The 57671-nt window shown below is 73.3% G+C and carries 43 protein-coding genes and 1 riboswitch (2 of these 44 cut by a window edge); of the genes, 27 read left to right on the top strand and 16 right to left on the bottom strand.

The features are described 5' to 3' along the window. A protein-coding gene (locus D1J63_RS14415) for a contact-dependent growth inhibition system immunity protein (RefSeq protein ID WP_125629187.1) crosses the window boundary here: on the top strand, positions 1-405 show its 3' portion. 252 nt of this gene lie to the left of the window's left edge; only the last 405 of its 657 coding nucleotides appear in the window; its start codon lies off the left edge, out of view; its stop codon occupies positions 403-405. 73 nt (positions 406-478) lie between these two features. On the opposite strand, the gene D1J63_RS14410 is transcribed toward D1J63_RS14415, so the two are convergent. Both D1J63_RS14410 and D1J63_RS14405 read right to left on the bottom strand, forming a co-directional pair. After that, positions 479-1252, bottom strand: coding sequence for an SDR family oxidoreductase (locus D1J63_RS14410; protein WP_125629186.1), 774 nt, complete (start codon positions 1250-1252; stop codon positions 479-481). A 54-nt stretch (positions 1253-1306) separates the two neighbouring features. Then, positions 1307-1975, bottom strand: a complete 669-nt coding sequence (locus tag D1J63_RS14405; RefSeq protein ID WP_176154125.1) for an MOSC domain-containing protein — start codon at positions 1973-1975, stop codon at positions 1307-1309. A 96-nt stretch (positions 1976-2071) separates the two neighbouring features. Between D1J63_RS14405 and D1J63_RS14400 the strand changes: the two genes are divergently transcribed. Further along, the gene (locus D1J63_RS14400) at positions 2072-2986 is read left to right on the top strand and encodes a LysR family transcriptional regulator (RefSeq protein WP_125629184.1); all 915 of its coding nucleotides are present in this window, start codon (positions 2072-2074) and stop codon (positions 2984-2986) included. A gap of 44 nt (positions 2987-3030) precedes the next feature. On the opposite strand, the gene D1J63_RS14395 is transcribed toward D1J63_RS14400, so the two are convergent. Then, positions 3031-3360 carry a WhiB family transcriptional regulator gene (locus D1J63_RS14395; protein ID WP_125629183.1) on the bottom strand — a complete coding sequence of 110 codons (330 nt, stop codon included), beginning with the start codon at positions 3358-3360 and terminating at the stop codon, positions 3031-3033. Between the two features lie 381 nt (positions 3361-3741). Here D1J63_RS14395 and D1J63_RS14390 point away from each other — a divergent pair, with 381 nt between their 5' ends. From D1J63_RS14390 to D1J63_RS14375, 4 genes are all read left to right on the top strand, one after another. Continuing rightward, positions 3742-4353 (top strand): response regulator transcription factor, encoded by a 612-nt coding sequence (locus tag D1J63_RS14390; protein ID WP_003948568.1) that lies wholly within the window; start codon positions 3742-3744, stop codon positions 4351-4353. 280 nt (positions 4354-4633) lie between these two features. Continuing rightward, entirely contained in the window at positions 4634-5221 is a 588-nt protein-coding gene (locus tag D1J63_RS14385) for a sigma-70 family RNA polymerase sigma factor (protein ID WP_031034860.1), read from the top strand. Between the two features lie 150 nt (positions 5222-5371). Then, positions 5372-6877, top strand: a complete 1506-nt coding sequence (gene guaB, locus D1J63_RS14380; RefSeq protein WP_125629182.1) for an IMP dehydrogenase — start codon at positions 5372-5374, stop codon at positions 6875-6877. 155 nt (positions 6878-7032) lie between these two features. Then, complete coding sequence (locus D1J63_RS14375; RefSeq protein ID WP_125629181.1) at positions 7033-8157, top strand: GuaB3 family IMP dehydrogenase-related protein; 1125 nt, start codon at positions 7033-7035, stop codon at positions 8155-8157. Between the two features lie 70 nt (positions 8158-8227). On the opposite strand, the gene D1J63_RS14370 is transcribed toward D1J63_RS14375, so the two are convergent. Continuing rightward, the gene (locus tag D1J63_RS14370) at positions 8228-9445 is read right to left on the bottom strand and encodes a nucleotide sugar dehydrogenase (RefSeq protein WP_102927077.1); all 1218 of its coding nucleotides are present in this window, start codon (positions 9443-9445) and stop codon (positions 8228-8230) included. A gap of 302 nt (positions 9446-9747) precedes the next feature. Between D1J63_RS14370 and D1J63_RS14365 the strand changes: the two genes are divergently transcribed. The 8 genes from D1J63_RS14365 (at position 9748) to D1J63_RS14330 (ending at position 25540) form a co-directional block, all read left to right on the top strand. Then, the gene (locus D1J63_RS14365; RefSeq protein WP_125629180.1) at positions 9748-11454 is read left to right on the top strand and encodes a glycerol-3-phosphate dehydrogenase/oxidase; all 1707 of its coding nucleotides are present in this window, start codon (positions 9748-9750) and stop codon (positions 11452-11454) included. Between the two features lie 99 nt (positions 11455-11553). Next, positions 11554-13644 carry a serine/threonine-protein kinase gene (locus D1J63_RS14360; RefSeq protein ID WP_125635477.1) on the top strand — a complete coding sequence of 697 codons (2091 nt, stop codon included), beginning with the start codon at positions 11554-11556 and terminating at the stop codon, positions 13642-13644. Positions 13645-13817: 173 nt separating this feature from the next. After that, on the top strand, positions 13818-16835 hold the full coding sequence (locus D1J63_RS14355) for a protein kinase (RefSeq protein ID WP_125629179.1): 3018 nt from the start codon (positions 13818-13820) through the stop codon (positions 16833-16835). Between the two features lie 145 nt (positions 16836-16980). Then, a complete protein-coding gene (locus D1J63_RS14350) occupies positions 16981-18780 on the top strand; it encodes a serine/threonine-protein kinase (RefSeq protein ID WP_164712842.1) in 1800 nt (599 codons plus the stop codon). A 93-nt stretch (positions 18781-18873) separates the two neighbouring features. Beyond that, positions 18874-20019 carry a serine/threonine-protein kinase gene (locus D1J63_RS14345; RefSeq protein ID WP_125635475.1) on the top strand — a complete coding sequence of 382 codons (1146 nt, stop codon included), beginning with the start codon at positions 18874-18876 and terminating at the stop codon, positions 20017-20019. 104 nt (positions 20020-20123) lie between these two features. Next, on the top strand, positions 20124-21887 hold the full coding sequence (locus tag D1J63_RS14340) for a serine/threonine-protein kinase (RefSeq protein WP_164712841.1): 1764 nt from the start codon (positions 20124-20126) through the stop codon (positions 21885-21887). 122 nt (positions 21888-22009) lie between these two features. Beyond that, positions 22010-23623 carry a succinic semialdehyde dehydrogenase gene (locus D1J63_RS14335; protein ID WP_125629177.1) on the top strand — a complete coding sequence of 538 codons (1614 nt, stop codon included), beginning with the start codon at positions 22010-22012 and terminating at the stop codon, positions 23621-23623. A 99-nt stretch (positions 23624-23722) separates the two neighbouring features. After that, a complete protein-coding gene (locus D1J63_RS14330) occupies positions 23723-25540 on the top strand; it encodes a GMC family oxidoreductase (RefSeq protein WP_125629176.1) in 1818 nt (605 codons plus the stop codon). An 87-nt stretch (positions 25541-25627) separates the two neighbouring features. On the opposite strand, the gene D1J63_RS36725 is transcribed toward D1J63_RS14330, so the two are convergent. Further along, on the bottom strand, positions 25628-26707 hold the full coding sequence (locus tag D1J63_RS36725; protein ID WP_164712840.1) for an LPXTG cell wall anchor domain-containing protein: 1080 nt from the start codon (positions 26705-26707) through the stop codon (positions 25628-25630). Positions 26708-27239: 532 nt separating this feature from the next. Further along, complete coding sequence (locus tag D1J63_RS14315; RefSeq protein ID WP_164712839.1) at positions 27240-27548, bottom strand: chorismate mutase; 309 nt, start codon at positions 27546-27548, stop codon at positions 27240-27242. Between the two features lie 331 nt (positions 27549-27879). Between D1J63_RS14315 and guaA the strand changes: the two genes are divergently transcribed. Then, positions 27880-29460, top strand: a complete 1581-nt coding sequence (gene guaA, locus D1J63_RS14310; RefSeq protein WP_125629173.1) for a glutamine-hydrolyzing GMP synthase — start codon at positions 27880-27882, stop codon at positions 29458-29460. Between the two features lie 12 nt (positions 29461-29472). Here guaA and D1J63_RS14305 read toward each other — a convergent pair whose 3' ends face one another. Next, positions 29473-29970 carry a pyridoxamine 5'-phosphate oxidase family protein gene (locus D1J63_RS14305; protein ID WP_164712838.1) on the bottom strand — a complete coding sequence of 166 codons (498 nt, stop codon included), beginning with the start codon at positions 29968-29970 and terminating at the stop codon, positions 29473-29475. A 252-nt stretch (positions 29971-30222) separates the two neighbouring features. Between D1J63_RS14305 and D1J63_RS14300 the strand changes: the two genes are divergently transcribed. Together D1J63_RS14300 and D1J63_RS14295 are read left to right on the top strand one after the other, a co-directional pair. Then, positions 30223-31521, top strand: coding sequence for a hypothetical protein (locus D1J63_RS14300; protein WP_125629172.1), 1299 nt, complete (start codon positions 30223-30225; stop codon positions 31519-31521). 127 nt (positions 31522-31648) lie between these two features. Beyond that, positions 31649-32185 (top strand): DoxX family protein, encoded by a 537-nt coding sequence (locus tag D1J63_RS14295; protein ID WP_206436769.1) that lies wholly within the window; start codon positions 31649-31651, stop codon positions 32183-32185. 48 nt (positions 32186-32233) lie between these two features. On the opposite strand, the gene D1J63_RS14290 is transcribed toward D1J63_RS14295, so the two are convergent. Next, the gene (locus tag D1J63_RS14290) at positions 32234-32479 is read right to left on the bottom strand and encodes a hypothetical protein (RefSeq protein WP_102929465.1); all 246 of its coding nucleotides are present in this window, start codon (positions 32477-32479) and stop codon (positions 32234-32236) included. After that, positions 32466-33950, bottom strand: coding sequence for a PspC domain-containing protein (locus D1J63_RS14285; protein ID WP_125629170.1), 1485 nt, complete (start codon positions 33948-33950; stop codon positions 32466-32468). The genes D1J63_RS14290 and D1J63_RS14285 overlap by 14 nt, the downstream gene beginning before the upstream one ends. A gap of 190 nt (positions 33951-34140) precedes the next feature. Between D1J63_RS14285 and D1J63_RS14280 the strand changes: the two genes are divergently transcribed. Both D1J63_RS14280 and D1J63_RS14275 read left to right on the top strand, forming a co-directional pair. Then, positions 34141-35433 (top strand): ATP-binding protein, encoded by a 1293-nt coding sequence (locus D1J63_RS14280; protein WP_125629169.1) that lies wholly within the window; start codon positions 34141-34143, stop codon positions 35431-35433. Next, the gene (locus tag D1J63_RS14275; protein ID WP_125629168.1) at positions 35430-36179 is read left to right on the top strand and encodes a response regulator transcription factor; all 750 of its coding nucleotides are present in this window, start codon (positions 35430-35432) and stop codon (positions 36177-36179) included. The genes D1J63_RS14280 and D1J63_RS14275 overlap by 4 nt, the downstream gene beginning before the upstream one ends. A gap of 20 nt (positions 36180-36199) precedes the next feature. Here the strand turns inward: D1J63_RS14275 and D1J63_RS14270 are convergent, their stop codons facing one another. Continuing rightward, a complete protein-coding gene (locus D1J63_RS14270) occupies positions 36200-37258 on the bottom strand; it encodes a C40 family peptidase (protein WP_125629167.1) in 1059 nt (352 codons plus the stop codon). Between the two features lie 316 nt (positions 37259-37574). Here D1J63_RS14270 and D1J63_RS14265 point away from each other — a divergent pair, with 316 nt between their 5' ends. Beyond that, on the top strand, positions 37575-37928 hold the full coding sequence (locus tag D1J63_RS14265; protein ID WP_061442960.1) for a hypothetical protein: 354 nt from the start codon (positions 37575-37577) through the stop codon (positions 37926-37928). Here the strand turns inward: D1J63_RS14265 and D1J63_RS14260 are convergent. Next, on the bottom strand, positions 37906-38925 hold the full coding sequence (locus tag D1J63_RS14260) for a tellurite resistance/C4-dicarboxylate transporter family protein (protein WP_125629166.1): 1020 nt from the start codon (positions 38923-38925) through the stop codon (positions 37906-37908). The genes D1J63_RS14265 and D1J63_RS14260 overlap by 23 nt on opposite strands. A gap of 27 nt (positions 38926-38952) precedes the next feature. Next, positions 38953-40137, bottom strand: coding sequence for an NlpC/P60 family protein (locus D1J63_RS14255; protein WP_125629165.1), 1185 nt, complete (start codon positions 40135-40137; stop codon positions 38953-38955). A gap of 7 nt (positions 40138-40144) precedes the next feature. Continuing rightward, positions 40145-40331: riboswitch (cyclic di-AMP (ydaO/yuaA leader) on the bottom strand. Positions 40332-40585: 254 nt separating this feature from the next. On the opposite strand from D1J63_RS14255, the gene pcrA reads away from it, so the two are divergent. Continuing rightward, positions 40586-43075: a DNA helicase PcrA gene (pcrA, locus tag D1J63_RS14250; RefSeq protein WP_102929792.1), complete on the top strand. Its 2490-nt coding sequence runs from the start codon at positions 40586-40588 to the stop codon at positions 43073-43075. Positions 43076-43163: 88 nt separating this feature from the next. Here pcrA and D1J63_RS14245 read toward each other — a convergent pair whose 3' ends face one another. Both D1J63_RS14245 and D1J63_RS14240 read right to left on the bottom strand, forming a co-directional pair. Beyond that, the gene (locus D1J63_RS14245; protein WP_125629164.1) at positions 43164-44843 is read right to left on the bottom strand and encodes a peptidoglycan DD-metalloendopeptidase family protein; all 1680 of its coding nucleotides are present in this window, start codon (positions 44841-44843) and stop codon (positions 43164-43166) included. Positions 44844-45062: 219 nt separating this feature from the next. Continuing rightward, positions 45063-46058, bottom strand: a complete 996-nt coding sequence (locus D1J63_RS14240) for an alpha/beta fold hydrolase (RefSeq protein ID WP_125629163.1) — start codon at positions 46056-46058, stop codon at positions 45063-45065. A gap of 456 nt (positions 46059-46514) precedes the next feature. On the opposite strand from D1J63_RS14240, the gene D1J63_RS14235 reads away from it, so the two are divergent. Next, complete coding sequence (locus D1J63_RS14235; protein ID WP_007444094.1) at positions 46515-46931, top strand: cobalamin B12-binding domain-containing protein; 417 nt, start codon at positions 46515-46517, stop codon at positions 46929-46931. A gap of 506 nt (positions 46932-47437) precedes the next feature. Here the strand turns inward: D1J63_RS14235 and D1J63_RS14230 are convergent. Further along, complete coding sequence (locus tag D1J63_RS14230; RefSeq protein ID WP_164713180.1) at positions 47438-49063, bottom strand: DUF5691 domain-containing protein; 1626 nt, start codon at positions 49061-49063, stop codon at positions 47438-47440. Between the two features lie 152 nt (positions 49064-49215). Further along, positions 49216-50307, bottom strand: a complete 1092-nt coding sequence (locus D1J63_RS14225) for a hypothetical protein (protein ID WP_240798716.1) — start codon at positions 50305-50307, stop codon at positions 49216-49218. Between the two features lie 275 nt (positions 50308-50582). Here D1J63_RS14225 and D1J63_RS14220 point away from each other — a divergent pair, with 275 nt between their 5' ends. From D1J63_RS14220 to sucC, 5 genes are all read left to right on the top strand, one after another. After that, the gene (locus D1J63_RS14220) at positions 50583-51692 is read left to right on the top strand and encodes an AAA family ATPase (RefSeq protein WP_125629161.1); all 1110 of its coding nucleotides are present in this window, start codon (positions 50583-50585) and stop codon (positions 51690-51692) included. 102 nt (positions 51693-51794) lie between these two features. Next, positions 51795-54527: a DUF5682 family protein gene (locus D1J63_RS14215; protein ID WP_241235561.1), complete on the top strand. Its 2733-nt coding sequence runs from the start codon at positions 51795-51797 to the stop codon at positions 54525-54527. Continuing rightward, the gene (locus tag D1J63_RS14210; RefSeq protein WP_241235560.1) at positions 54524-55759 is read left to right on the top strand and encodes a VWA domain-containing protein; all 1236 of its coding nucleotides are present in this window, start codon (positions 54524-54526) and stop codon (positions 55757-55759) included. The genes D1J63_RS14215 and D1J63_RS14210 overlap by 4 nt, the downstream gene beginning before the upstream one ends. A gap of 170 nt (positions 55760-55929) precedes the next feature. Continuing rightward, positions 55930-56841 carry a hypothetical protein gene (locus tag D1J63_RS14205; protein ID WP_125629160.1) on the top strand — a complete coding sequence of 304 codons (912 nt, stop codon included), beginning with the start codon at positions 55930-55932 and terminating at the stop codon, positions 56839-56841. 757 nt (positions 56842-57598) lie between these two features. Then, positions 57599-57671: the 5' portion of an ADP-forming succinate--CoA ligase subunit beta gene (gene sucC, locus D1J63_RS14200; RefSeq protein WP_102928842.1), read on the top strand. It continues 1112 nt past the right edge of the window; only the first 73 of its 1185 coding nucleotides appear in the window; it begins with the start codon at positions 57599-57601; its stop codon lies beyond the right edge, outside the window.

Below are 57671 nucleotides of genomic sequence, written 5' to 3'. Positions count from 1 at the left end.
CCACCAATGGGTACGACCGTCGAGGACTGCCTGCGCGTGGTGAGGGGCCACCTTCACCGCCTCCTGCACGATCCGTCACGCGTTCCGCAGACGACCCCGCAGACCTCCTGGGAATGGAATGAGCGCTTCCCCTCCCTGGGCCAGTTGCTCGGCGCCTACTTCCACCAGGACTTCTCCTACCTCTACGCGTCCCGCGAAGAGGCTCTCGACGAATACGTCGGCGAATCCGATTCGGAGGACCGCGCACGAGTGGCTCAGGAAATCGGCGAGCTGCTGGAAATGGTGTCGTCGGATCGGGAACTCCGAGCCGCGACCAGTGCGTTGGGCCTCGATCTCCTGCCGCCGGGAGGGATGTCCCTGCGGAAGTGGCTCGAAGCGATCCGCCGAAGGATCACGGCAGCGTAGTGGCCCCTGTTGTCGTGTCAGCTCTCTGCCTCGCGACAGGTGCCACGGCTGCTCCCCGCGCCGGCCCGCGTCCTCACTGCGGCCCGTACTTGCGTCCCGTTCGGGACGTGATTCCGCCCAGCAGGCCCCGCGGGACCAGCTTCGCCGCGCCCATCAGGGTCTTGTAGCGCGGGTCGGGGATCGACAGGGACTTGCCGCGGGAGAGGTCGGCGAGGGCCGCCGCGACGACGTTGTCCGCGTCGAGCCACATCCAGTTCGGGATGTTGTCCGTGCCCATGCCGGCCCGCTCGTGGAACTCGGTGCGCACGAAGCCGGGGGCCAGGGCCATCAGCCGTACGCCGCTGCCGGCCAGGTCCTTCGCCACGCCCTGCGTGAACTGCACGACCCACGCCTTGGAGGCGCCGTAGGTGCCGCGCGGGACGAAGGCGGCGACCGAGGCCACGTTGACGACGCCGCCGCGGCCCCGCTCCCGCATCGCCTCCACCGCCGCCGAGGTCAGCCGGAGCACCGCCTCGCAGTGCACCTTGAGCATGGTCAGCTCGTCGGCCATGGGGACGTCAAGGAAACGGCCCTTGTTGCCGAAACCGGCGTTGTTGATCAGCAGGTCGACGGGGCTCCTGCGGTCCGACAGCCGGGCGGCCACCGCGTCGATGCCGGCGTCCGTCGACAGGTCCGCCGTCAGCACCTCCGCCTCGATGCCGTGCCGGTCGTGCAGTTCGGTGGCCTGTGCGCGCAGCCGCTCGGTGTCGCGGGCCACCAGCACCAGGTCGTGCCCGTCGGCCGCCAGCCGGCGCGCGAACGCGGCGCCGAGGCCCGCCGTCGATCCCGTAATCAATGCCGTTGTCATGGCGCAAGGTTAGGGGGCGGGATCATGGGTGCGGACCGAGCACGTCCGCTTTGCTCAGGCCCCGTACTCCGCCACGTACTTCCGCGCCGACGCCAGCGCCTCCGGGTGCAGCGCGTCACCCGCCGCGAGCAGCCGGGGGAGCAGCTCCCGCTGGGTCGTCACCGCGCGGAACTGCAGGGCCACCGTCACCTCGTGGGCGGGCCGGTGCACGATGCGCACCGGGTCGCCCGCACGAATCTCACCGGGTTCGAGCACGCGGAAGTAGGCGCCCGGCGCGCCCTTCGCCGTGAAGCGCTTCACCCAGCGCGGCTCGCCCAGGTGGCCCTGGAAGGTACGGCAGGGGATGCGTCCGGACGTCACCTCCAGGAGCAGCTCCGGGCCGATCCGCCAGTGCTCGCCGATGAGAGCGCCGGCGAGGTCCAGGCCCGTGGTGGTGAGGTTCTCGCCGAACGAGCCGTTCGGCAGTTCGCGGCCCAGCTCGCGCTCCCAGGCGTCCATGTCCTCGCGCGCCATCGCGTACACCGCCTGGTCGTCGCCGCCGTGGTGCCGCGTGTCGCAGACGGTGTCGCCGGCCAGACCGCTCGCCCCGAAGCCCTTCGCCCCGGGCGCCGCCACCCGTACGGGGCCGTCCGCGGGCCGCTTGTCGATGCCCGTGACGCCCTCCGGCTGGTCCGTGTAAGGCACCGCCTTCGCGCGGCCCAGGTTGACGGACAGAAGCCTCATGGCGGGAAGGTGCATGCCAGCACGGTAGGCCATGCCCACCCAAAGCGGCGACCCATTAATCGGCGCTCGGTCAAAGAGTCGCTTATCCTTGTGAGTGTGATCGAGGCTCGTCATCTCCGTGTCCTGCGCGCCGTGGCATCGACCGGTTCCTTCTCCGCCGCCGGGCGCGAGCTGGGCTGCACCCAGCCCGCCGTCAGCCAGCAGATGAAGGCCCTGGAGTCCTCCGTCGGCACCCCGCTGCTCGTGCGCACCGGGCGCGAGATGCGGCTCACCCAGGCCGGAGAGGCGCTGGTGCGGCACGCCGCCGGGATCATCGCCGGGCTCACGGCGGCCGAGGAGGAGGTCGCCGCGATCGCCGGGCTGCGCGCCGGCCGGGTCCGGCTGGTCTCCTTCCCCAGCGGCAGCTCCACCCTCGTACCGACCGCCCTGGCCGCGCTGCGCGCCGCGCATCCCGGCACCCGGGTCTTCCTGGAGGAGGCCGAACCGCCGAAGTCCGTCGAGCTGCTGCGCGAGGGCGACTGCGACGTGGCGCTCGCCTTCCGCTACGAGGGCGCGGCCGGCGCGGAGGAGTGGGACGACCTCGTCGTACGGCCGCTGCTGACCGACCGGCTGGTGGCGCTGGTCCCGGAGGGGCACCGGCTCGCCCGTACCGCGGGGGCCGTGGCCATCGGGGAGCTGGCCCGGGAGTCCTGGATCGCGGGTTGCCCGCGCTGTCGCGGCCAGCTGGTCGAGGTGTGCGAAGGGGCCGGGTTCTCGCCCCGCATCGACTTCGCGACCGACGACTACCCGGCGGTGGTCGGCCTGGTCGGCGCGGGGCTCGGGGTGGCCGTACTGCCCCAGCTCGCCGTCGAGTCCGTGCGGCCCCGGGGCGTACGGACGGTCACGCTGGAGCCGGCCGTGCGCCGGGAGATCGTGGCCCTCACGCTGCCCGACCTGGCGCAGGTGCCGGCGGTGACGGCGACCCTGGACGAGCTGGCCCGGGCGGGCACGCGCCAGTCGGCGGCGCGCTGACCGCGTCGGGGAACCTTGCTTCGTTCCTCCAGAGAAACGTTCCTTCAGTGAGGTGCGGCCGCCTCCCCGCCGGCCGACGCCGCCGCCACCAGGCGGTTACGGGCCCGGCCCATGAGTTCCTCGCGCTCGTCCTCGGTCAGCCCGCCCCACACGCCGTACGGCTCACGCACCGCCAGCGCGTGCGCCGCGCACTCGGCGCGGACCGGGCACCTCATGCAGACCTCCTTGGCCGAGTTCTCGCGAGCGCTCCGTGCCGCACCGCGTTCGCCTTCCGGATGGAAGAAGAGCGAGCTGTCCACCCCTCGGCACGCAGCCAGGAGCTGCCAGTCCCACAGGTCCGCGTTCGGTCCGGGAAGGCGGGAGAAATCTGCCATTGCGTGACCCCTTGTAGCCGTTCTGGGTGGATACGGTGTCCACGACCGTACAACTACGATCTAAGGAGATGAAAATATGACTCATTGCGAATCTAGCCGCAGACACCAGCGAAGTGGAAGAAAAGCGGCTGAATGGGGCACCGCTTGTGATGAAACGGCGCGGGTCCCACGCGCATGTCTGCTGCGTGGCCGCCCCCTCACGTAGAGTGCCGAAGACGACACACAGCCCCGTAACTCTTTCGAGTGACCATCGTTGAGAGTGCGGAGGCGGTTGAAGGAACAAGTGCTCGGGCGGGCGTCCGGGACGGTCGACCGCACAGGTGACGATTTCGTACCAGCCTGGAGGCTCAACGTGACGCGCAAGAGCTGCGGAGGACGGCCATGACTTCCGTCCTCGTCTGCGACGACTCCCCGCTTGCCCGAGAGGCGCTCCGCCGCGCGGTCGCGACCGTGCCCGGCGTCGAGCGCGTGACGACGGCCGCCAACGGCGAGGAAGTCCTCCGCCGCTGGGGAGCCGACCGCTCGGACCTGATTCTGATGGACGTGCGCATGCCCGGCCTGGGCGGCGTCGAGACCGTCCGGCGGCTGCTGTCCGCCGACCCCGGCGCGCGCATCATCATGCTCACCGTCGCCGAGGACCTGGACGGCGTGGCCCTCGCGGTCGCCGCCGGTGCCCGTGGCTATCTGCACAAGGACGCCTCGCGCGCCGAGCTGCGCGCCACCGTCACCCAGGCCCTCGCCGACCCGACCTGGCGGCTCGCCCCGCGCCGGCTGCGTTCGGCCGAGATGGGTGCGGCGCCGACGCTCACCGCGCGGGAGATCCAGGTCCTGGAGGGCATGAGCCACGGCCGCTCCAACGCGGAGATCGGCCGCGAGCTGTTCCTCTCCGAGGACACCGTCAAGACCCACGCCCGCCGGCTCTTCAAGAAACTCGGCGCCTCGGACCGGGCACACGCCGTGGCGCTCGGCTTCCGGTGGGGCCTGGTCCGCTAGGGGCTCCCCGTGCGATGGAGTCCGAGAGGGCCCGTCGGGGACGTGACGATCCCCGCTTATCGCGAGGTGAGCGGGGGTGACAAGGCGACCCGCCGGGTGCCCGCTGCTCGTTTCGGCGCGGATGACGCATCCTTGAGGTGTGGAGTTCCTCGGGGACGAGTCGGTCGAGCGGAAGGGGAGGGCGCAGGGGATGAGTTCCGGCGCACCTGCTCATAACGCTTCGGTGCACAACAACGGGCACGGAGCCACGGATCGGACGGCCGCAAGGCACCATGGACCGATGCGTGACGACGAGGCGCCCCCGGACCAGGGGACGGTGGGTGGGCTCGTCCACCGCGCCGTGGACGGGGACGAGCAGGCCACGCACGACCTGCTCGCCCATGTCCACCCCCTGGCGCTGCGCTACTGCCGCACGCGGCTGTCCCGGCTGCCCGGTGACGCCCGGCACTTCGTCGAGGACCTCGCCCAGGAGGTCTGCGTCGCGGTGCTGCTCGCGCTGCCCCGCTACAAGGACACCGGACGCCCCTTCGAGGCGTTCGTCTTCGCCATCGCCGCCCACAAGGTCGCCGACCTCCAGCGGGCCGCGATGCGCCACCCCGGCTCGACGGCCGTCCCCTCCGACGAGATGCCCGAGCGGCCGGACGACTCCCTGGGCCCCGAGGAGCGGGCGCTGCTCAACAGCGACGCCGCCTGGGCCAAGAAACTGCTGGCCAACCTCCCCGAGAACCAGCGCGAGCTGCTCCTGCTGCGCATCGCGGTCGGGCTCACCGCCGAGGAGACCGGGCAGATGTTGGGAATGTCACCGGGTGCCGTGCGGGTCGCCCAGCACCGGGCGCTGAGCCGGCTACGGGCGCTGGCGGAGCAGTAGTTCGGGCGACGGCCCGCGTCCGACCCGCGCGGCGACCCCTCTCGTACAAAAGCACGAAGGTCGCACGCTTCCTTGATCGTGGAATGACCCACGTCCACTTCCCGTTAGCATGGACATCCGCACCGATCAAGGCCATTTGGGGAAGGTGTCATGACTGCCAACGTCGACGGAGTGCCCGAGAAATTCGCGACACTCGGGCTGACCTACGACGACGTGCTGCTGCTGCCGGGCGCCTCCGCGGTGCTTCCGAACGCGGTCGACACCTCGTCCCGCATCTCCCGCAACGTGCGGGTCAACATCCCGCTGCTCTCCGCGGCCATGGACAAGGTGACCGAGTCCCGGATGGCCATCTCCATGGCCCGCCAGGGCGGCGTCGGCGTCCTGCACCGCAACCTGTCCATCGAGGACCAGGCCAACCAGGTCGACCTGGTGAAGCGCTCCGAGTCGGGCATGGTGGCCAACCCCATCACCATCCACCCGGACGCCACCCTCGGCGAGGCCGACGCCCTGTGCGCCAAGTTCCGCATCAGCGGCGTCCCGGTCACCGACGGCGCGGGCAAGCTGCTCGGCATCGTCACCAACCGCGACATGGCCTTCGAGACCGACCGCACCCGGCAGGTGCGCGAGGTCATGACGCCGATGCCGCTGGTGACCGGCCAGGTCGGCATCTCCGGCGTGGACGCCATGGAGCTGCTGCGCCGTCACAAGATCGAGAAGCTTCCGCTGGTCGACGGCGACGGCGTCCTCAAGGGCCTGATCACGGTCAAGGACTTCGTCAAGGCCGAGCAGTACCCGCACGCCGCCAAGGACGCCGAGGGCCGCCTGCTCGTCGGCGCCGCCGTCGGCGCCAGCCCCGAGGCCCTCGACCGCGCCCAGGCGCTCGCCGAGGCCGGGGTGGACTTCCTCGTCGTCGACACCTCGCACGGCCACAACAGCAACGCCCTGAGCTGGATGTCGAAGATCAAGTCGAGCGTCGGCGTCGACGTCGTCGGCGGCAACGTCGCCACCCGCGACGGCGCCCAGGCCCTGATCGACGCCGGTGTCGACGGCATCAAGGTCGGTGTCGGCCCCGGTTCCATCTGCACGACCCGCGTCGTCGCCGGCATCGGCGTCCCGCAGGTCACCGCGATCTACGAGGCGTCCCTCGCCGCCCGCGCCGCCGGGGTGCCCCTGATCGGCGACGGCGGCCTCCAGTACTCCGGCGACATCGGCAAGGCGCTCGCCGCGGGCGCCGACACCGTGATGCTGGGCAGCCTGCTGGCGGGCTGCGAGGAGTCGCCGGGCGAGCTGCAGTTCATCAACGGCAAGCAGTTCAAGTCGTACCGCGGCATGGGCTCGCTGGGCGCCATGCAGTCCCGCGGCCAGGGCAAGTCCTACTCGAAGGACCGCTACTTCCAGGCCGAGGTCGCCTCCGACGACAAGCTCGTGCCCGAGGGCATCGAGGGCCAGGTCCCCTACCGGGGCCCGCTCGCCAACGTCCTGCACCAGCTCGTCGGCGGTCTGCGCCAGACCATGGGCTACGTCGGCGCCGCCACCATCGCCGAGATGGAGTCCAAGGGCCGCTTCGTCCGGATCACCTCCGCGGGCCTCAAGGAGAGCCACCCGCACGACATCCAGATGACGGTCGAGGCGCCGAACTACAGCCGCAGCAAGTAAGCGGCCGTAGCAAGTAAGCGGCGTAGCAAGCAAGCACACGGGCAGCAGCCTCCGAGGGCGGCTCCGGAGCATCCGGGGCCGCCCTCTGCGGTGCCCCGGCGCACCCGTCGGGGATACTGGAAGGCGCTGCAACGCATCAGGGAAAGGCCACAGACGTGACTGAGATCGAGATCGGGCGCGGCAAGCGCGGCCGCCGGGCGTACGCCTTCGACGACATCGCCGTCGTCCCCAGCCGCCGTACCCGGGACCCGAAGGAGGTCTCGATCGCCTGGCAGATCGACGCCTACCGCTTCGAGCTGCCGTTCCTGGCCGCTCCCATGGACTCGGTCGTCTCCCCGGCCACCGCGATCCGCATCGGCGAGCTGGGCGGCCTCGGCGTCCTCAACCTGGAAGGGCTCTGGACCCGGCACGAGGAACCGCAGCCGCTGCTCGACGAGATCGTCGGCCTCGACGCGGACACCGCGACCCGCCGCCTCCAGGAGATCTACGCCGCCCCCATCAAGGAGGAGCTGATCGGGCAGCGCATCAAGGAGGTGCGCGACTCGGGCGTGGTCACCGCCGCCGCGCTCTCCCCGCAGCGCACCGCCCAGTTCTCCAAGGCTGTCGTGGACGCGGGCGTCGACATCTTCGTCATCCGCGGTACCACCGTCTCCGCCGAGCACGTCTCCGGCTCGCACGAGCCGCTGAACCTGAAGCAGTTCATCTACGAGCTCGACGTGCCGGTGATCGTCGGCGGCTGCGCCACCTACACCGCCGCCCTGCACCTGATGCGCACCGGCGCCGCGGGCGTCCTCGTCGGCTTCGGCGGCGGCGCCGCCCACACCACGCGCAACGTGCTGGGCATCCAGGTGCCCATGGCCACCGCGGTCGCCGACGTGGCGGCGGCCCGCCGGGACTACATGGACGAGTCCGGCGGCCGGTACGTCCACGTCATCGCCGACGGCGGCGTCGGCTGGTCCGGCGACCTGCCCAAGGCCATCGCCTGCGGCGCGGACTCCGTGATGATGGGCTCCCCGCTGGCCCGCGCGACCGACGCGCCGGGCCGGGGCCACCACTGGGGCATGGAGGCCGTCAACGAGGAGCTGCCGCGCGGCCAGAAGGTCGACCTCGGCACGGTCGGCACCATCGAGGAGGTCCTCACCGGCCCGTCCCGCACCCCGGACGGCTCGATGAACTTCTTCGGCGCCCTGCGCCGCGCCATGGCCACGACCGGCTACAGCGAGCTGAAGGAGTTCCAGCGCGTCGAGGTGACGGTCGCGGACTCGCAGCACCGGCGGTAGTCACCCGAACGCCGTACCGAGGGGCCCGGAGCCGACGCTCCCGGGCCCCTCGTGTGTCCGCACGGCGCGGTCAGAGCCGGTGCGCCGCCCCCGTCGGCGTGGCCCCCCGCGTGTCCAGGAGGAGCTGGGCCTTGACCGACAGGCCCTGGAGGTCGTACGTGCGGTGCTGCTGGAGGAGGATGGTGAGGTCGGCGTCGGCGGCGGCCTCGTAGAGGGAGTCGGCGCGGGGGACGGGGCGGTCGGCGACGTTCCAGGACGGGACGTGCGGGTCGTGGTAGCTCACGGCGGCGCCCATCGACATCAGGCGGGTCGCGATCTCCTCGGCCGGGGTGGCCTGCTGGTCGGCGAGGTCGGCCTTGTAGGTGACGCCGAGGAGGAGGATCCGGGCGGCGCGGGCGGACTTGCCGTGCTCGTTGAGGAGGGCGGCGGCGCGCTGGACGACGTAGCGGGGCATCTGGGCGTTGACCTGCTGGGCCAGCTCCACCATGCGCAGGCTGTGCGGAGCCCGGCCGGTCAGGTCCTGGGGGACGGAATGGCCGCCGACGCCGGGGCCGGGGCGGAAGGCCTGGAAGCCGAACGGCTTGGTCTCCGCGCAGCGCAGCACGTCCCACAGGTCGACGCCGAGGTCGTCGCAGAGCACGGCCATCTCGTTGACCAGGGCGATGTTCACGTGCCGGAAGTTGGTCTCCAGGAGCTGCACCGTCTCCGCCTCCCGCGGTCCGCGTGCCCGGACCACCTTGTCGGTGAGGCGGCTGTAGAACGCGGCGGCCGACTCGGTGCAGGCGGGGGTGAGGCCGCCGATGACCTTCGGGGTGTTGGCCGGGGTGAAGTCGCGGTTGCCGGGGTCCACGCGGCTGGGGGAGTAGGCGAGGTGGAAGTCGCGGCCGGCGCGCAGCCCGGAGCCCTGCTCCAGGAGCGGGCGCAGGAAGTCCTCCGTCGTCCCGGGCCGCACCGGTGACTCCAGGATGACGGTGGTGTGCGGGCGCATGTGGGCGGCCAGGGTGCGGGCCGCGGCCTCCACCTGGGTGAGGTCCAGGCCGCCGTCCGCGCCCGGCGGGGTGGGCGCGCAGATGACGGCGGTGCGGACGCGGCCCAGCTCGGCCGGCCCGGCCGGTCCGGTCGGGGTGCGAAAGCCCGTGGCGAGCATCCGGCGGACCTCGGCGGGGGTGAGCGGGTCGGCCTCGGGGCCGGTGCGGTAGCCGAGGGTGGGGATGCCGGCGGCGACGGCGGCCTGGGCCAGGGGCAGGCCGTACGGGCCGAGTCCGATGACGGCGAGATCTGCGGGCATGGCGTGGGCCGTCCTTCCCAGTAACCGAAGCGGGACAGGTGCGCAAGCCCGGTGGACAGGATGGGCGAGCACAACGTCAGACTAGGAGTAAATATGACCGATTTGCGGGATTGATCTGCGGAGTTTCGGCGAGTGTCGACGGCGCGCCGCCTGCCGGTGGGGGGCCGGGGGGAAGTTGTCCACAGGTTCGGGCCTGCGGCTGCCGAAGTCGGGCAGGAAGGTCAGAATCTGGGCATGGTGGGTACCAGGAACCGGGCTCGCCCGAAGGGTGCGGCCGACGCGACCGACAGCGGGAGGCAGCAGTGAGGACAGCGACCCTTGGGCCGGCGCAGCGCGCCGAGTCGCTCGCCGCCATGGCCGAGCGCGAGCTCGACGTACTGGTGGTGGGCGCCGGCGTGGTCGGCGCGGGAACCGCGCTCGACGCCGTGACGCGCGGTCTGTCCGTCGGCCTGGTCGAGGCCCGGGACTGGGCCTCGGGCACCTCCAGCAGGTCCAGCAAGCTGATCCACGGCGGGCTGCGCTATCTGGAGATGCTCGACTTCGTGCTCGTGCGGGAGGCGCTGAAGGAGCGCGGACTGCTGCTCGAACGGCTGGCGCCGCACCTGGTGAAGCCGGTGCCGTTCCTGTATCCGCTGCAGCACAAGGGGTGGGAGCGGCTGTACGCGGGCTCGGGCGTCGCGCTCTACGACGCCATGTCCATGGCCCGCGGGCACGGCCGGGGCCTGCCGCTGCACCGGCACCTGAGCCGCCGTCACGCCCTGCGCGTGGCGCCCGCGCTGAAGAAGGACGCGCTGGTCGGCGCCTTGCAGTACTACGACGCCCAGATGGACGACGCCCGCTTCGTGGCCACGCTGGTGCGCACCGCGGCGGCGTACGGCGCCAGGGTCGCCAACCGCGCCCGGGTCACCTCCTTCCTGCGCGAGGGCGAACGGGTGGTCGGCGCGCGGGTGCGGGACGTCGAGGCGGGCGGCGAGTACGAGGTCCGCGCCAAGCAGGTGGTCAACGCGACCGGGGTGTGGACCGACGACACCCAGGCGATGGTGGGCGAGCGCGGCCAGTTCCACGTCCGGGCCTCCAAGGGCATCCACCTGGTCGTGCCCAAGGACCGCATCCACTCCAGCACCGGCCTGATCCTGCGCACCGAGAAGTCCGTGCTGTTCGTCATCCCCTGGGGCCGGCACTGGATCATCGGCACCACGGACACCGACTGGGACCTCGACAAGGCCCACCCGGCCGCGTCCAGCGCCGACATCGACTACCTGCTGGAACACGTCAACTCGGTGCTGTCGGTGCCCCTGACGCGCGACGACGTCGAGGGCGTGTACGCCGGGCTGCGCCCGTTGCTGGCCGGCGAGTCGGACGCCACCAGCAAGCTGTCGCGCGAGCACACCGTCGCCCACCCCGTACCCGGCCTGGTCGTCGTCGCGGGCGGCAAGTACACGACGTACCGGGTGATGGCCAAGGACGCCGTGGACGAGGCGGTGCACGGGCTCGACCTGCGGGTCGCCGACTGCGTCACCGAGGAGACCCCGCTGCTGGGCGCCGAGGGCTACCACGCGCTGTGGAACGCGCGGGCCCGGATCGCCGCCCGCACCGGACTGCACGTCGTACGCGTGGAGCATCTGCTGAACCGTTACGGCGCGTTGACGGAGGAGCTGCTCGAACTCGTCGCCGCCGACCCCTCCCTGGGCGAGCCCCTCACCGGCGCCGACGACTATCTGCGCGCCGAAGTCGTCTACGCCGCCTCGCACGAGGGCGCGCGGCACCTGGACGACGTACTCACCCGGCGCACCCGCATCTCCATCGAGACCTTCGACCGGGGCACGCAGTGTGCCCGCGAGGCCGCCGAGCTGATGGCACCGGTCCTCGGCTGGGACAAGGGCCAGGTCGAACGGGAGGTCCAGCACTACGAGAAGCGGGTCGAGGCCGAGCGCGAGTCGCAGCGCCAGCCCGACGACCTGACCGCCGACGCGGCCCGGCTGGGGGCGCCGGACATCGTGGCGCGGTAAGGAGGGCGGGCGGGAACCCTGCGGGCACCCTGGGCGTAGAGCACTTGTCGGGTGAGGGACAATGAAGGCTCTGTCAGGGCGGGTTGCATGAGGGGACGCATGTCGGAGGCGGAGCGGGCGGGGACATCCCGTACGGACAAGAGCGCACGTCTCCTCGCCGGGCGGTACCGGCTGGGAGACGTGCTCGGCCGCGGCGGCATGGGGACGGTGTGGCGCGCGGAGGACGAGACCCTCGGACGCACGGTCGCCGTCAAGGAGCTGCGGTTCCCGGGGAACATCGACGAGGAGGAGAAGCGGCGCCTGATCACGCGCACGCTGCGCGAGGCCAAGGCGATCGCGCGGATCCGCAACAACAGCGCCGTCACGGTCTACGACGTCGTCGAGGAGGACGACCGGCCGTGGATCGTGATGGAACTCGTCGAGGGCAAGTCGCTCGCCGAGGCCATCCGTGAGGACGGCCTGCTGGAGCCGAAGCGGGCCGCCGAGGTCGGACTGGCCATCCTGGACGTGCTGCGCTCCGCGCACCGCGAGGGCATCCTGCACCGCGACGTGAAGCCGTCGAACGTACTGATCGCCGAGGACGGCCGGGTCGTGCTCACCGACTTCGGCATCGCCCAGGTCGAGGGCGACCCCTCCATCACCTCCACCGGCATGCTCGTCGGCGCCCCCTCCTACATCTCCCCCGAGCGGGCCCGCGGCCACAAGCCCGGCCCGGCCGCCGACCTGTGGTCGCTGGGCGGGCTGCTGTACGCCGCCGTCGAGGGCGTCCCGCCCTACGACCGGGGCTCGGCGATCGCGACGCTCACCGCGGTGATGACGGAGAACCTGGAGGAGCCGAAGAACGCCGGCCCGCTGCGCGACGTCATCTACGGGCTGCTCAACAAGGACCCCGACCAGCGGCTCGACGACGCGGGGGCCCGCGCGATGCTCAACAGGGTCATCCACGCCCCGGAGCGGGCGGCCGGGGCCGAACCGGTGGACGCCACCAAGGTCGTACCGCTGCCCCCGCAGCCGGACGGGCGCGGGCGTCGCGGCGGCTCCGCGGGCACGGGGGCCAAGCGGGCCGAGGAGGCCGGGGAGAAGCTGCGCGGAGCGCTGCGTTCCGTGCGCAAGGCCGCCGTCGGGGCCGGTGCCGCCGGTGCGGCGGCCGCCTCGCGGACCCGGCCGGGCGACGGCGGCGGGACCGCTGCGGGTGCCGCGCGCGCCACGGGGGCCTCGGGTGCTGCCGGTGCCCCGGGCGCCGCGGGTTCAGCGGGTTCTGCGGGGGCGACCGCTGCCGCGCCTGCGCCTCGGGTGGGATCGGGTGCCGGTGGCGCCGGCCGGGCGGTCGGCTCGGGAGCCGGTGCGTCGTCCGCCGCCCAGGGCGCGAAGAGCTCCGGCTGGCCCGTCGTGCCGCCGCCGGACCTGCCGGCCCGGTCCGTGCCCCGGGCGCCGCTCACCGACGTGGTGCCGCGCCGGACGCTGATCATCATCGCGGTGGTCGTGGCCCTGGCCGTGCTGGGCACCGTGCTGGCCCTCACGCTCGGCGGGGGCGACGACGACAAGGGTGCCGAGGGCGGCAGCGGTGGCAAGGCCGTGGCCTCCGCCGGAGCGAGCGGCGACACCAAGCAGGACGAGGGGAGCGGCACCAGCACCGACGGCTCCGCCTCCGACCCCACGACCGACGGGGCCGCGAGCGGCGCCCCGGACACCGCAGCGAGCGCCTCCGGCGAGGACGAGGGCGAGTCGGACGACGCCGGGAAGTCCGACGACGACGAGAACGTGGCCGCCACCCACCAGGGCGACCAGGGTTACCGCATCGGGCTCCCCAAGGGCTGGAAGTTCGCCTCCACGGGCTCCGCGGGCGACCGGTTCACCGGGCCCGGGGGACAGAAGCTGCTGGTCGCCTGGACCTCCACGCCCAAGGGCGACCCCGTCGCGGACTGGAAGAACCAGGAGCGGTACATGGTCCGCTCCAACTACAAGAAGATCCGCATAGAGAAGGTGGGCTACCGGGACTGGAACGCGGCCGACTGGGAGTTCACCTACACCGACGGCGGCACCAAGTACCGGACCGTGGACCGGGGCTTCGTCGTCAACGACCACCAGGGCTACGCGCTCATGTACACCGCGAAGGCCGCCGACTGGGGCGAGGACCTGCGCCGGGACACCTGGCGGACCCTGTCGAAGACCTTCGAACCCAAGTCCTGAGCGGAGGGGACCCGGCGCCCGGGCACCCGGTCCCGGGTTTGACCCGCCCGATATCTGGCATCAGCTCATTGCGGGTTGCCTCCGGCACGTATCGTGAGTGGTTGCGGACCGTACGCAGCCGGAACGGCCCGCCGGGCGAACGGAATTGACCGACGGCTGCCGGGGGTGGCGACGTGGACGACTACGCGGGACGGGTACTCGCCGACCGCTACCGCCTGCCGCTGCCGCCCTCCGACGAGTACGAACTCACCGAGAGCCGGGCCTTCGACACCTACAGCGGACAGGAAGTCCTGGTCCGTCAGGTGCCGTTGCCCGAAGTCGTCGAGGCCGAGGTGCTCGACGCGGACGGCCTGCCCGACGGCTTCACGGCCCGGGACGGCGGCGCCCGCCACCCCGGCCGGCGCTCACCGGCCGCGCGCGGCGGCCCCCGGCGTCCGGCCGATCCGGTGGTCCGGCGTGCGGTCGAGGCCGCGCAGGCCGCGGCGGCGGTGCCCGACCATCCGCGCCTGGACCAGGTCTTCGACGTGTTCGCCGAGGGCGGCTCGCTGTGGGTCGTCAGCGAGCTGGTGGCCGCGAGGCCACTGGCCGCGCTGCTCGCCGAACAGACCCTGACGCCGTACCGGGCGGCCGAGGTCGCCTCCGACGTCCTGCTGGCGCTGCGGGTGCTGCACTCGTACGGCTGGGTGCACCGCAACATCACCGCACGCACCGTGCTCGTCTGCGACGACGGGCGCGTCATGCTGACCGGCCTGGCGGTCGGCGCGGCGGAGGAGGCGCTGTGCGGGTACGACCCGGTGCCCCGGCCGCCCGACGAGGAGCCGGCCCCCGCGGTCGACCCGAACGGCACCTTCGGCCCGGGCGGCGGCGTCACCCGGACCGCGGTCTTCGGCCCGGGCGACGCCGACCCCGAGGCCGCCCGGCGGGCCGCCATCGAGGCACGGGGCGTCGGCGGGCTCCCGGTGACCGGAGGGCCCGCACCGGGCGGAACCCCCGCCCCGCTCGCCCCCGCGTCGCTCGATGCCGGCGGAGACGCCCGCGCCGCTCGCGCCGGTGCGATCGCCGCCTACCGCGCGGGTGCCAGGGCCGCCGCCCGCGTCCAGGAGGCCCAGAACGGCCGTGCGGCCCTGCCGGGTGCCCGCCCCGCCCCCGACGCCGCGCGGGCCGACGGCCCCGGCGCGGGCGGCGGACGACCGGGGGTCACCGCCGGTTCCGGCGGGGCTCCGTACCCCGTTGACCGCGAAGCGGTGTCCGGCGCCGAGGCCGACACGGGGGGCGGGTGGTGGGAGGGCGCCACCGGCTCGGGCGGGGCTCCGGCTCCGTACGCCGTCGAGCGTGCTGCCGCGTCCGATGCCGCGTCCGGCGGCCCGGAGGGCGACGCTGCGGTCGGTGACCCCGCGTCGTCCGGCGACCCGGCCCCGCCCGGGCGGATCGCCGACCCCTACGGCGTACGCACCACCTCCTGGCACGGCGCCACCCCCCGTACGCCCGGGGACCCGGCGTTCCCCGCCCCCCGCCCGGAGGGTGACCCGACGGCCGGATCCGGACCGGTGACCGGGCGGGCCCTGCCGGCCGCCCGGCAGGAGGACACCGCGGAGTCCGCCGCCGCCCGGCGGGGGACCCCGGCCGGGGGTGCCGCTTTGCCGTACGACACCGAGTCCGAGTCGGGCGCCCTGCCGTACGGGGCCGCGTCCGGGTCGGGTGCTCTGCCGTACGGGGCCGCGTCCGGGTCGGGTGCCCAGCCGTACGACACCGAGTCCGGGCCGGGCGCCCAGCCGTACGAGGCAGCTTCCGGGCCGGGCGCTTCGCCGCAGGAGGCCGCTTCAGGGTCGGTCGTCCCACCGCGGGAAGGGACCGCAGGGCCGGGCGTGCCGGCGCAGGCCGGTGGGGCCGCGTCCGCCGCGCGCTGGGACGACCTGGTGGCGCGTACCCCCGGGCCACGCGGTCCGGCCACCGCGCTCGCCGCCGAGCGGTCCCGGCAGACGCGGATGGCCGTGGTCGGGCCCGTGACCGAGCGCTGGGCGCCGGAGCAGGCCGGACCCGTGCACGAGAACTGGCAGCTGGCCGCGCCCATCGGCCCCGCCACCGACCTGTGGGCCCTGGGCGCGCTGCTCTTCCGCGCCGTACAGGGTCACGCGCCGTACCCGGAGGAGTCGACCGCCGAGCTGGTGCAGATCGTGTGCGCGGAGCCGCCCGCGTTCGCCGAGGAGTGCGGGCCGCTGCGGCCGATCGTGGAGTCGCTGCTGCGTCAGGACCCCACCGAGCGCATCGAGTTCGAGGAGCTGAGCGGCTGGCTGCGCTCCCTCGTACGGTCCGCGCCCGAGCCGGAGGCCGGCCTGCACGTCATCTCCGCGCCGCCGGTCGAGACGGGCCGGCTGCCCATCGTGCGCCGCCGCGGCGAATTGGTGCGCAGGCGGCGTGCCGGGCTGCCCGCGCACCACGGACGGCACAAGCGCGGCCGGGCGGAGACCGGCCGCTCACCCCGCAGCCTCGGCCGGACGCTGCTCCTGCTGATACTGCTCGCGCTGGCCGGCGCGGTCGCGTACGCCATGTTCTTCATGCCCAAGAGCGACACGAGCGGAGCCGGAGCCGCCGACCGGACGGGTGCCGCAGGCGAGGTGAGCCAGGCGCCCCCCGCCAAGTCGCCGGAGGCCGGCGGCGAACCCCGGCCCGACGGGACGTCCCCGGCGCCCGACCCCGAGGCGTCGCGGACGGCGGGCGGCCCGGAGACGCAGTCCAACGTCGCCGACGGATTCACCCTGCGCAAGGACGCGGAGGGTTTCCGCATCGCCGTCGCCGAGGGCTGGAACCGGACCCCGCGCAACGGCAGCGGCCAGGTCGTCTACGGCAAGGGCGACTTCGAGCTGATCGTCGTGCCCGGCCGCGACCGCGCCTCCGAGTTCGGCGACGACCCGATGACCTACCAGCGCGACAGCGAACCCGAGTTGGCGTCGTACCGGGCCTCCAGCTGGGCCACCTCCAGCGGTCTGAAGACCATCGAGGTCGGCGGACGGACCATGGCGGAGGGGCAGTTCACCTGGACCGGCGCCGGCGGCGAGCTGTACGTGCGCAACGTCGCCATGCTCATCGACGGGCGTTACCACGTGGTCCAGGTCCGCGGTCCGGAGGCGGAGCGTGACGAGGTCTCCCGGCTGTTCGAACAGGCCTCGGCGACCTACCAGTACACACGCTGACGGCAGTTCGGCCCGATGGTTGCCTGCCGTCACGGAAAGCGACAACCGTCACAGAGCGGTTTCCATACCACCCCACCCGTTCCCCGGACGGTGACCGGTCCCTAGTCTGACCCTGACAAGACCATTGCGGGGCAACGTGAATCAGATGCAGGGCCGGCTCGTCGCGGATCGCTACCGGCTCGGGGAAGCCATCGGCAGCGGCGGCATGGGCCGGGTGTGGCGCGCACACGACGAGGTGCTGCACCGGACCGTCGCCATCAAGGAGTTGACCGCCGCGCTCTACGTCTCGGAGAGCGACCAGGCCATCCTCCTGGCGCGCACCCGGGGCGAGGCACGCGCGGCGGCACGGATCAACCACTCGGCCGTCGTCACCGTGCACGACGTACTCGAACACGACGGCCGGCCGTGGATCGTGATGGAGCTGGTCGAGGGACGCTCGCTGGCCGACGCCGTCAAGGAGGAGGAGCGGGTCGATCCGCGCGAGGCGGCCCGGATCGGCCTGTGGGTGCTGCGTGCCCTGCGCGCCGCGCACACCGCCGGGGTCCTGCACCGCGACGTCAAGCCGGGCAACGTGCTGCTCGCCGACGACGGACGCGTCCTGCTCACCGACTTCGGCATCGCGCAGATCGAGGGCGACTCCACCATCACCCGGACCGGAGAGGTCGTCGGCTCCGTCGACTACCTCGCGCCCGAGCGCGTCCGCGGCCACGACCCCGGCCCGTCCTCCGACCTGTGGGCGCTCGGCGCGACGCTGTACACGGCGGTGGAGGGCCGGTCGCCGTTCCGCCGCACCTCACCGCTCACCACCATGCAGGCGGTCGTCGAGGAGGAGGCCGGCGAGCCCCGGTACGCCGGTGCGCTCGCGCCCGTCATCAGCGCCCTGCTGCGCAAGGATCCGGCCGAACGGCCCGACGCCACCGAGGCCGAGCACCTGCTCGCCCAGGCGGCCGAGGGCAGGCGCCCGAACGAGGCCCAGGCCTACGTGCCGACCACCCGCTACCCGGGGCCCCCGCCGCGGTCCGGCGACACGGTCCACCAGGGGATGCCCGGGGCGCCGGGGGCCGCGGGGACGCCTGGAACGACAACACCCGGGATGCCGGGCGCCCCGGGCCCCGTGGGTGGAACCGCCGCCACGCCGTACCCGCCGGTGACCGGCCCCACCGCGGTCGGCCCCGCGGCGACGGGGCACACGGTGCCCGGATACCCGGCCACCGGCGCCGTGCCCGGAACGCCGGGCGGCGTCGCTCCGGTGGCCCCGGTCGCTCCCCGACGCCCCCGACGGACGCGGATACGCACGCTCGCCCTGGTCGTCGCCGTCGCCGCCCTCATCGGCGCGGGCACCGCCGTGGTGCTGCAACAGCGCGACGGGGGCGGCGCGTCGGCCGGCTCCGACCCCACCCACACGCCGTCGGACTCGGCTTCCCCGTCCGCCTCCGGCAAGACCGGCCAGGGCCCCGGCGGTGCCGTCCCGGCCGACTGGGTGCGTCGCGACGACCCGCTGGGTTTCAGCCTCTACCTGCCCGCGAACTGGCAGCGCAGGGACTTCGACGGCGACAGCGGCGAACTCCGGCAGATCGACTACACCCCCGACGGCGGCGAGCACGTCATCCGCATCTCCGTGGACACCGCCCCCGACTACAACGACCCGTACGCGCACCAGCAGGACCTGGACGCGCAGCTCGCCGGGCGGCTGGTCGGCTACCGGCGCATCGCCCTGGACCGCGCCACCTACCGCGACCGCGACAGCTCCCGGTGGGAGTACGGCTGGACCGCGCTGGCCAAGGACACCGAGTTCCCCGGCCCGCGCCGGGCCGTGTCGCAGGCGTACCTGTCCCGCGACGGCGTCGAGTACGCCCTCAACATGACGGGACCGGCCAGTGACTGGGCGACCACGAAACGGTGGTTCAAGGCCGTGCTGCAGGGCTGGCAGGAGAAGACCGGCTGAACCCCGCGGCGGCGGCCACGGCACACACGTACCCGTCGGTTGTCGGCCACCCGTGTGACAGCGGCCCGGAGCCGGTGCGTCCGGTGGGGCATGATGGGACGCATGGTGACCGAGGGGGCGGGCGGGCGTGTCATCGCGGGCCGTTACCGGCTCCATGAGCGGCTCGGCAGCGGGGGCATGGGCATCGTGTGGCGGGCCACCGACCAACTGCTCGCCCGTGAAGTGGCCGTGAAGGCGCTGCCCCTCGACGAGACCCTCTCCGCGGCCGAGGCCCGCCGGCGTCGTGAACGCACCCTGCGCGAGGCCCGCGCGGTCGCGCAGTTGCGGCATCCGCACGTCATCGTCGTGCACGACGTGGTCGAGGACGACGAACGCGCCTACATGGTCATGGAACTGGTCGACGGCGGCTCGCTCGCCGACCGGGTGCTCGGCCGCGGCCCCGTCGACGCCGCCGAGGCCGCCCGCATCGGCATCGCCCTGCTCGACGCCCTGGACACGGCCCACGCGGCGGGGATCCTGCACCGGGACGTGAAGCCGTCGAACGTGCTGCTCGCCGAGGACGGCCGGGTCGTCCTCACCGACTTCGGCGTGGCCCAGGTCGCGGGCTCCACCACACTCACCGAGAACGGTTCCTTCGTCGGTTCCCCCGAGTACACCGCCCCGGAGCGGATGTCCGGGGCCGGGACCGGTCCGGAGTCCGACCTGTGGTCGCTGGGCGTGCTGCTGTGCGCGGTGCTCAGCGGCGCGTCCCCCTTCCACCGCGACTCCCTGGGCGGTGTGCTGCACGCCGTGGTCACCGAGGAGATCCGCCCGCCCGCGCAGGCCGGACCGCTCCTGCCGGTCGTACGGGGTCTGCTGGAGCGCGATCCGCGACGGCGGCTGGACGCGGCGTCGGCGCAGCGGATGCTGCGCGCCTACCTCGACACGGGCCGTACGCCGGCGACCGCGGCGGCGGCCGCGACCGGCGGGCCCCCGCGGGCGCGACGGAGCGTGAAACGGAGCGTGCTCATGGCGGTGCTGCTGGTCGTCGCCGCGGCGGGCGCCGGGGTCTCGGCCGCCGTACTGCTCGCGGACGCGGGCGACGACGGGAGCGGAACGCCCGCGACTTCGGTGCCCGCGACGCCGACGACCCGCCCGACGTCGACGGACCGGCCGACGTCGACGGACCGGCCGACCCCGGCGCCGTCCGAGCCGTCGGCGACGCAGCCGCCGCCCTTCGTGACCGGCTCCGGTACCTGACGGAAGACCTAAAAGGGAGATAAGCGGCACCCCGCGTCACGGGTCTGTGACCGCCGCGCACCGGCGGTGGAAAGGAGCCCGCCCGGCGCGATATGGATGGACCCATGAGCAACAACGGGGGATCACGCGGCAGGCCGGACGAGCCGACGAGTTTTGACCTGCAACCGCCGAACCGGCCGGCCGCCGTGCCGCATCCGGGCAATCCGTACGCGGCCGACACCCAGGTCGTACCGTCGCCGTCGCAGCCCCCGGCCGTGAACGCCGCCGGGACCCCGTCGCCGGACCGTCCGTCGCCCCGCCCTTCGTCCGCACCGGCTGCCGCCTCCGCCGCCGCGCAGGACCCGGGCGCCGGGCGGCTCATCGCCGGCCGCTACCGGCTGATCGCCAAGCTCGGGCACGGCGGCATGGGCACGGTGTGGCGCGCGAAGGACGAGACCGTCGACCGCGAGGTCGCCGTCAAGGAGCCGCGCGTCCCCGATCACCTTCCCGAACGCGAACGGGACAACGCCTTCGAGCGGATGCGCCGCGAGGCGCGCGCCGCGGCCCGGCTCGACCACCCCGCGGTGGTCGACGTGCACGACGTGGCGGTCGTGGACGAGCAGCCGTGGATCGTGATGGAACTCGTGCGCGGGCGCTCGCTGGGCGACGTCCTCCAAGAGGGCACGCTGGGCGCGCGCGAGGCCGCCCGGATCGGCCTGGAGGTGCTCGGCGCGCTGGAGGCCGCACACGCCGCCGGCGTCCTGCACCGGGACGTGAAGCCGGACAACGTCCTGCTCGGCCGGCACGACCGGGTCGTCCTGACCGACTTCGGCATCGCCCAGATCGAGGGCGAGACCAGCCTGACCGACACCGGCGGCTTCGTCGGCTCCCCCGAGTACATCGCCCCGGAGCGGGTGCTCGGGCAGCGTCCGGGACCGGCGAGCGACCTGTGGTCGCTGGGCGTCGTGCTGTACGCGGCGACGGAGGGCGTCTCGCCGTTCCGCCGCAGCAACACCCCCGCCACGCTCCAGTCGGTGCTGAACGCCGTGCCGGCGCCGCCCGCCTCCGCGCAGGGCCCGCTGGCCGAGGTGATCACCGGCCTGCTGGAGAAGGACCCGGCGCGCCGCCCGGACGCCGCCCGGGTCCGCGCCCTGCTGGACGCCGCCGCGAACCCGCCCGCGCCGCCGCCCACCCAGGTGGTCCGGGTCGACGCTCCCCAGCAGCCGGCCCCGGCGCCCGCGTCCCGCTGGAGCGTCCGGCTGGGCCGCAACGCGTGGATCACCCTCGGCGCGGCCGTCGTCGCGGCGGCGGTGGCGTCGTACCTCGTGGTCGCCGACCCCTTCGCGGGCACCCTGCCGGACGGCTGGAAGCAGCACGACCTCGACGGCAAGGTGGGCATGAGCGTCGGTGTGCCCGCCGAGTTCGTGAAGGCGAAGCACCCGGACGACTGGGACGGCACGAACGAGACGTTCGCCGACCCGAGCGGCGCCGTCACCGTCTTCGTGGACCGCGACATCAAGAAGGACGACAAGGACGGCAAGATCCCGGACACCGCCGGCGCCAACGCCTGGGCGGACTGGGAGATGCTCAAGGACGGCGAGTACTCCTGGAACTTCGCCTCCGACCCCGCGCCCAAGGGCGAACCGAGCGAGACGGAGTACCGGGGCGAGAAGGCCGCCGAGAACACCATCGCGTACACGACCGCGGACACCCAGAACCCCCGCGCCCGTGAGTTCCGCATCCTGTACTACCGGGCCGGCAACGGCGACATGTGCAAGGTGTCGATCGACTATCCCCGCGAGGGCTACTTCGCCGACGAGGGGCGGGAGATCGCCCGGGCGGTGATCGCGAACTGGGAGGTCGGGAAGACCGGCGGCCCCGCGACGTAACGCCCTGATCAGCGGGTTTGTTGCCAGCGATCACTGGCGGCATGTGAGCACTCGGTGAATGACGGTGAATCACCGTTACCGACGGGTACACAAACCCCGCCCGGCGTCATACCCTGCGGCTCATGACGGACGCGCAGGCCACGGAACTCACCGGCACGAATCCCCTCGCCCCCACCCCTGAGGGCGCCCGCACCGCCGCCGACGTGGTCACGCCCGAGCTGGTCGCCCAGCTCACCAAGGGCGTGGCCGGGTCCGGCCGCACCGCCAACCACACCCCGTTCACCGGCGAGAAGCTGGCCGACCTGCCCGAGTCCACGCCCGAGGACGTGGCCGGCGCCTTCGAGCGGGCCCGCGCCGCCCAGGCCGTGTGGGCGCGGGTGCCGGTGCGGCAGCGCGCCGCCGTCCTGCTGCGCTTCCACGACCTGGTCCTGGCGCGTCAGGCCGAGGTCCTCGACCTCATCCAGCTGGAGACCGGCAAGGCCCGGCTGCACGCCCACGAGGAGGTCCAGGCCGTCGCCGTCGCGGCCCGCCACTACGGCCGCAAGGCCCCCGCGTACCTGCGGCCCAAGCGGCACACCGGCGCCGTGCCGACCCTCACCAAGGTGACCGAGCTGCGCCACCCGCGCGGCGTCGTCGGCCAGATCGCCCCGTGGAACTACCCGCTGGAGCTGTCCGTCGGCGACGCGCTCCCCGCGTTCGTCGCGGGCAACGCGGTCGTCATGAAGCCCGACACCGAGACCTGCCTGACCGCCCTGTGGGCCCGCGACCTGCTCATCGAGGCCGGGCTGCCCGCCGAGGTCTTCCAAGTCGTCCTCGGCGAGGGCCCGGTCGTCGGCCCCGAGGTCGTCAAGCACGCCGACTACGTCTCCTTCACCGGCTCCACCCGCACCGGCCGCGAGGTCGCCCGGGGCGCCGCGGCCCGCCTGGTCGGCGTCTCCCTCGAACTCGGCGGCAAGAACGCCATGCTGGTGCTGGAGGACGCCGACATCGAGAAGGCCGCGGCGGGCGCCGTCCGCGCCTGCTTCTCCTCGGCCGGCCAGCTCTGCATCTCCATCGAGCGGCTCTACGTCCACGAGTCCGTCGCCGACGCCTTCCTGGAGCGCTTCGCCGCCCGCACCAGGGCGATGCGGCTCGGCACCTCCCTCTCCTACGGCGCCGACATGGGCTCGCTGGTGGGGGAGCGGCAGCTGGAGACCGTGAAGGCGCACGTCGCGGACGCCGTGGAGCGCGGCGCCAAGCTCGTCGCCGGCGGCGTCGCCCGCCCGGACATCGGCCCGTACTTCTACGAGCCGACCATCCTCGACGGCGTCACCGACCCCATGACGGTGTGCACCGAGGAGACCTTCGGCCCGGTCGTCTCCGTCTACCGCTTCACGACCGAGGACGAGGCCGTCGAGCACGCCAACTCCACGCCGTACGGGCTGAACTCCTCGGTCTGGACGAAGGACGCCCGGCGCGGCCGCGACGTCGCCGCCCGGCTGCGCACCGGCACCGTCAACATCAACGAGGGGTACGCGCCCGCCTACGGCAGCGTCCAGTCCCCGATGGGCGGCATGAAGGACTCCGGCCTCGGCCGCCGGCACGGCTCCGAGGGCATCCTCAAGTACACCGAGGCCCAGACGGTCGCCCACCAGCGCCTGCTGCCGATGGCGCCCTCGCTGGGGATGGACGACGAGAAGTACGCGGCGTTCATGAGCCGCAGCCTCCGGCTCATGAAGACTCTCCGGTTCCGGTAGCCGACGTAAGGGGCGCGGGGCTGTATCGGATTTCGGCTCCGCCGCCCGGGCGCGACCAGCCACGACCCACCTGCACGCGACACTCAACGAGGAGCCCCCGTGCCCCAGGATGCATACGACTACGACGTCCTCGTCGTGGGATCCGGCTTCGGCGGCTCCGTCTCCGCCCTGCGCCTCACCGAGAAGGGCTACCGCGTCGGCGTCCTGGAAGCCGGCCGCCGCTTCACCCGCGAGACCCTGCCCCGGAACTCGTGGGACCTGAAGAACTACCTCTGGGCGCCGAAACTCGGCATGTTCGGCATCCAGCGCATCCACCTGCTCGGGAATGTCATGGTCCTGGCAGGCGCCGGCGTCGGCGGCGGCTCCCTCAACTACGCCAACACCCTCTACGTGCCGCCGAAGCCCTTCTTCGACGACCCCCAGTGGCGTGACATCACGGACTGGCAGGAGGAGCTGTCGCCGTACTACGACCAGGCCCGGCGCATGCTCGGGGTCCGCCTCAACCCGACGATGACCCCCTCCGACGTGCACCTGAAGGCCGCCGCCGAGAAGATGGGCTGCGGCGACACCTTCCACATGGCCCCGGTCGGCGTCTTCTTCGGCGACGGCGAGGACGCCGACGGCAGGGCGAAGGCCAGGCCCGGCGAGCAGGTGCCCGACCCGTACTTCGGTGGGGCGGGCCCCGACCGCAAGGCGTGCAACGAGTGCGGCGAGTGCATGACCGGCTGCCGGCACGGCGCGAAGAACACCCTCAACGAGAACTACCTGTACCTCGCCGAGAAGGCCGGCGCCGTCGTGCACCCGATGACGACGGTCGTCTCCGTCACGGACGACTCGCGCGGCGGCTTCGCGATCGCCACGCTCCCCACCGACCACAAGAAGCGCGGGAAGCCCGGCAAGCGCGCGAAGCAGGACGCGGGCCGCACCTTCACCGCCCGCCGGGTCGTCATAGCCGCCGGCACCTACGGCACCCAGACCCTGCTGCACCGCATGAAGGCGGGCGGACAACTGCCCCACCTGTCCGACCGGCTCGGCGAGCTGACCCGCACCAACTCCGAGGCACTGGTCGGCGCTCAGACCGACGACCGGCGCTACCGCTCCGCGACCGGCGAGCCCCGGGCCGACTTCACGCGCGGCGTCGCCATCACGTCCTCGATCCACCCGGACGCCAACACCCACATCGAGCCGGTGCGTTACGGCAAGGGCTCCAACTCGATGGGCGGCCTGTCCATCCTCCAGGTCCCCTACGCCGGGCAGACCGCCTCGGGGGCCTCCCGCGTCCTGGGCTTCCTGGGCCACGCGGCCAAGCACCCGCTGCTGGTCCTGCGTTCGCTCTCCAACCGCAAGTGGTCCGAGCGGACCATCATCGGCCTGGTCATGCAGTCCTTGGACAACTCCCTGACCACGCACCTGAAACCGACGGGCGTCGGCAAGGGCCTGCTCACCGCGCGCCAGGGTCACGGCTCGCCCAACCCCAAGCAGATCAAGGCCGCCACCGAGGGCGCCTCCGCACTCGCCGCCGAGATCAACGGCTTCGCCGGCTCCAACGTCGGTGAGCTGATGGGCACCCCGCTCACCGCCCACTTCCTCGGCGGCTGCCCCATCGGCGCCTCCCGGGAGACCGGTGTCATCGACCCGTACCACCGGCTCTACGGCCACCCCGGCATCTCGGTCGTCGACGGCGCCGCCGTCTCGGCGAACCTGGGGGTCAACCCGTCCCTCACCATCACCGCGCAGGCCGAGCGGGCGATGTCGTACTGGCCGAACAAGGGCGAGGAGGACCCGCGGCCCGCGCAGGGCGCCGCGTACGAACGTCTCGCCCCCGTCGAGCCGCACGCCCCGGCCGTCCCCGAGAAGGCCTTCGGCGCGCTGCGGCTGCCGTTCCTGGACGTGCCCGCCGTACCGCCGAAGAAGTAGGGGAAACGAAAAGGTGAGTGGGACCCGCACCCCCCTCCGAGCGCGGGTTCCACTCACCCGGCCTGTGTCACGCCGCCGGCGCGGGCGTCACGTGTCCGAGCCGGCCTTGCGCCGCCGCACCACGAACACCGCACCGCCGCCGACCACCACGGCGAGCCCGCCGACGAGGCCGATCACCGGCAGCGCCGAGCCGGCGCCGGTCGAGGCGAGGCTCCCGGTGACCTCCGGGACGTTCGCGGGCGCCTTCTCGACGGTGACGGGCGCGAGGGGTGCCTTGCCGCCCTCCTGCGGCCTGGTGCCCTCCGTGTCCGTGCCGGGGGCCACGATCCGGAACTTGTAGGCGACGTCACCGAAGCCGGTGCACTCGCCGTCCGCGTCGCCGTAGATCGTCGCGCCGAGCGTGAAGCCCGCGCCGACCGGAGCGTCGGCCCGCACGTTGATCCGCATCGGGATGGCGACCTCGTAGTCGGGGGCCAGCTCGTCGGTGTACCCGATGTATCCGACCGCGTACCCGAGATCGTCGAGGTCCACCCAGGACTCGTCCTCGGGGTTCCAGGCCTGGAGGCCGACCTTCTCGCTCTCGAACAGCTCCTCGCCGTCGAGGTCGGCGGAGGCACCGGCCAGGTACTCGAGGTTCCGCAGCGTCGAACCGGAGTCGTTGGCCACGTTCAGCGAGAACTCGTGCCAGCCGCTGCCCGCCGCGATCTCGCCGGGCAGGCCCTCGATGTCGACGTCGACCTTGGTGTCCTCGCACACGGACGGCTCGGGGTCGGGAGCCTGCGATTCCTCCGGCCCCTCCGATCCTTCCGATCCCTCCGGAACGGAGGCGCTCGGGGACGGGTTCGCGGGGGCGGACGTGGTCGACTCCGAGGCGTCGGGGGCGGGAGTCTCCTCCTCGCCGGACCCCGCCTCGCCCGTCTCCTCCGTCGCGCCCGGGGAGCCCGTCGGGCTGCCCGTCGCGTCGCCGGGAGCGGGGTCGGTCGCGGTCTCGCTCGCCGTCTCGTCGGTCACGTCCGTATCGTCTGTCTCGTCCGGTGAGGCGGACGCGGAGGCGGACGGGGAGGCCGACGTGTCACCGGTCGCATGGGCGGACGGGGCCGCGAGGAGCGCGGCGGGGGCGACCACCGCCGTGACAGCGGCTGCGGCCAGGGCGCGACGAAGCTTCATGCCCGGTGTGATCAACGAAACCTGTGAATGGTTGTCCCCACATTCACAGAATCCTTATGTGGCCTGCGTCACTGCGGTGGCGAGGGTGGGCGGCGGCACGGCGAAGGGCCCCGCGGAACTGCGGCCGCAGGGCCCTCCCTCTCAGCCGGCACCGGCGTCAGGGCAGCGCCGGTGCCTCGGGAGCGGCGCCGGGGGGTTGCGCCGCTTGCCTCGGATGCTTGTCGCCCTTGTCGCTTGCTGAACGTGGGACCCGTTCCGTCGGCCGGCCCCGGGCGTCCCCGGAGCCGGCCGTTCTCTTGGGTGACCGGGCTGCTGTCCCCTGCCGTCCGGTCACTTCCTGGAGCGAGGTCCCACGACGCACGGCAGATCCGTACGTCTCATCGCTCCAGCGAGCCACGCGTGGTTCTTTCGGGCCCGCCCCTGGCTGACACGGACATCGGGACCAACGAAGCCGCTCGCCCACCGGTCACGCGCCGTACGGGTGAGAAGGCGCCCGAACTCAGATACGACCCCGGTCCGGCTCCGGGGCGGGTCACACGCGCCCGCGGCACAGCTCCAGCATCGTCATCGCCAGCGTCGTGCCCGGCTTGCCGAGCGCCTGCCGGTAGTGGTCGAGCACCTCCATCTCGCGCGAGAGGTTCACCCGGCGCCCGCCGGAGGTGATCCGTGCCTCCTGGATGACGGCGGAGACGGCCATCCGTTCCTGGATCAGTCCGATGATGCGGTCGTCCAGGGCGTCGATGCGCTCCCGGGCGCCGGTGATCACGTCGGCGGCCTCGGGGGTGTGGGCGCCGGTCTTGTCGGCTGCGGTGACGGTCTTGTTCGCTGCGGTGACACTCATGTCGGTGGCTCCTCGCCGAAGGCTGGCGGCACCCGGGACCGGCACGGTCCGCAAACGCCAGGCGCCCCGGACCTTGTCGGCCCGGGGCGCCTGGGAAGTCGCTTGTCAGTTGCTCAAGCAGCACGACCATGGCAGCCGGTGGGCCGGTTGCCATAGGTAAACAGGAAGGTCTGGTGCTTGCGCATGGGCCCAGTATGCCCCGGCGACGGTCGGTGTCCAAGCCGGTTCGCATGGTGAGACCCGTCGGTGGGGCCCGGCGGCGGGCCGGGGCACCCGCCCGCCTCGGTAGAATCGGGGGTACAAACCCCGCCCGACCGCCGGAAGGCACCCCGTGTCATCAGCGACTCCCGCTGCCGCCGCCCCCGACACCGTCCTGGTCGTCGACTTCGGCGCGCAGTACGCCCAGCTCATCGCCCGCCGTGTCCGCGAGGCGCGGGTCTACAGCGAGATCGTGCCGAGCTCCATGCCGGTCGAGGAGATGCTCGCCAAGAACCCGGCGGCCATCATCCTCTCGGGCGGCCCCTCCTCGGTGTACGAGCCGGGCGCCCCGACCCTCGACCGCTCCCTGTTCGAGGCCGGCGTCCCCGTCTTCGGCATGTGCTACGGCTTCCAGCTCATGGCGCTGACCCTCGGCGGCACCGTCGACAACTCCGGCGCCCGCGAGTACGGCCGGACCGGCCTCACGGTCTCCAAGCCGTCCTCCACCCTCTTCGAGGGCACCCCGGCCGAGCAGTCCGTGTGGATGTCGCACGGCGACGCCTGCTCCGCCGCCCCCGAGGGCTTCACCGTCACCGGCTCCACGGACGTCGTCCCGGTCGCCGCCTTCGAGAACGACGAGAAGAAGCTCTACGGCGTCCAGTACCACCCCGAGGTCATGCACTCCACGCACGGGCAGCAGGTGCTGGAGCACTTCCTGTACCGGGGCGCGGGCCTGAGCCCCGACTGGACCACGGGCAACGTGATCGAGGAGCAGGTCGCGGCCATCCGCGAGCAGGTCGGCGACAAGCGGGCCATCTGCGGCCTGTCCGGCGGCGTGGACTCCGCCGTCGCCGCCGCCCTCGTCCAGAAGGCCATCGGCTCCCAGCTGACCTGCGTCTACGTCGACCACGGCCTGATGCGCAAGGGTGAGACCGAGCAGGTCGAGAAGGACTTCGTCGCCGCGACCGGCGTCCAGCTGAAGGTCGTGGACGCCGAGGAGCGGTTCCTCAAGGCGCTCGCCGGGGTCTCCGACCCCGAGGAGAAGCGGAAGATCATCGGCCGCGAGTTCATCCGGGTCTTCGAGCAGGCGCAGCTAGAGATCATGCAGGAGGACGGCCCGGAGGTCGCCTTCCTGGTGCAGGGCACGCTCTACCCGGACGTCGTCGAGTCCGGCGGCGGCACCGGCACCGCCAACATCAAGTCCCACCACAACGTGGGCGGGCTCCCCGACGACATCGAGTTCGAGCTGGTCGAGCCGCTGCGCCAGCTGTTCAAGGACGAGGTCCGGATGGTCGGCCAGGAGCTGGGCCTGCCGGACGAGATCGTCCAGCGCCAGCCGTTCCCCGGCCCGGGTCTCGGCATCCGCATCGTCGGCGAGGTCACCAAGGAGCGGCTGGACCTGCTCCGCGAGGCCGACGCCATCGCCCGCGAGGAGCTGACCGCGGCCGGCCTCGACCGCGACATCTGGCAGTGCCCCGTGGTGCTGCTGGCCGCCGTCCGCTCCGTCGGAGTCCAGGGCGACGGCCGCACCTACGGCCACCCGATCGTCCTGCGCCCGGTCTCCTCCGAGGACGCCATGACGGCGGACTGGTCCCGGCTGCCGTACGACGTGCTCGCGAAGATCTCGACCCGGATCACCAACGAGGTCAAGGACGTCAACCGCGTCGTCCTCGACGTGACCTCGAAGCCGCCGGGGACCATCGAGTGGGAGTAGGACCAGTGGGCCCTAGGCGCGCCTGACGGTGCGCAGGGGTTTGCCGGGCTGCCAGATCTCGACGACGAGGTACTTGTCGTCCTCCACGGAGGTCCGCACGACCTCCGTCAGCTCGGTCCGGAAGAGGTGGAACGGCTCCGGCGGTTCCACCTCTTTCACGTACCCGGCCTTCGTCGCCGGGTCCTCCACCTCGATCGCCCGCCCGGCGATCCGTACGTCCCCGCCGCCCATGCCGGTGCCGTCCCCCGGGTTCGCCTGGAGCGCGAAGCGCGGGTCGCGGCGCAGGTCGAGCGCCTTGACCGAGCCCGGCATCATGCCGAGCCACAGCTCGCCGGTCAGGAAGCGCACCTCCAGGCCGGTGGTGCGGGGCGAGCCGTCCTTGCGGAGGGTGGCGAGGACGTGGTGCGTGTACGCGCCGAATCGCGCCTCCACGGTGCCGGCCAGCGCGGGTTCGGCGGCGGCGAAACGGGCCCAGTTCACAGGGGTGGTGACAGGTGTTCCTGAGGTCATGCGCCGAGTGTGGACCCGAATGCCGACACCTCCTGTCGGGATACGCCGGCATCCCGTGTCGGGGGGCCGGTCAACACGGCGATGCGCGCTTCACCCGCGCTGAGCAGACGTAAGGCGGGGCGACGGGCGGGAGGGGGTCGGGGTACGGCACAATTCGCTGTCGTCCCAAGGGACTTAGAGGCTCCCACGGCCTTCTGCTCCCGGGTATGCGGACGATCTCTTTCACAGGGTGCGGGAAGGCGGGCGTCGGGCGTGGCGGTGCAGGAGGCGAGAGGCGCGAGCGGCTCGGACAGGGGCGCGTACGAGGCGGCTGCGCACGGTGGTGGCTGTACCTGCGGGGACTGCCCGCACGGCGCCCGCGAGGGGCACCGCAGGGCGGTTGCCGCGTTTCTGCTGCGGCGGGACGAGTTCGCGGCCGGGCAGGGCCTGCCGGCCGCGGTGGCCCACTCGGCGTCCGCCTCCCGCCAGTGGGTCTCGGAGGAACTGACCCAGTCCGCGGAAGCCGTCGCCGAACGCGGCCGTGCCGAGGGCGACGCCTGGCTCGCGGGGCTGGGCCGGCGCACGGCGGCCGCCGTGTGGGCGGCGGTCGTCCTGCTGCTCCTCGGGCAGTGCCTCACCGCCGTCGGCGCGGGCTGGTCGGCGGCGCGCACCGCGGGCCTCGCGGCGGCCGTGGTGGTGGCCGGCGCGCTGACGGCGGCGTCGTGGTTCCACCGGGCGCGGGGCGGGGCGCTGGCCCCGGTCATCGGCGAGGACAACCGCCTGTCCACCTCACGCGCCGTGGCCGCGGCCTGGGTCCTCTTCGTCGCCTACGCGGTCCTCGTGCTGGCCGGACAACTGGCCGTCGCATCCGGCCACGACCGGCGGGACGCGCTGATCTCCGGTCTCGAACTCGGCCGGGGCGCCGGCGCGGTGACCGTGCTCGCGGTGGTCTGCGGAATCGCGGTCCTGGTGCGGAGGGTGGTCGGACTGCGCGTGCTGGGCCAGCGGCTGCAGAAGGTGCGCGCCGACCGGCCGCGCGCGTCCGACCTGCTGACGGACGACGCGGGCCGCGGGGCCTTCGCCGACATCCAGTACGTCGTGATCAGCACCGTCGCCCTGGTGTTCGCGGCGGTACGGCTGGCCCGGCGCCCGGAGCAGCTGCCCGACCTGCCGTGGGGGCTGGCGGTGGTGGTGCTGGTGTCGGCGGCGACCTACGTGGCCGGGAAGTACGCCGAGGGCGGCCGGCCGGTGATCCTCTCCGTGGTCCGGGCCCGGGAGGCCGGGGATCTGGACGCGCCGATCCGTACCGGCGACGACATCGAGATCCGCGGCGCGGGCTTCGTGCCGCCGGGCGCCCAGCGGGCCGACCGGCTCTCCCGGATGGTCGTCCGCATCGGCGCGGTCAACGTCCACGTACCCCTGGTCCCGGTGACCGGCGGCTTCAGCAACCCGGCGGACGACCTGCTGACGGTCCCCGTCCCCGCGGACGTCGAACCGGGCCGGGTGGAGGTTCAGGTGGTCACCGGCGCCGGCGTGGAGACCAACCGGTACCCGATCGACGTCACGGACTGACAGCGCGCGGGAACCTGTCGAAACCGACAGCAAGAAACCGGTGGCCGAGGGTTGAGCAGGGCCCCCGTGCCCTACGTATGGTCTGGTGGGGGGTCTGGGCATGGGCGGCGAGAGGCGGCTGGCAGTGATGACTCACGGGATGCGTACGGATGTCCACATCTCACCCGAGAGCGGTGGCAGGGGAGATTGGCGGGACAACGCCGCCCGGTACGCGCTCCTTCCCCTCCGGATCTTTCTGGGCGTCACCTTCATCTACGCCGGTCTGGACAAGCTCACCGACGGCGCCTTCATGAAGGACGCGGGGGCCGGCTCCGTCGGCGACATGATGCGTGCCGTCCGCGACTCCTCGGCCGTCCCCGCCCTGATCGACCTGGCCCTCAAGAGCCCGGCCGGCTTCGGCTACGCCATCGCCCTGGGGGAACTGGCCGTCGGCATCGGCGCCCTGCTCGGACTCCTCACCCGCCTCGCGGCGCTCGGCGGTGCGCTGATCTCACTGAGCCTGTGGCTGACCGTCAGCTGGGCCGCCGATCCGTACTACTACGGCAACGATCTCCCCTACCTCATGGCCTGGCTCCCTCTCGTCCTGGCGGGCGCCCCGCTGCTGTCGCTGGACGCCGTACTGCGCTCCCGGCGGCGGGGACGGACCGGCGGCGGTTTCCGCTAGCCCGAGCCGTCGTCCGGCCGACGCCGTCACCGGGGCCGGCCGACGCCGTCACCGGGGGAGGTCCGCCCGGGGGTCGTCGGGCTTCGCCGCGCCCGGCGCCCCGCGGCGCCGGTGCGCGGACCGGGCCACGACCCCGACCGCACCCGCGAGGCAGAGCCCGCCCGTGACGACCGGGACCAGCACGAACCACGGCGTCTCCCAGAGGCCGCCCGCGTCGCCGGCGTAGATGACCCCGGCCAGCATCAGGAAGACACCGGCCACCAGTCGTCCCGGCTGGAACTCATGACGCAGCACGGGTCACCTCCGCCTGACCGACGCCGACCTGGAGGTCGAGGTCGACGGTGCCGGCGTCCTTGCCGCCCTTGGTGGGGGACAGGGTGATCTCCTCGTGCTTGCCCGGTGCCACGTCCACGTCCTTCTCGTCGTCGCCCGGCAGCTGGATGTCGCCCAAGCCCACGTCGACACTGAGCCGCACGGTCACGTCCTGTGGCACGACGACCCGTATTCGGCCCATGCCCACGTCGGCCCGGGTCGTCACCGTCTGCCCCTCGGCCAGGTCGAGGCCGGACAGGTCGAGGGTGCCGCTGCCCGCACCGATGTCGTACTGATCGCGCACCTCGGTCACCGCCGTGGGCTCCCAGGTGGTCCGCACCCATTCGGTGCCCACGTGCTCGGGAATCGTCGCCGTCCCGGCCAGCAGGCCGGCCGTGATGATCGCCAGGAAGATCGAACCGGCTCCCGTGCGCCCGAGGAAGGCACTGACCGCGATACCGAGGCCGAAGACGGCGAGCGCGCACGCCAGGCCGGTCTGCAGACTGGCGCCGAGCGGATGGTCGTCCCAGGTCAGCCGGGTCCCGAGGAAGCCGGCGAGCAGGGCGAGGAGGAACACCCAGCCGCCGATGCCGCGGGGCCCGCGCTGCACGGCCCGGGAGCGCCGGTCGCCCGCGAGGGCGTGGTCGCGGCGCCCCGGGATGCCGCGACCGATGTTGACGGCCGCCGCGATGTCCCGCTCCACGGCGTCCGGCGGGCCCCACATGTATCCCGTCCCGCCGTCGTGGGTTCCGTCCTTGACGATGGGGTCGCGCCACCAGGAGGGCCAGGTGTACATGATCGGGGGCGCCTTGGCCTCCGGCGGGGCGTCGGCGACCGCCTGGGCCGAGAGCGGGTCCGGTTCCGGCGTTCTGCGCTGCCGGGACCAGTAGCCCGCGCCCGCGAGGAGCAGGGAGAGGACGACGGCGAAGGTGAGCACACCGCCGTTGTTCAGCATGGTGAGGAAGACGCCGCAGCCGACCAGGGCGAAGAGCACGGCCGCCAGTGCCTGGCCGTCGACCCGGCCGGTGAGCAGCTTGCGCACCTCGTTCTCCTCCTCGTCGTCGTAGGGGACGAAGAGCCAGGCGAAGCCGTAGAAGATCAGGCCGATGCCGCCGGTCGCGGAGAGCACCGCGAGCGTGATCCGGAAGATCACCGGATCCAGGTCGCACTGCCGCCCGAGGCCGGCGCACACACCGGCGAGCGACTTGTGCCGCCGGTCGCGCCGGAAACGGTGCGGTGGTCCCGCCGCGGCCGGTCCGGAGCCTCCGGGGGCGTCCGCGCCACCGACGGCGCCGGCGCCGCCCGCACCGCCCCCCGCGGCGCCCGCACCGCCCCCCGCGGCGCCCGCGCCGGCATCCGCGGCGGGCGCGGCATCCTGCGGCCCGGCGCCCTGCGGGCGGCGCGGGCCGGAGCCGGGTCCCGGACCCGTCGCGGCGTGCTCGTGATCTGTCATGAGTCCATGGTGACGGGCGCGACGCCGTGACGGCAGCCGGTTCGACCCTGGTCGGACCCTGATATCGGCCCTGACTCCGTGCCCGGGGAGCGTTCGAACCCCGCGCCGCCCTCCGCGGCCCGAAGATCAGGGGCGAGTGGGGGAACGACCCTGATGCCCCGGCTCCCGCACCCGTGTGAATATCGGTGTCATGCCGGAAGCCGCAGCAGCACCCGTCGTCGAACCGCGGCCGCCGCGCAAGCTCTACCGAAGCAGCGACGGACGCTGGCTCGGTGGTGTGGCGCGGGGGCTCGCCGGGCATCTCGGGCTGCCCGTCATCTGGGTCCGGTTCGCCTTCGTCGGCCTCTTCATGGCCGACGGTCTGGGCGCGCTGCTGTACGCGGCCTTCTGGTTCTTCGTGCCGCTGGGCGTCGGGGGAGTGGAGGCGCAGAAGCCGCCGTCGCTCGTCACCTCCGAGACGGGCCCCGACGGCCGTCGCAGACTCGTCACGCGCAAGCCGGACAAGGGCCAGATAGTCGCCCTGCTCCTCATGGTCGTCGTGGCCCTGGTCTTCGTGGGCAACGTCGACCTCGGCGGCGGAGCCAAGGCCTACCTCTGGCCGACCGTGCTCGTCGGTGCCGGCGTCGCCCTCGTCTGGCGCCAGGCGGACAACGCGCGCCGGGCCCGCTGGGCCGAGGTGGGGCGCCACCGCCGTACCGTCACCCTGCTGCGCTCCGTGGCCGGCGTCCTGCTGGTGACGGCCGGTGTCACGGGCATCTTCGTCCTCCAGGGCTCCGCCGCCCACCTCGGCTCCGTCCTCCAGGCGGCCCTCGCGGTCCTCGTCGGCATAACGCTCCTCGCCGGCCCCTACCTGGTCCGGATGACCCAGGACCTCTCCGAGGAGCGGCTGATGCGCATCCGCGCGCAGGAGCGTGCCGAGGTCGCCGCCCACGTCCACGACTCGGTGCTGCACACCCTGACCCTGATCCAGCGCAACGCGGAGAACGCGGGCGAGGTGCGTCGCCTGGCCCGCGCCCAGGAGCGCGACCTGCGCGCCTGGCTCTACAAGCCCGAGGGCAACGGCAAGGACGAGGACGACGAGCCCACCACCCTCGCCGAGGCCGTCAAGCGCAACGCGGCGGAGGTCGAGGACAAGCACGGTGTCCCCATCGAGGTGGTCGTCGTCGGCGACTGCCCGCTCGACGAGAGGACCAGCGCACAGATGCAGGCCGCGCGCGAAGCGATGGTGAACGCGGCCAAGTACGGTGGCGAGGGCGGCGCCGTTCAGGTCTTCGCCGAAGTCGAGGGCAGGACGGTCTTCGTGTCCGTCCGGGACCGCGGCCCCGGCTTCGACCTCGACTCGATACCCGCCGACCGCATGGGCGTCAGAGAATCGATCATCGGCCGCATGGAGCGCAACGGCGGCACGGCGCGGCTGCGCGCGGTGCCGGACGGCGGCACGGAGGTCGAACTGGAAATGGAGAGGGCGGAGAAGACGTCATGAGCGACCCGACCGAGGCGAACGGAACCGCGGATACGGCGGGGGCGGGCGAGGCCGCGCAGCCGGCCGCAGGCGGCGGCGCGGGGGAGCGCCGCGTACGCGTGGTGCTCGTCGACGACCACCGCATGTTCCGCACCGGCGTCCAGGCCGAGATCGGCCAGACCGCCGAGACCGGCGTCGAGGTCGTCGGCGAGGCGGCCGACGTCGACCAGGCCGTCACGGTCATCACCGCGACCCGCCCCGAGGTCGTCCTCCTCGACGTCCACCTCCCCGGCGGCGGCGGAGTCGAGGTACTGCGCCGCTGCGCCCCCCTGATGAGCGACACCGAGCGGCCCGTCCGCTTCCTCGCCCTCTCCGTCTCGGACGCGGCGGAGGACGTGATCGGCGTGATCCGCGGCGGCGCCCGCGGCTACGTCACGAAGACCATCACCGGCACGGACCTGGTCAACTCCGTCTTCCGGGTCCAGGAGGGCGACGCCGTCTTCTCCCCGCGCCTGGCCGGCTTCGTCCTCGACGCCTTCGCCTCCACCGACGCCCCTCCGGTCGACGAGGACCTCGACCGCCTCACCCAGCGCGAGCGCGAGGTACTGCGCCTGATCGCCCGCGGCTACGCTTACAAGGAGATCGCCAAGCAGCTCTACATCTCGGTCAAGACGGTCGAGTCCCACGTCTCGGCGGTCCTCCGCAAGCTCCAGCTCTCCAACCGCCACGAACTGACCCGCTGGGCGACGGCACGCCGGCTGGTGTGACGGCCCTGCGGCGCGGCGTCTCACACCACCCGCGCAGCCCCCGCGAACGGCATCTCGTCGACCGGGGCGACGCGGACCGGGGCCGACGGGTTCGGGGCGTGGATCATCCGGCCGTTGCCGACGTAGATGCCGACGTGGCTGATGCCCGAGTAGAAGAAGACCAGGTCGCCCGGGAGAAGCTCGGACCGTGAGACGCGGCGGCCCGCGTCGATCTGGGCGTAGGTGGTGCGGGGGAGGGAGACCCCTGCGGCGCGGTAGGCGGCCTGGGTGAGGCCCGAGCAGTCGAAGGCGTTCGGGCCGGTCGCGCCCCACACGTAGGGGCTGCCGAGCTTCTGGTAGGCGTAGGCGACGGCCGCCGCCGCCCGGGAGTTGGGCGCCTGGGTGGAGGCCGACAGGCCCTCCCTGGGGCCGGAAGAAGAGGCGCGGGAGGCGCGCTGCCCCGTTCCCGTGCCGACGCCGGCGCGTTCCTCGGCGGTCAGCCGGGAGAGCAGGCGGCGGGCCTCCGCCAGTTTGCCGGTGACGGTCTCGCGGTGACGTTTCAGCTCCGCCCGGCGTGACTTCAGCGAGGTCACCTCGATGCGGGCGGCGCCGCGCAGTTGCTCGATGTCGCGCAGCTCCTTGCGTACGCGGCCCACCTCGGCCCGCTGCCGGCTGCCCGCGCGCTCGGCGAAGGCGGCGCCGTCGAGGTACCGGTCCGGGTCGGAGGAGAGCGCCAGTTGCAGCGCCGGGTCCAGGCCGCCGCTGCGGTACTGCGCCGCCGCGACCGAACCCAGCGCCTCCCGGGCCGAGTTCAGCCGGTCCTCCTTGCGGGCGGCCTCGTCCCGCAGGTCCTCCAGGCGCTGTTCGGCGGCGTCCGCCTTCTCCTTAGCGCCGTTGTACTTCTCCGTGGCCACCTCGGCCTCCTGGTAGAGCTTGTCCACCTTGGCCCTGACCTGCGCCGCCGTCGGCTGCGGAGCGGCCTGCACGGTCGTCCCGCCCAGGCCCGTCGCGGTGGCCGCCCCCGCGAGGGTGATCGTGGCCGCCGTCCGGGCTCTGCCGCCGCCCTTCGCGCGCTGTCGCGGCCTGCGGTGCGTTCCCACCTGCGATCCACGTCCTTCCGTACGACTCGACCCGGTCCGCGCCGGGTCGGCTCCGGTTCGCTCCGGCTGCCTGGGCCAGGACGCTAGGCGCGTCGGTAACGGTCCGGTGACGGGATGCGCGGAAGTGGCGGGAGGGGATCGGGCGGCGACCGTATGTGATCACCGATCGCTCCGGAGGCCGTCTTCTTCACGCTGGGTGATGACCGATAGGACGGATCCGGAGGCGGGCGGGGGACGGGAGCTGTTATGGGGCGCCCGGGCGGACGGGGCGGGCCGGTGTCCGGGCGCGTTCGGGTGCTCATTAGGCTCCGGCCTCATGGACGTACTCATCCACATCTTCGTCGGCCTGCACATCATCGGTATCGCCGCGCTCCTCGGCGGCTTCCTGACCCAGATGAAGGCGATGGGCCGGGGCGCGGCCCGGTTCACCCCCGCGATGCTGCACGGCGCGCTGACGATGCTGGTCACCGGTGCCGTCCTGATCGGCCTCAACCAGGCCCAGGACTACTCCGTGGACAACGTCAAGATGGGCGTGAAGCTCGCCGTGCTGATCGTGATCCTCGGCCTGGTCTACGTGAAGCGCGACGAGGAGAAGGTGGAGAAGCCGCTGTTCGGCCTGGTGGGCGGGCTGACCCTGGTGAACGTCTTCATCGCGGTGCTGTGGACCTGACCCCGGCCCCGGAGCCCGCTGCCGCGGACCGCAGCCCGGAGCGGGCCCGGACGACCGCCCCCGTGGCGACCGCCAGCCAACCGGCCACCGCGATCCACAGCAGCGCCCGGCCCGGCGCGTCCAGCCACGGGACGTCGACGACGGCGGACACCGACAGCGTCGCCGCCGCCGTCATGCCGAGCGGGAAGACCGTCGACCAGCGGCGTACGTCGTAGCCGAGACGCGGCCAGGCGATCTCGGCGGCCAGCAGCACGGCGTACCAGGCGAGGTCGAGGGCGAGCAGGAAGACGGTCAGGTCGTGCAGGACGGCCTGGTCGTCGGCGTTCCACAGGTACATGCCGGTCCCGGCCGCCGCGAGCAGCTTGGCCCCGGCGAGGGCCGAGATGGCGAGGGCGCCGCCCGCCACCCAGTGGTCCCCGGAGCCCCGGGCCACCTGCCGCAGGTCGAAGCGGAACAGCGCGATCAGATAGAGCACGATCCCCAGCCAGAACGGCACCAGCGCCGCGTGCGCCAGCCAGGGCGTCGAGGTGGCCGCGGCCAGCGTCGCGGCGAGCACGGCGAGCCCTTCCGTCGCCACGCAGCCCAGGAACACCGCCCCGGGCATCCTCCGCCCCCAGTGCCGCACCACCAGGAGCAGCAGCCACGGCCACAGCACGGCCGCCAGCACCAGCAGCACCGCCGCCGGCAGCGACCAGCCCAGCAGCGAGAAACGGGTGCCGACCACGGTCGTCGCGGCGACGGCCGTCAGCGCGCCCGGCGTCCCCGCCCGCTCGACCCACTGCGGCCGGTCCGCGAACAGCAGGTAGACGAAGTTCGCGGCCAGTATCAGCCAGGCGACACAGGCCAGGGCCAGGGCGATCCGGGACAGGACCTCGCGGCCCGTCAGATGCAGGGCGACCGACACGATGCCGGTCGCCATCACCGCGGCCCCGGCCGCCGGTGGACGCCGCGCCAGCCAGGTGCGCAGCGCGGAGGGGTGGTGGGTGGCCGATGGCATGACCACGATGGTAGAGAACCGTGCTGGTCAGGCGGGGCGCACCACGCTGTAGATCGACGACTCGCCGTCGTAGAAGATGGACTCCTCGCGGACGTACGCGCCCGGCTTGGGGGCGTGGATCATCATGCCGTCGCCGATGTACAGGCCGACGTGGCTGATGTCGTCGTAGAAGAAGACCAGGTCACCGGGTTGTGCCTGGGAGACGGGGACGGTCGTGCCGGCGTTGACCTGGTCGTAGGTGACGCGCGGCAGCGTCACGCCCGCGGCCTTCCAGGCGGCCTGGGTGAGGCCCGAGCAGTCGTAGGAGTCGGGGCCCGTGGCGCCCCAGACGTAGGGCTTGCCGATCTGGGCGCGGGCGAAGGCGATCGCCTTGTCGGCCTTGGTGCCGGTCGAGGTGCCCGGCGTCGACGAGTCCGAGGAACCGGTACCGGTCGAGGTGCCCCCGGATCCGGCGTCGCTCTCCTGCTGCTGGGCGGCCTCCTCCTGCCGCTTGCGCTCGGCCGCCTCCTCCGCCTGCTGCTTCGCCAGCTCGGCGGCCTTGCGGGCGGCCTCCTGCTGCTTCTTCTTCTCGATCGCCGCCAGCCGGGCCTTCTCCTCGGCGGTCAGCTCCGACAGCAGCTCGCGCGCGGTGGCGAGCTTCTTCTGGACGGTCGACTTGGCCGTCTTGAGGTCGTTCTGCGACTCGGTGAGCGTCTGGAGGCTCTCGGTGGCCTCCCGGCGCTTCTTCATCGTCTCGGACTGCTGGGTGACGTAGTCGTCCACGGCACTCTTCTGCCGGCCGGTGAGCCGGTCCATCAGCTGGTTCTGGTCGAAGTAGTCCTGCGGCGAGTCCGCGAGCAGCAGGGTCGCGGTCTCCGGGACCGCGGCGCCCGTGCGGTACTGGGCGGAGGCGAAGGAACCCAGCTCCGCGCGCGCGTCGTTGAGCTTCTGGGTGCGCTTGGCGACGTCGTCGAGGAGACCGTCGACCTTCTTGCGCTGCTTGGAGGTCTTCTCCTTGGCCGCGTTGTACTTCTCGGTCGCCGACCCGGCCTGGCGGTACAGGTCGTCGACCTTCTTCTCGACCTCTTCGAGGGTCGGCCGGTCGTCCGACGGCGTGGCCTGGGCCGTCTGGGACAGCAGGGCGACGGAGGTGAGGGCCGCGGTGGCGAGGGCCGGGGTCCGTATGCCCGCGACGCGGGTGCCGGTGGGACGCGACTTGCGGTGCGACGCCAAGGGAGGCGACTCCTTCCAGTGCTCCGCCTACCGGGTTAGCTGTCGGGTTCGGGCGGTGTGGCATGGAAGGGTTGCCCTACGGCGACCCGCCCTCTTCGTCTCGTCGAGGGCGGTGCGGCCGATTCACCCCAAGGTCTCGGTGGGTCCCCGGCTCCGGTGCCGTGCGGGCAGGCCGGACTCGGCGGAGGCCGCGCGGCCCGGCGAGGTTCGCCGGAGGGGGTCGAGCGGCCTGCCCCGCACCGTAGCCAACTCGTGTGGCCGCTGTGAAGGTTGGTGGGTGATATGCCCGATACATTTTCGTGACCTTTCGCGGGGGTGCCTCCGGGGCGGTGCTGGGCGTCACTCTTCGTGGTTCCGCTGGTCGCAGGGCGTGTCCGCGCCGGGTGGCGGTGCGCATTTTCCGGGGTGGCACCGGGTTGTCGGTGCGGCGCCCTAGACTCGGAGAGCGATGAGCAGCCTCTTTGACGACAGCTTCCTGGCGAGCCTCCAGACCCCCCGGGGTCACGAGGAGGAACCCCCGCCGCCGCCCGAGGACGATCACGGACCGGAGCCGGTTCCGCACGATCTGTTCGGCGGGAAGTTCGACGTGCCCCCGGACCGGGACACCCACTACCGGGACGGCGCCCCGCGCCCCGCCCTGGACGCCGCGGCGCTCCTGGAGGGGCTGAACGAGAACCAGCGCGCCGCCGTCGTCCACTCCGGCTCCCCGCTGCTCATCGTGGCCGGTGCCGGCTCCGGCAAGACCCGGGTGCTCACCCACCGCATCGCCCACCTGCTGGCCGAGCGGAACGTCCACCCGGGCCAGATCCTGGCGATCACCTTCACCAACAAGGCCGCAGGCGAGATGAAGGAGCGCGTGGAGCAGCTCGTCGGCCCGCGCGCCAACGCGATGTGGGTGATGACCTTCCACAGCGCGTGCGTGCGCATCCTGCGCCGCGAGTCGAAGAAGCTCGGCTTCACCTCGTCGTTCTCGATCTACGACGCCGCCGACTCCAAGCGGCTCATGGCGCTGGTCTGCCGCGACCTGGACCTGGACCCCAAGCGCTTCCCGCCGAAGTCCTTCAGCGCGAAGATCAGCAACCTGAAGAACGAGCTGATCGACGAGGAGGACTTCGCCGCCCAGGCCGCCGACGGTTTCGAGAAGACCCTCGCCCAGGCCTACGCGATGTACCAGGCACGGCTGCGCGAGGCCAACGCCCTCGACTTCGACGACCTGATCATGACGACGGTCAACCTGCTGCGCGCCTTCCCGGACGTCGCCGAGCACTACCGCCGCCGCTTCCGGCACGTCCTGGTCGACGAGTACCAGGACACCAACCACGCCCAGTACGCCCTGGTGCGCGAACTGGTCGGCGGGGCCTCGGAGCACCCCGTCGACGTGCCGCCGGAGGCCGAGGTGCCGCCCGCCGAGCTGTGCGTGGTGGGCGACGCCGACCAGTCGATCTACGCCTTCCGCGGCGCCACCATCCGCAACATCCTCCAGTTCGAGGAGGACTACCCGGACGCGACGACGATCCTGCTGGAGCAGAACTACCGCTCCACCCAGACCATCCTCAGCGCCGCCAACGCGGTCATCGAGCGCAATGAGTCCCGCCGGCCCAAGAACCTGTGGACCAACCAGGGCAGTGGCGCGCAGATCACCGGGTACGTCGCCGACACCGAGCACGACGAGGCCCAGTTCGTCGCCGACGAGATAGACCGCCTCACCGACGCGGGCGAGGCCAAGGCCGGCGACGTCGCGGTCTTCTACCGGACCAACGCGCAGTCCCGAGTCTTCGAAGAGGTCTTCATCCGCACCGGCCTGCCCTACAAGGTCGTCGGCGGCGTCCGCTTCTACGAGCGCAAGGAGGTCCGGGACGTCCTGGCCTACCTGCGGGTGCTGGCCAACCCGGAGGACTCGGTGCCACTGCGCCGCATCCTCAACGTCCCCAAGCGCGGCATCGGCGACCGCGCGGAGGCGATGATCGACGCCCTCTCCCAGCGCGAGAAGATCAGCTTCCCGCAGGCGCTGAGGCGCGTCGACGAGGCGTACGGCATGGCCGCGCGCTCCGCGAACGCCGTCAAGCGGTTCAACACGCTCATGGAGGACCTCCGTACCATCGTCGAGTCCGGCGCCGGACCGGCGACCGTCCTGGAGGCGATCCTCGAACGCACCGGGTACCTGGCGGAGCTGCAGGCCTCCACCGACCCGCAGGACGAGACCCGCATCGAGAACCTCCAGGAACTCGCGGCCGTCGCCCTGGAGTTCGAGCAGGAGCGGGCCGAGGGCGAGGAGGCCGGGACGCTGGCCGACTTCCTGGAGAAGGTCGCGCTCGTCGCGGACTCCGACCAGATCCCCGACGAGGAGGACGGCGACGGCGTCGTCACCCTGATGACCCTGCACACCGCCAAGGGCCTGGAGTTCCCGGTCGTCTTCCTCACCGGCATGGAGGACGGCGTGTTCCCGCACATGCGCGCCCTCGGCCAGGCCAAGGAGCTGGAGGAGGAACGGCGCCTCGCCTACGTCGGCATCACCCGCGCCCGGGAACGCCTCTACCTGACCCGGTCGACGCTGCGCAGCGCCTGGGGCCAGCCGTCGTACAACCCGCCCTCGCGGTTCCTGGAGGAGATCCCGGCCCCCCACCTGGAGTGGAAGCGCACCGGGGCGAACGGCCCCGCGCCCTCCGCGCCGGTCTCGGGCGTGGCGGCCTCGCTGTCCTCGTCCCGGTCCCGCTCCTCGGCGTCGGGCGCGTCCGGCTTCGCCACCCGCCGGTCGGCCGGCGCCGAGCAGCCGACGGTCTCGCTGGCGGTCGGCGACCGCGTCACGCACGACCAGTTCGGGCTCGGCACGGTGGTCGGGGTCAAGGGCACCGGGTCCAACGCCGAGGCGACCATCGACTTCGGGGACACCAAGCCGAAGCGGCTGCTGCTGCGGTACGCGCCGGTGGAGAAGCTCTGAGGGTGTGCCGCGGGGCGGTGCGGTGAGGTTCCGGGCGCCTGCCCGGGCCGGCTGTCACCGCCCGGCCGGCTGCTGAGACGTTACGGCGTCACGTCGGGTTGATGCCGTGGCTGCGCAGCCACGGCAGCGGGTCGATCGACGAGCCGCCCGCGGGGCGCACCTCGAAGTGCAGGTGCGGGCCGGTGGAGTTGCCCGAGTTGCCGGAGAACGCGATCGCGTCGCCCGCCTTCACGGTGGTACCGGAGGGGACCTGGTAGCTGGAGAGGTGGCAGTACCACGTCTCCGTGCCGTCCTTCGCGGTCACGATCATCATGTTGCCGTACGCGCTGTTGTACTGCGTCCGCACGGTGCCGTCGGTCGCCGCCATCACCTTCGTCCCGTACGACACGGGGAAGTCGATGCCGGTGTGGACGGACATCCAGTTGATGCCGGCCTGTCCGTAGTACGCGCTGAGGCCGTGCTGCTCCACCGGAAGCGCGAACTTGGGGCGCAGCCGCTCCTTGCGGGCCGCCTCCTCCGCCGCGCGCCTCTTCTCGGCGGCCTGCTCGGCCTTGAGGTCGATGCGCTCCTGAGTACGGCTGGCGCGGTCCGCGAAGTCGTCGGCTCCGGCGGCGAGGCTCGTGAGCTGGGTGTCCAGCTTGTTGTTGGCGGCGGACGGTTTCACCGGCGCGGCCTTCGCGTTGCCGGGGTCCGGTGCGGACGCCGCGCTGTCCGTGCCCTCGTCGCCCGTCAGACTGCCGACGGAGGCGGCCGCGATACCGGCGACGCTCATCACGCAGGCCGAGGGCACCGCGATGGTCAGCAGCGCGGAGCGCTTGGCGGGCGGGCGGCGACGGGAACGCGCCCCGGCGCGGGAGCCGGTGCGTGCGGCCGGGATCCGCGGGGCCGTCGTGACCTCTTCCTGGTCGTCCAGGAGGGCTGTCACGGTGGGGAGTTCACCGGTCGCGGCCAACTCGCCCTCGTACTCGGACGGTTGAGCGTCCCCGGTCATGGGTGCGGCGTCGGGCGTGGCGGCGTCGGACGCGGGGTGCTCGGCCGGCCGCGCCGTCTCCTCGACCACGTCGGTGACGGTGCCGTCCGCGTTCCACTGCGTGGCGTCGTAGGCGCCGGTGTCCACCGGACCGCCCGCGAACGCGCCGGTGTGGAACGTGCCGGTCGCGAAGGCACTCGTCTCGAAGGCGCCGGTGTCGTGCGTGCCGGTGTCGTGTGTGCCGGTCGCGAAGGAGCCGGTTTGGAATGCGCCGGTTTCGAAGGTGGCGGTTTCGAAGGTCTGTGTGCCCCACTGCCACTGCTGGGTCCCGTCGGCCGGATCGGCCGACTGGTCCGGCGGGCTCCAGGCGGCGGTGTCCCACTGCCCGGTGGCCTCGGTTCCCGTCGCCTGCGGCGACACGGAGCCCGGCTGCTCGTACCCGGCCGTCCAGGTCGTCGTGTCGTAGGCGCCGGTGTCGTAAGCGGCCTGGTGCTGGGCCGCGTACGCGTCGTAGTGGAGGGTCTGCGCGCCGCCGGTGGACCACTGGGTGGCGTCGTACGAGCCCGTGGTCTCGTGGGTGCCGGTGTAGTGGCCCGGCATGCTGCCGAACAGGGGGTCCGCGTCGAAGGCCGAGGTGTCCGAACCGCCGGTGGCGAAACCGGTGGCGTCGTATCCGCCGTACGTGGTGAGGTCGCCGTACTGGGCCTCCCCTGTGCCGTACGACGCGTATTGCGCCGAAGCGGCGTCGGAAGCCGAAGCCGGGGTGTTCCTGGTCCCCGACGGGTGACGGTCGTTCACCAACTTCTCTTTCGCCTCGACAACAGGGGCTGCGAGAGCAGTGCGGCGACTGTACCCGGCGGTATACGGGCACGACAATCTTCCGCAGGTTTCGCGCGCGAAGGAAACGGGCAATCGGCCGTGTTCTGGGGGAGGGCGGGCACGAGTTTGGGTTTGTGTTCGACCTTTGTTCGAGTCCGAACGGGTTGTTTCGTGTTCTGCCCCGCCCGGTGCCCGGGCTCAGGCGACGGTGAGTCCGCCGGCGGGCTTGCCCGGTCCCGTGCCCGTTTCGGTTCCCGTGTCCGGTTCGGCGGTGTCGAGCGCCTGCCGTATCCCCGTGGCCACGGCGGGGTGCACGGGCAGCGCGAGGTGTCCGATGCCGCTCACCCGTACGTTCTCCGCGCTCAGGTCGGGATGGTCGAGGCAGGCCGTCTCCAGCGGGTCCATCACGTGGTCCAGATCGCTCCAGAAGCTGACGAACCGCGTACGGCAGCCGGGCGCCGGGCGGGTCAGCTCCTCGATCACCGGCGAACCGGGGCGCATCTGGCGCACGATCGGGTGCGCGTTCGCCAGGGGGACCACCTTGGTGCCGGCGTGCGGAGTGCCGAGCGTCACGAGGGTGCGCACCCGGCGGTCTCCTCCGAGACGCTGCACGTAGTAGCGCGCGATCAGGCCGCCGAGGCTGTGCCCGACGACGTCGACGCGCTCGCTGCCCGTCCGCTCGCAGATCTCCTCGACGTGCCGGCCGAACAGCTCGGCGGCGGTGCGGATGTCGCAGGTCAGGGGGGAGTAGTTCAGCGACTCGATCTCGTGCCTGCCGTGCTGGGCCAGGCTGCGGCGCAGCAGCAGGAAGACCGAGCGGTTGTCGATGAAGCCGTGCAGCAGGACGACCGGGGGACTGGCGGGCGCCGGGAGCCTGGGGGCCGGGGGTGAAGGCTGCGGGGCGTGGGTGTCCGTCGGGCGCAGGGCCCGGGCGGGCCGGCGCTCCTGGATGATCCCGGACGGATACAGGAGAAGGTGCCCGGCGAGGATCGCCGCCTCCAGGGCGCTCGCCTTCAGGAAGGTCAGGGAGAGGCCGGTCAGCCGGCCCGGAAGCGCTGCCACGTCGGACAGCCCCGGAATCGAAGGGAGCCCGGGGATCGCGGGGAGTCCGGGGAGCCCTGGAAGCCCTGGCAGATCGGGCAGGAGACGCTGGAAAAGCGGGAGAAGGGGCAGTGCTGCCGTGGTGACCTTCATGGGCCGACCTCCTGTCGGCACGCGCAGGGACGCCTCTGTCCCCCGTGTGCCCTCGTGGAGCGCCGTGACACCAGTGATTGGTGGTGTTAGCGAGGTTTAGACGTGTCTCGGAGCCCAGTGGGTCCGGTGAGACCCGTGGATTGCGTGGTGTGCATGGTGTGCGTGGCCTGCGTGTGGTGAATCGGCGACGAGGCTCGCTCGCCGCAGTTCTGTGCCGCCCTCGCTGCGGTGCTCCGTGCGCAAGTGCCGCCGCGCCCGCGGAGCGGTGCGTGGCGAACGTGTCCCTCCGTGTGATTTCCCCCTCTGTATCCACCGCGAAACTGCCGGTTGCGGGATGCTGGAGATAACGTTCGTTCACTTCCCCGGACGCTGTGGTGCGGGGTCTCCGCGCCGCGAGACGCGAAGTGTGCGGTACTTGTCGGTACGGATGGATGTAGTCGCTTCATGGAGGCAGTGATGGGTGTGGCAGCCGGTCCGATCCGCGTGGTGGTGGCCAAGCCGGGGCTCGACGGCCACGATCGCGGGGCCAAGGTGATCGCGCGGGCCCTGCGCGACGCCGGTATGGAGGTCATCTACACCGGGCTCCACCAGACTCCCGAGCAGATCGTCGACACCGCGATCCAGGAGGACGCCGACGCGATCGGGCTGTCCATCCTCTCCGGTGCGCACAACACGCTCTTCGCCGCCGTGATCGAGCTGCTCCGGGAGCGCGACGCGGCCGACATCCTGGTCTTCGGCGGCGGGATCATCCCGGAGGCGGACATCGCCCCGCTGAAGGAGAAGGGCGTCGCGGAGATCTTCACGCCCGGTGCGACCACGGCGTCCATCGTGGACTGGGTGCGGGCGAACGTGCGGGAGCACGCGGGGGCGTAGTCCGGCCGCCGCCCGCCGGGCCGGTGCGGATCCCGCGCCGGCGCCGACGCGGGCACGCCGCCTCGGGCACGCCGCCTCGGGCACGCCGCCTCGGGGCCGCCGTGGCCGCGGGTGGCGTCCCGGCGGGGGCGCGCTCGGGCGCGGACGGCGGCGGGCGAGTGTGCCGACGGGTGCGGAACCGGGCGCCGGTGGGTACGGGACCGCGCACCGGTGGGTGCGGAACCGAGCGCCGGCGGGATGCAGAATCGCGCGCCAGCGGGTGCCGAGTCGTGTGCCGGTGGGTGCGGAATCGGGCGCCGGCGGGTGCCGATTCGTGGGCTGGCGGGGTGCGGGACCGCGCACCGGTAGGTGCCGAGTTCGTGTGCCGGTGGGTGCGGAGTCGTGTGCCGGTGGGCATCGCGGTGCCTGGCTCCCGGGATGGCCCGCCCCCGTGGCCGTCGGGCCCCCGGTCCTGGGCTGCCGGCCCGGGTACGACGGCACGGCCCGAGCCGGTCGCAGCGTCCTCCCTACCCCGCCCGCAGCTCCTCGGCCATAGTCGCCCGCAACCGCAACGTCCTGACCAGCCGTTGGAACGCCTCCGCCCAGTACCCTCCTGCCCCCGGCGACGCGTCCTCCGGCTCGTCCGGTATCGCGAGCAGGCCGTCGAGGCGGCCCGCCTCCGAGGGGTCGAGGCACCGCTCGGCCAGGCCCATGACGCCGCTGAAACTCCACGGATAGCTACCGGCGTCCCGGGCGATGTTGAGCGCGTCGACCACTGCCCGGCCGAGTGGGGCGGCCCACGGCACCGCGCACATGCCGAGCAGCTGGAACGCCTCGGACAGCCCGTGCGTCGCGATGAACCCGGCCACCCACTCGGCGCGTTCACCGGCGTCGAGCGTGCCGAGCAACTTGGCGCGCTCGGCCAGGGAGACCGCGCCCGGACCGCCCGCCTCGGGCGCCGTGGGCGCTCCCAGCAGGGCCCTCGCCCAGACGCCGTCGCCCTGTCGTACCGCCGCGCGGCACCACGCGGCGTGCAGCTCGCTCTGCCACCCCTCCGACACCGGCAGAGCCACGATCTCCTCGGCCGTACGTCCCCCGAGCCGGTCCGGCCAGGTGGCGAGCGGGGCCGCCTCCGTCAACTGGCCGAACCACCAGGACCGTTCACCCCGGCCTGCGGGCGGTCTGGCCACCACGCCGTCCCGCTCCATGCCCGCGTCGCACTCGTGGGGCGCCTCGACGACGATCGCCGGCGGGGTGAGGGTGCGGTCGAGGGACACGCACGACGCGGCCCGCGCACCCATCCGCGCGGCCAGTGCCGAGTGCGGCAGTGCCGACAGCAACTCCGCCGCCGTGGCCCGGACGTTGCGGCTGCGGTCGGCCAGCGCCTGCTCCAGGAAGGGCTCGTCCGCCGCTTCCAGCCCCCTCCGCAGCGAGTCCAGGAACATCAGGCGGTCCTCGGCCCGCTCCGTCGCCCAGGTCGACGCGAGCAACTCGCGCGCGCCGGCGGGGTCGCGGGCGCGCAGGGACGCCAGGAGAGCGACCCGCTCGGCGAACAAGCCCTCGTCCCACAGCCGCCGCACCCGCTCCGTGGCCGCGGAACCGGACAGTGCGGCAACGCCGCCGTGGGTCGCGCGCAGGGCGAACCGCCAGTCCGGATTCAGCCGGGCCAGCCACAGGGCACGGGGCCCCGCGAAGGTCAGCGCCGCCGGTCGCAGGTCCGTACGGCCTCGTGCCGCGTCCAGCAGCGCCGGAAGCGTTTGGGGCGGCGCCGCGAAACCGCGGGCGTTCGCCGTCGCCAGCCACTGGGGCAGCAGCTCCATCAGGTCGGGGGCGCTGCCTCTGCGGCCGCCGCCCGCCGTACCGGGGCGGTCGGCGAGCAGCATCGTGAGGCGTCGGGCAGCCGCGGCCGGCAGCGGCGGGCGGGGGTCCTCGGGCGCGGGTTCGGGGCGCCGGGCCGCGTGGGCCGGGCGCAGTCCTGCGCGCCGGCGAACGGTCTCCGCGGCCGCCGCGTCCAGCAACCCGGCCGCGGCACCCGACCCGCGCCCGCCGCCCGGCGGAGTACGCCGGTCCGTGCCCAGCAGCGCCGAGGTGACCAGCTCCTCCCACACGCCGGGTGCGGTGGCTTCTGGCGCCGGGGAGGCCACAGGCCCGATGCCAGGTGCCGGCGCGGGCGGCGGTGTCGAGGCCGTGGGGTCGACGGCTGACCCCGGCGCGGTGGCCCCCGGTGCGGACCTGTCCGTGGGGGTGGGCGTCCTGGTCAAGTGGTTCCCCTCCGTTCCGTTCCTGTCCCGTCGCCCGGGACGGGTCAGCTCAGCGCTACTGCCGGGCCCGGTCCGGCCGGCCAGGCCGTCAGTGGTGTGAAGCCCCGGTGGCCGCACTCGCCGAAGACCGTGACGGGCGCACCGCCCGACAGGGCGACCAGCCGCCACAGGCCCGACTGGCTCGCCGTGGTCCGGGTGAGCGGCAGTGCCGTGTCCCCGTCGGCGTCCGCCAGTTGCCAGCCGTCGCCGTCCGGTACGGGAACCACCCGGTCCAGGGCCACCGGCACCGAGTCCAGCCACGGATCGTCGCGGAGGGCCTCGCCGTAACGGACGGCCGCCTGCGCGGTCGTGAGCCCTCTCGGGCGTATCGGCGTGGACTCGGGCGGTGCGAAACACCGGCCGAGGGCCGCCCGCTGCCGTCCCGCATCCGGATACGCCGAGAGCTCCGCGTCCAGGGCCAGCCCCACCGGCAGCGTCAGCTCCGGTGCCCGGCCCGCGGCCCCGTAGGAGAGGAGCAGCGCCGTGCGGTCCGATTCCGCGCCGTGCAGCCAGACGCGACGGGTCGTCAGCCTGGCGTCCGCGGTGTCGTACTGGGCGAGGACCAGCCAGTGGTCCCGCACCGGCGGGCCGTCCGCGGCCGCCTTCAGGCCCACGCGTGATCGGACCGTCGCCGCCAGGCCGTCCGGCAGCTGCTCGCGGCGCAACCAGCCCTGGTCGAGCAGGTGGAGCAGAGCGCACTCCTCGAGCAGCCGTACCGGCCAGCCGGGCCCCGACGACGGTATGGACCCGAGCTCCCGTACGCGCGAGGCCAGGCCGGGCGCCTGGGCGTCGACCATGCGGGCGGCCGTCTCCTCCCACAGCCCGCCCCCCGCCTGCTCGGCGCCGGCCAGACCGCCGCGCAGGAGGTCCACGAGACGCTGCTCCAGCTCCGTCGCGCCCGCGGTGATCCGCTCGGCCCGCCGCTCCGCCCGGCGCCGCGCCGCCTCCGGGTCCCCGGTCGCGGCCGTGGACGTGGCAGCGGGCGGGCCCGCGGCCGTCGTCTCCTCCGCGTGCTCGTGCCGGCCGTCAACGCGCCGCTCCCCTCCGACCGGCACCTCCGCCTCCGGCACCGCACCCACCCCGTTCGGTCCCTGCACGGCCCTCGCACCTCCCCTCGTCGTGTCCCCGCCCCGGACCCCGGCCTTCGCCGGGCCGAGCTCGCCGCCCTCCCGCGTGGCGCCGCGTCAGATACCCGTGCCGGAACCCGTGTTGCGGTCCGGTGGCACCCGTCGTCGAGCCATGCCATCGAAGGTAGATCCCGCCACTGACAATGACCCGATCGACAGTGTTTGCGCAGGTCAGGGCGATTGTCAGTGGCGTGGTGCACCGTGGACGGCAGATCGAACCGGTCTAGCTGGAGGGGGAGTCAGCCATGCCCGTATACGTGGAGCAGACGTCCGGGGCCGAGGTGTTGCGGCCGCACGCCGAGCACGCCTTCGCGGCCGAACTGGCCGCACTTGCCGCGCAGGACGACGGTCCGCGGCCGGACCGCTGGAAGCTGTCGCCGTGGGCCGTCGCCACCTACCTGCTCGGCGGCACCCTGCCCGACGGCACCGTGATCACCCCGAAGTACGTCGGCCCGCGCCGCATCGTCGAGGTCGCCGTCACCACCCTCGCCACCGACCGCGCCCTGCTCCTGCTCGGCCTGCCCGGCACCGCGAAGACCTGGGTGTCCGAGCACCTCGCCGCGGCCGTCAGCGGCGACTCCACCCTGCTGGTCCAGGGGACGGCCGGCACCCCGGAGGAAGCGATCCGCTACGGCTGGAACTACGCGCAGCTCCTCGCCCACGGCCCCGGCCGGGACGCCCTCGTGCCCAGCCCGGTGATGCGGGGCATGGCGGAGGGCATGACCGTCCGGGTGGAGGAGTTGACCCGTATCCCGGCCGACGTCCAGGACACCCTGATCACCATCCTGTCGGAGAAGACCCTGCCCATACCGGAACTGGGCGAGGAGGTGCAGGCGGTCCGCGGCTTCAACCTCATCGCCACCGCCAACGACCGCGACCGCGGGGTCAACGACCTGTCCAGCGCCCTGCGCCGCCGCTTCAACACCGTCGTGCTGCCCCTGCCGGAGAGCGCCGAGGCCGAGATCGACATCGTCACGCGCCGCGTCGACCAGATCGGCCGCTCCCTCGACCTGCCGTCGGCCCCCGACGGCACCGACGAGATCCGCCGGGTCGTCACCGTCTTCCGCGAGCTGCGCGACGGACTGACCGGCGACGGCCGTACGAAGGTCAAGTCGCCCAGCGGCACGCTGTCCACGGCCGAGGCGATCTCCGTCGTCACCGGTGGTCTCGCGCTGTCCGCCCACTTCGGCGACGGGGTGCTGCGGCCCGGCGACGTGGCGGCGGGCGTCCTCGGCGCGGTCGTCCGCGACCCGGGGACCGACCGCGTCGTCTGGCAGGAGTATCTCGAGACGGTCGTACGCGAACGCGACGGCTGGCAGGACTTCTACCGGGCCTGCCGGGAGGTGTCCGCGTGAAGGGCACCGGGGCGTGGACGGGACGCGGGGCGGGGGCAGCGGCGGCCGCCACGACGGGGGACGACGGGGACTCGAGCTGGACCCGCAGGCGAGGGGGACGGCATGGCGGGCGCTGACCGGGCCGGCGCGGGACGCCCGAGCGGCGCGTCCGGCGGGCCGGACGGTACCGGCGAAACAGGAGGTCGGCCGCTGCTGCTGGGCGTACGTCATCACGGTCCGGGATCGGCCCGCGCGGTGCGGGCCGCGCTCGACGCGGCCCGGCCGGGGGTCGTGCTGGTCGAGGGGCCGCCGGAGGCCGACGCCCTGATCCCACTGGCCGCCCACGAGGACATGCGGCCGCCCGTCGCACTCCTCGCCCACGCCGTGGACGAGCCCGGCCGCTCGGCGTTCTGGCCGATGGCCGAGTTCTCCCCCGAGTGGGTGGCCCTCCGCTGGGCCCTGGAACACGACGTTCCGGCCCGCTTCATCGACCTCCCCGCCGCACACACGCTGGCGTTGCGGGCGGCGGACGAGGAGGCGGAGGCGGAGGGTCAAGCGGACGGCCGGAACACGGAGGACGAACCCGGTGCGGCTTCCCCGGACGTCCGGGGCGACCCGCTCGCCGTCCTCGCCGCGGCCGCCGGGCACGACGACCCCGAGCGCTGGTGGGAGGACGTGATCGAGCACCGGGGCGCGGGACAGGGGGGCGTGTTCGCTCCGTTCACGGCGGTCGAGGAGGCCATGGCGGCACTCCGCGAGACCGGGGCGGACGGCGAGGAGGGCGGCGCGTACGACCGGGACCTCGTGCGGGAAGCCCACATGCGGCTCCAGGTCCGGGCAGCGCGGCGGGAGTTCGCCCGGGGCGTGGCCGTGGTCTGCGGGGCCTGGCACGTGCCCGCGCTGCGGCGCAAGGCGGCCGTCACGGCCGACCGGGCCCTGCTGAAGGGGCTGCCCCGGACCAAGGTGGACATGACCTGGGTGCCCTGGACCCACCGCAGACTGTCCCGCGCCGGCGGGTACGGGGCGGGCATCGAGTCGCCGGGCTGGTACGGGCATCTGTTCGCCGCGGCCGACCGGCCCGTCGAGCGATGGCTGACCAGGGTGGCCGGACTGCTGCGGGAGGAGGACCGGGTCGTCTCACCGGCGCACGTCATAGAGGCGGCGCGGCTGGCCGACGCGCTCGCGGTGCTCCGTGGCCGGCCGCTGCCCGGCCTGAGCGAGACGACGGACGCCGTGCGGGCGGTGCTGTGCGACGGCTCGGACGTGCCGTTGGCGCTGGTGCACGACCGCCTGGTGGTGGGGGACGTACTGGGCGAGGTCCCGGCGGGGGCACCGGCGGTGCCGCTGCAGCGGGACCTGACCCGGACCCAGCGGCGGCTGCGGCTCAAGCCGGAGGCTGCGGAGCGCGAGCTGGAACTCGACCTGCGCAAGGAGACCGACGCCGCCCGCAGCAGACTCCTGCACCGGTTGCGGCTGCTCGGCGTCGGCTGGGGCGAGCCGGTCGCGTCCCGCAGCACGGGCACGTTCCGGGAGACGTGGCGGCTGCGGTGGGAGCCGGAGCTTTCGGTGCGGGTCGCCGAGGCCGGGGTGTGGGGCACGACCGTGCTCTCCGCCGCCACCGCCCGGGCCGAGGCGGACGCCCTCACCGCGCGGGGTCTCGCCGAGGTCACCGCGCTGGCTGAACGCTGTCTGCTGGCCGAACTGCCGGACGCGCTCGCGCCGGTGATGCGGATACTCGCCGACCGGGCGGCACTCGACACGGACGTCGGCCACCTCGCCGAGGCCCTGCCCGCCCTGGTCCGTGCGCTGCGCTACGGCGATGTGCGCGGCACGGACACCGGGGCGCTGGCCGAGGTCGCCGCGGGTCTCGCGGAGCGCGTCTTCGTCGGGCTGCCCGCGGCCTGCGCGGCCCTGGACACCGACGCGGCCGAGGAGATGCGCCGCCACGTGGACGCCGTGCACACCGCCGTGGGCCTGCTCGGCGACGCCCCCACGCCCCGCCACGGCGACCTGCGGCCCCGCTGGCGAACCGTGCTGCGGACCCTCTCCGCGCGGGACACCGTGCCCGGCGTCGTCCGCGGGCGTGCCGTACGGCTCCTGCTGGACGACGGCGAGCTGGCCCCGGACGAGGCGGGGCGGCTCATGGGCCTGGCGCTGTCCCCGGGGACCCCGCCGGCGGACGCGGCGGCCTGGATCGAGGGCTTCGTCGGCGGCGGCTCGGGCGGCGGCATGCTCCTCCTGCACGACGAGCGGCTGCTGGCCCTGATCGACTCCTGGCTGACCGGCGTGCCGGCGGACGCGTTCACGAACGTACTGCCCCTGCTGCGCCGCACCTTCTCCGCCTACGAGCCGGGAGTGCGCCGCAGCCTCGGCGAGCTGGTCGGACGCGGGCCGCGGGCGCGGGGGAGCGTGACGGCGGCCGGTTTCGGCATACCGGGCTTCGCGGCCGGCCTCGACACCGCGCGCGCCGACGCGGTGCTGCCGGTGGTCCGGCTGCTCCTGGGCCGGGACCCGGCCGGTGAGGACGGTCCGACCGGGGGCGGCGATCCGGCCGGGGACGACGGTCCGGCCGGGGGCGACGGTCCGGCCGGGGGCGACGGTCCGGCCGGGGGCGACGGTCCGGCCGGGGGCGACGGTCCGGCCGGGGGCGACGGTCCGGCCGGGGGCGACGGTCCGGCCGGGGGCGACGAGCCGGCGAGGGGCGACGACTCGGCCAGGGACGACGACTTGGTCAGGGACGGCGAGTTGGCGAGGGACGACGACTTGGTCAGGCACGGCGAGTTGGCGAGGGACGACGACCTGGTCAGGGACGGCGAGTTGGTGAGGGACGACGACCTGGTGGGGGTGGAGACATGACGGGCCACGTGCCACGGCAGACGACCGGGCAGCTGAGCGCGCGCACGGCCGGACGCACGTCCTCGACCGGGCCGGAGGACGGCGGGGCGGCCCAGGAGCGGCTGCGGCGGTGGCGTCTCGTCCTCGGCGGCGACCCGGCCGACGGGACCGGCCACGCGCTCTCCGGACGGGACGCCGCGATGGACGGCGCGCTCACCGCGCTCTACGGGAAGGGGAACGGCACACCCCGGTCCGGGAAGGACCGGGCGGCGGGGCTCGGAGCCTCCGCACCGGCCGTGGCGCGCTGGCTGGGGGACATCCGGAGCTACTTCCCCTCCTCCGTCGTCCAGGTCATGCAGCGGGACGCGATCGACCGGCTCGGGCTCGCCACCCTGCTGCTGGAGCCGGAGATGCTGGAGGCGGTGGAGGCCGACGTGCACCTGGTCGGCACCCTGCTCTCCCTGCACCAGGCGATGCCCGACACGACGAAGGAGACGGCGCGGACCGTCGTGCGCAAGGTCGTCGAGGACCTGGAGAAGCGCCTCGCCACCCGCACCCGTGCCACGGTGACCGGCGCGCTGGACCGCAGCGCCCGCACCGGCCGACCCCGCCACCACGACATCGACTGGAACCGCACGATCGCGGCCAACCTCAAGCACTACCTGCCGGAGCACCGAACGATCGTGCCGGAGCGGCTCGTCGGCTACGGCCGGGCGGCCCACTCGGTGAAGAAGGAGGTCGTCCTCTGCGTCGACCAGTCCGGGTCGATGGCGGCGTCCGTCGTGTACGCGTCCGTGTTCGGTGCGGTGCTGGCCTCCATGCGCTCGCTCGACACCCGGCTCGTCGTCTTCGACACGGCCGTCGTCGACCTCACCGACCAGCTCGACGACCCGGTCGACGTGCTCTTCGGCACCCGGCTCGGCGGCGGTACGGACATCAACCGCGCGCTGGCGTACTGCCAGTCGCGGATCACCCGGCCCGCGGACACGGTGGTCGTACTGATCAGCGACCTGTACGAAGGAGGCATACGCGACGAGATGCTCAAGCGGGTCGCGGCGATGAGGTCGGCAGGCGTGGAATTCGTGGCGCTGCTGGCCCTGTCCGACGAGGGGACGCCCGCGTACGACCGGGACCACGCGGCCGCGCTCGCCGCGCTCGGCGCACCGGCCTTCGCCTGCACGCCGGACCTCTTCCCGGAGGTGATGGCGGCGGCGCTCGAGAGGCGCCCCCTGCCGATACCCGACGCCGGGTGACGATTTGTCGATCCGGGGTGACCCGATTCCTGCGGTCAAAACGGATATGACGGCCCATCGGCGGAAGGGAGCTTGCGCAACCTGCGGATCCCCGTGCGAGTATCGCGCGGCGTGTCGATGCGACGTTCGACGCGTGGCCCGTTCCGCCGCACGGGAGGTACCTCCCCCTCTTGATCTGGTCAGCAGCCCTGCCCGGTGCCGTCCTGCGTGTCCTGCGCACGGCGGGCGGGCGGCGTGCGCTGCATGTGGCGCTGCTGGTGGGCGGGTTGTTCGTGCTCGGCCTGCTCTGCGGAGGGCGGGCGCAGGCGGCCGACGGAGCGCCGGGAGCCCTGGAGGACACGGTCGGGCGGGTCCTCGACGTCCCCGCGCAGACGGGGAGCCGGCCCGAGACGCGGAGCCCAGTCGTCCGGGCCGTGCGGGAACGGGTCGTGCGACCGGTCGGTGACGTGGTGGCGCAGACGGTGACAGAGGGCCTGGAAGGGCTTGAGGCGGCGGTGCAGACGGATGTGCCGCCGTCGCGGCTGCTCCCCGCCCCGTCCGGCCCGATCGATGCGCCGGACCTCACCGAGGTGCCCGACCTCACCGACCTCGCAGACCTCGCCGACCTCACCGACCCGATCGCCCCCTCCGCCCCTTCGGCGCCGGACGTCCAGGACCCGCGGACCGAGCCCGCGCCGAGGGCGACCGCGGACACCTCGGGCGCCGAGGACCGGTCCGGTGCCCTCGGCTCCCCGGCCGTCGAGGGACGCGGCAGCCCGGCACCCGCCGCCGGCTATGGGCCCAAGCCCGGCCTCGGAACGGTCACCGCAGCCCCCGCAGCCCCCGCCGCTCCCATGCGCACTCACCCGGCAGGGATCGCGCACACCGAGTACGCTCCCGCCCACCCCGGGCCCACCGGCGACCCCGACGGCGCCCTCGGCACCGCGTCCGGCGCCGACCAGGGGGCGCCGCGCCACGGGGACGCACGCGCGGTCGCCCCGCAGCCCCGGATCATGTTCCGGCTCGTGCCCGGCGCCCCGGAGCGAGCCGACGCGGCCGGGGTCCGAGAGCCGTACCGGGACATCCCCGTCTCTCCCGCCTAGAACGGCCGCTCCGCCGCCGCGCCCGCCACGCAAGCGCCGTATCCGCCGCAGCCGCCGTGTCCGACGCACCGGACGTACCCCCCGAACCCGACGTACCCACCGCATCCGACGGATCCGCCGCACCCGACGGATCCACCGAACCCGCCGCAGCGGGAAACGCAGCGGGAAGCGCAGGGCCCGGACGTCCCGCGTCCGGCTCCCACGGTTCGGCGTCCCAGTGCCGGCGCGCCCCCGACACCCCACCGGTGTCCGGTGTACGCCGTCGGCGCCTCGTGGCCCCCGTTTCCGCGGCACCCACCGACCCCGCGGGGTGCCGGCCCCGGACGGCCGAAAACCGTCGGCCGCCGGACGGCCGGAACCCCCGCGGCCCGGGTCGGTCGGTCCCCATTGGGGTGGGGACCGACCGACCCCACCCCGGCGGACCGCACTCACGCGGCCCGCCGGGGGAGCCACGGGCCTCACCGGGCCAACCCCAGCCCGGTGAGGCCCTTCACCCGGGGGCCGAGCGCCCCCGCAAGCCGCTCACATCCGGCACCCCGTGCCAGTGAGGGCGGCATCATGTGACAGGCATCACCGCTCAGGTGTGACCCACGATTTAGAGACCCCCCGCAAGCGGCGATAACCTGCGAGACGGACATGCCGCGCGCTCGGACACCGTGTGCGCCCCCCTTGTGACTCAGAGCGGACGTCACGTTGCCCTTCGCGGCACGCCCACGCATCCAACGAACCGCGAGATCACTGATAGGGACGGAAGCGCGTGGACCTGTTCGAGTACCAGGCGAGGGACCTCTTCGCCAAGCACGATGTACCGGTGCTGGCCGGTGAAGTCA

This window comes from Streptomyces sp. KPB2, assembly GCF_003950055.1.
In the GTDB taxonomy this organism is placed as follows: Bacteria; Actinomycetota; Actinomycetes; order Streptomycetales; family Streptomycetaceae; genus Streptomyces; species Streptomyces salinarius.
Note: the sequence above shows the minus strand (reverse complement) of the source record. Positions and strands in the feature narration are given on the sequence as shown.

What these genes read in the sequence shown, in the direction of transcription:
- D1J63_RS14410 (WP_125629186.1), bottom strand. Translation starts at nt 1,252, where the DNA reads ATGACAACGGCATTGATTACGGGATCGACGGCGGGCCTCGGCGCCGCG.
- D1J63_RS14405 (WP_176154125.1), bottom strand. Translation starts at nt 1,975, where the DNA reads ATGAGGCTTCTGTCCGTCAACCTGGGCCGCGCGAAGGCGGTGCCTTAC.
- D1J63_RS14395 (WP_125629183.1), bottom strand. Translation starts at nt 3,360, where the DNA reads ATGGCAGATTTCTCCCGCCTTCCCGGACCGAACGCGGACCTGTGGGAC.
- D1J63_RS14390 (WP_003948568.1), top strand. Translation starts at nt 3,742, where the DNA reads ATGACTTCCGTCCTCGTCTGCGACGACTCCCCGCTTGCCCGAGAGGCG.
- D1J63_RS14385 (WP_031034860.1), top strand. Translation starts at nt 4,634, where the DNA reads ATGCGTGACGACGAGGCGCCCCCGGACCAGGGGACGGTGGGTGGGCTC.
- guaB (WP_125629182.1), top strand. Translation starts at nt 5,372, where the DNA reads ATGACTGCCAACGTCGACGGAGTGCCCGAGAAATTCGCGACACTCGGG.
- D1J63_RS14370 (WP_102927077.1), bottom strand. Translation starts at nt 9,445, where the DNA reads ATGCCCGCAGATCTCGCCGTCATCGGACTCGGCCCGTACGGCCTGCCC.
- D1J63_RS14360 (WP_125635477.1), top strand. Translation starts at nt 11,554, where the DNA reads ATGTCGGAGGCGGAGCGGGCGGGGACATCCCGTACGGACAAGAGCGCA.
- D1J63_RS14350 (WP_164712842.1), top strand. Translation starts at nt 16,981, where the DNA reads ATGCAGGGCCGGCTCGTCGCGGATCGCTACCGGCTCGGGGAAGCCATC.
- D1J63_RS14345 (WP_125635475.1), top strand. Translation starts at nt 18,874, where the DNA reads ATGGGACGCATGGTGACCGAGGGGGCGGGCGGGCGTGTCATCGCGGGC.
- D1J63_RS14340 (WP_164712841.1), top strand. Translation starts at nt 20,124, where the DNA reads ATGAGCAACAACGGGGGATCACGCGGCAGGCCGGACGAGCCGACGAGT.
- D1J63_RS14335 (WP_125629177.1), top strand. Translation starts at nt 22,010, where the DNA reads ATGACGGACGCGCAGGCCACGGAACTCACCGGCACGAATCCCCTCGCC.
- D1J63_RS36725 (WP_164712840.1), bottom strand. Translation starts at nt 26,707, where the DNA reads ATGAAGCTTCGTCGCGCCCTGGCCGCAGCCGCTGTCACGGCGGTGGTC.
- D1J63_RS14315 (WP_164712839.1), bottom strand. Translation starts at nt 27,548, where the DNA reads ATGAGTGTCACCGCAGCGAACAAGACCGTCACCGCAGCCGACAAGACC.
- D1J63_RS14305 (WP_164712838.1), bottom strand. Translation starts at nt 29,970, where the DNA reads ATGACCTCAGGAACACCTGTCACCACCCCTGTGAACTGGGCCCGTTTC.
- D1J63_RS14295 (WP_206436769.1), top strand. Translation starts at nt 31,649, where the DNA reads ATGACTCACGGGATGCGTACGGATGTCCACATCTCACCCGAGAGCGGT.
- D1J63_RS14285 (WP_125629170.1), bottom strand. Translation starts at nt 33,950, where the DNA reads ATGACAGATCACGAGCACGCCGCGACGGGTCCGGGACCCGGCTCCGGC.
- D1J63_RS14280 (WP_125629169.1), top strand. Translation starts at nt 34,141, where the DNA reads ATGCCGGAAGCCGCAGCAGCACCCGTCGTCGAACCGCGGCCGCCGCGC.
- D1J63_RS14275 (WP_125629168.1), top strand. Translation starts at nt 35,430, where the DNA reads ATGAGCGACCCGACCGAGGCGAACGGAACCGCGGATACGGCGGGGGCG.
- D1J63_RS14265 (WP_061442960.1), top strand. Translation starts at nt 37,575, where the DNA reads ATGGACGTACTCATCCACATCTTCGTCGGCCTGCACATCATCGGTATC.
- D1J63_RS14260 (WP_125629166.1), bottom strand. Translation starts at nt 38,925, where the DNA reads ATGCCATCGGCCACCCACCACCCCTCCGCGCTGCGCACCTGGCTGGCG.
- pcrA (WP_102929792.1), top strand. Translation starts at nt 40,586, where the DNA reads ATGAGCAGCCTCTTTGACGACAGCTTCCTGGCGAGCCTCCAGACCCCC.
- D1J63_RS14240 (WP_125629163.1), bottom strand. Translation starts at nt 46,058, where the DNA reads ATGAAGGTCACCACGGCAGCACTGCCCCTTCTCCCGCTTTTCCAGCGT.
- D1J63_RS14235 (WP_007444094.1), top strand. Translation starts at nt 46,515, where the DNA reads ATGGGTGTGGCAGCCGGTCCGATCCGCGTGGTGGTGGCCAAGCCGGGG.
- D1J63_RS14220 (WP_125629161.1), top strand. Translation starts at nt 50,583, where the DNA reads ATGCCCGTATACGTGGAGCAGACGTCCGGGGCCGAGGTGTTGCGGCCG.
- D1J63_RS14215 (WP_241235561.1), top strand. Translation starts at nt 51,795, where the DNA reads ATGGCGGGCGCTGACCGGGCCGGCGCGGGACGCCCGAGCGGCGCGTCC.
- D1J63_RS14210 (WP_241235560.1), top strand. Translation starts at nt 54,524, where the DNA reads ATGACGGGCCACGTGCCACGGCAGACGACCGGGCAGCTGAGCGCGCGC.